This window comes from Glutamicibacter sp., from assembly GCF_032154645.1.
Lineage (GTDB): Bacteria > Actinomycetota > Actinomycetes > Actinomycetales > Micrococcaceae > Glutamicibacter.
In genome coordinates this window covers 111,869-169,539 of the sequence record NZ_JALDXV010000002.1, presented here as the reverse complement: position 1 = coordinate 169,539, position 57,671 = coordinate 111,869, and the positions used below count along the sequence as shown (strand labels likewise).

49 protein-coding genes and 1 riboswitch (2 of these 50 running past the window's edge) are annotated in these 57,671 nt (G+C 62.3%); of the genes, 36 read left to right on the top strand and 13 right to left on the bottom strand.

Annotation, left to right across the window (positions count from 1 at the left end; all coding sequences use genetic code 11):
- The 6 genes from RUH64_RS02670 to RUH64_RS02645 all read left to right on the top strand — a co-directional run.
- On the top strand, positions 1–547 hold the 3' portion of the coding sequence (locus tag RUH64_RS02670; protein ID WP_313811090.1) for a glycoside hydrolase family 16 protein. It extends 401 nt beyond the left edge of the window; 547 of the gene's 948 nt are visible here — the last part of the coding sequence; its start codon lies beyond the left edge, outside the window; the stop codon is at positions 545–547.
- Positions 540–2,825, top strand: coding sequence for a phosphotransferase (locus tag RUH64_RS02665; protein WP_313811088.1), 2,286 nt, complete (start codon positions 540–542; stop codon positions 2,823–2,825). Before RUH64_RS02670 ends, RUH64_RS02665 begins: the two co-directional genes overlap by 8 nt.
- 104 nt (positions 2,826–2,929) lie before the next feature.
- Complete coding sequence (locus tag RUH64_RS02660; RefSeq protein WP_313811086.1) at positions 2,930–4,657, top strand: hypothetical protein; 1,728 nt, start codon at positions 2,930–2,932, stop codon at positions 4,655–4,657.
- On the top strand, positions 4,654–4,998 hold the full coding sequence (locus RUH64_RS02655; protein WP_313811084.1) for a hypothetical protein: 345 nt from the start codon (positions 4,654–4,656) through the stop codon (positions 4,996–4,998). Before RUH64_RS02660 ends, RUH64_RS02655 begins: the two co-directional genes overlap by 4 nt.
- Positions 4,999–5,022: 24 nt before the next feature.
- Positions 5,023–5,994, top strand: coding sequence for an endonuclease/exonuclease/phosphatase family protein (locus tag RUH64_RS02650; RefSeq protein WP_313811082.1), 972 nt, complete (start codon positions 5,023–5,025; stop codon positions 5,992–5,994).
- Between the two features lie 166 nt (positions 5,995–6,160).
- Positions 6,161–7,216 carry an ABC transporter substrate-binding protein gene (locus RUH64_RS02645; protein ID WP_313811080.1) on the top strand — a complete coding sequence of 352 codons (1,056 nt, stop codon included), beginning with the start codon at positions 6,161–6,163 and terminating at the stop codon, positions 7,214–7,216.
- 4 nt (positions 7,217–7,220) lie between these two features.
- Here the strand turns inward: RUH64_RS02645 and RUH64_RS02640 are convergent, their stop codons facing one another.
- Positions 7,221–8,021, bottom strand: a complete 801-nt coding sequence (locus RUH64_RS02640) for an MBL fold metallo-hydrolase (protein WP_313811079.1) — start codon at positions 8,019–8,021, stop codon at positions 7,221–7,223.
- A 20-nt stretch (positions 8,022–8,041) separates the two neighbouring features.
- Between RUH64_RS02640 and RUH64_RS02635 the strand changes: the two genes are divergently transcribed.
- The 4 genes from RUH64_RS02635 (at position 8,042) to RUH64_RS02620 (ending at position 13,366) form a co-directional block, all read left to right on the top strand.
- Positions 8,042–9,121, top strand: coding sequence for an iron chelate uptake ABC transporter family permease subunit (locus RUH64_RS02635; protein WP_313811077.1), 1,080 nt, complete (start codon positions 8,042–8,044; stop codon positions 9,119–9,121).
- 14 nt (positions 9,122–9,135) lie between these two features.
- Positions 9,136–10,215, top strand: coding sequence for an iron ABC transporter permease (locus RUH64_RS02630; protein WP_313811075.1), 1,080 nt, complete (start codon positions 9,136–9,138; stop codon positions 10,213–10,215).
- Positions 10,216–10,218: 3 nt separating this feature from the next.
- Complete coding sequence (locus RUH64_RS02625; RefSeq protein WP_313811073.1) at positions 10,219–12,156, top strand: SIP domain-containing protein; 1,938 nt, start codon at positions 10,219–10,221, stop codon at positions 12,154–12,156.
- Between the two features lie 691 nt (positions 12,157–12,847).
- A complete protein-coding gene (locus tag RUH64_RS02620) occupies positions 12,848–13,366 on the top strand; it encodes a hypothetical protein (protein ID WP_313811071.1) in 519 nt (172 codons plus the stop codon).
- Positions 13,367–13,589: 223 nt separating this feature from the next.
- Here RUH64_RS02620 and RUH64_RS02615 read toward each other — a convergent pair whose 3' ends face one another.
- Positions 13,590–14,066, bottom strand: coding sequence for a MarR family transcriptional regulator (locus RUH64_RS02615; RefSeq protein WP_313811069.1), 477 nt, complete (start codon positions 14,064–14,066; stop codon positions 13,590–13,592).
- A 115-nt stretch (positions 14,067–14,181) separates the two neighbouring features.
- On the opposite strand from RUH64_RS02615, the gene RUH64_RS02610 reads away from it, so the two are divergent.
- On the top strand, positions 14,182–16,014 hold the full coding sequence (locus tag RUH64_RS02610) for an ABC transporter ATP-binding protein (protein WP_313811068.1): 1,833 nt from the start codon (positions 14,182–14,184) through the stop codon (positions 16,012–16,014).
- On the opposite strand, the gene RUH64_RS02605 is transcribed toward RUH64_RS02610, so the two are convergent.
- Positions 16,015–16,539 (bottom strand): MarR family winged helix-turn-helix transcriptional regulator, encoded by a 525-nt coding sequence (locus RUH64_RS02605; RefSeq protein WP_313811067.1) that lies wholly within the window; start codon positions 16,537–16,539, stop codon positions 16,015–16,017.
- Positions 16,540–16,681: 142 nt separating this feature from the next.
- Here RUH64_RS02605 and RUH64_RS02600 point away from each other — a divergent pair, with 142 nt between their 5' ends.
- Both RUH64_RS02600 and RUH64_RS02595 read left to right on the top strand, forming a co-directional pair.
- Positions 16,682–17,257 (top strand): NAD(P)H-dependent oxidoreductase, encoded by a 576-nt coding sequence (locus tag RUH64_RS02600; protein WP_313811066.1) that lies wholly within the window; start codon positions 16,682–16,684, stop codon positions 17,255–17,257.
- A gap of 119 nt (positions 17,258–17,376) precedes the next feature.
- Positions 17,377–18,495 carry a glutathione S-transferase C-terminal domain-containing protein gene (locus RUH64_RS02595; protein ID WP_313811064.1) on the top strand — a complete coding sequence of 373 codons (1,119 nt, stop codon included), beginning with the start codon at positions 17,377–17,379 and terminating at the stop codon, positions 18,493–18,495.
- Here the strand turns inward: RUH64_RS02595 and RUH64_RS02590 are convergent, their stop codons facing one another.
- Positions 18,496–18,807 carry a hypothetical protein gene (locus tag RUH64_RS02590; protein ID WP_313811063.1) on the bottom strand — a complete coding sequence of 104 codons (312 nt, stop codon included), beginning with the start codon at positions 18,805–18,807 and terminating at the stop codon, positions 18,496–18,498.
- 38 nt (positions 18,808–18,845) lie between these two features.
- Positions 18,846–19,196, bottom strand: a complete 351-nt coding sequence (locus tag RUH64_RS02585) for a metalloregulator ArsR/SmtB family transcription factor (RefSeq protein WP_313811062.1) — start codon at positions 19,194–19,196, stop codon at positions 18,846–18,848.
- Positions 19,197–19,295: 99 nt separating this feature from the next.
- On the opposite strand from RUH64_RS02585, the gene arsB reads away from it, so the two are divergent.
- The 4 genes from arsB (at position 19,296) to RUH64_RS02565 (ending at position 23,265) form a co-directional block, all read left to right on the top strand.
- Positions 19,296–20,381 (top strand): ACR3 family arsenite efflux transporter, encoded by a 1,086-nt coding sequence (gene arsB, locus RUH64_RS02580; protein WP_313811061.1) that lies wholly within the window; start codon positions 19,296–19,298, stop codon positions 20,379–20,381.
- Between the two features lie 3 nt (positions 20,382–20,384).
- Positions 20,385–20,792: an arsenate reductase ArsC gene (locus RUH64_RS02575; RefSeq protein WP_313811059.1), complete on the top strand. Its 408-nt coding sequence runs from the start codon at positions 20,385–20,387 to the stop codon at positions 20,790–20,792.
- Between the two features lie 10 nt (positions 20,793–20,802).
- Complete coding sequence (locus tag RUH64_RS02570; RefSeq protein ID WP_313811057.1) at positions 20,803–22,203, top strand: NAD(P)-binding domain-containing protein; 1,401 nt, start codon at positions 20,803–20,805, stop codon at positions 22,201–22,203.
- 144 nt (positions 22,204–22,347) lie between these two features.
- Positions 22,348–23,265 carry a ribonuclease H gene (locus RUH64_RS02565; protein WP_313811055.1) on the top strand — a complete coding sequence of 306 codons (918 nt, stop codon included), beginning with the start codon at positions 22,348–22,350 and terminating at the stop codon, positions 23,263–23,265.
- A gap of 70 nt (positions 23,266–23,335) precedes the next feature.
- Here the strand turns inward: RUH64_RS02565 and RUH64_RS02560 are convergent, their stop codons facing one another.
- Positions 23,336–24,784, bottom strand: coding sequence for an APC family permease (locus RUH64_RS02560; protein WP_313811053.1), 1,449 nt, complete (start codon positions 24,782–24,784; stop codon positions 23,336–23,338).
- 255 nt (positions 24,785–25,039) lie between these two features.
- Here RUH64_RS02560 and RUH64_RS02555 point away from each other — a divergent pair, with 255 nt between their 5' ends.
- The 8 genes from RUH64_RS02555 (at position 25,040) to RUH64_RS02520 (ending at position 35,283) form a co-directional block, all read left to right on the top strand.
- The gene (locus RUH64_RS02555) at positions 25,040–26,197 is read left to right on the top strand and encodes a serine hydrolase domain-containing protein (protein WP_313811052.1); all 1,158 of its coding nucleotides are present in this window, start codon (positions 25,040–25,042) and stop codon (positions 26,195–26,197) included.
- Positions 26,198–26,223: 26 nt separating this feature from the next.
- A complete protein-coding gene (locus tag RUH64_RS02550; RefSeq protein ID WP_313811050.1) occupies positions 26,224–27,006 on the top strand; it encodes an SGNH/GDSL hydrolase family protein in 783 nt (260 codons plus the stop codon).
- A 102-nt stretch (positions 27,007–27,108) separates the two neighbouring features.
- Positions 27,109–27,206: riboswitch (glycine riboswitch) on the top strand.
- A 165-nt stretch (positions 27,207–27,371) separates the two neighbouring features.
- Entirely contained in the window at positions 27,372–30,218 is a 2,847-nt protein-coding gene (gene gcvP / locus RUH64_RS02545; protein WP_313811049.1) for an aminomethyl-transferring glycine dehydrogenase, read from the top strand.
- A gap of 11 nt (positions 30,219–30,229) precedes the next feature.
- Positions 30,230–31,345 (top strand): glycine cleavage system aminomethyltransferase GcvT, encoded by a 1,116-nt coding sequence (gene gcvT, locus RUH64_RS02540; RefSeq protein WP_313811048.1) that lies wholly within the window; start codon positions 30,230–30,232, stop codon positions 31,343–31,345.
- Between the two features lie 59 nt (positions 31,346–31,404).
- Positions 31,405–31,785, top strand: a complete 381-nt coding sequence (gene gcvH, locus RUH64_RS02535; protein ID WP_313811047.1) for a glycine cleavage system protein GcvH — start codon at positions 31,405–31,407, stop codon at positions 31,783–31,785.
- On the top strand, positions 31,785–33,107 hold the full coding sequence (gene glyA, locus RUH64_RS02530; protein ID WP_313811045.1) for a serine hydroxymethyltransferase: 1,323 nt from the start codon (positions 31,785–31,787) through the stop codon (positions 33,105–33,107). Before gcvH ends, glyA begins: the two co-directional genes overlap by 1 nt.
- 182 nt (positions 33,108–33,289) lie before the next feature.
- Complete coding sequence (locus tag RUH64_RS02525) at positions 33,290–34,699, top strand: L-serine ammonia-lyase (RefSeq protein ID WP_313811044.1); 1,410 nt, start codon at positions 33,290–33,292, stop codon at positions 34,697–34,699.
- Positions 34,700–34,881: 182 nt separating this feature from the next.
- On the top strand, positions 34,882–35,283 hold the full coding sequence (locus RUH64_RS02520) for a VOC family protein (RefSeq protein WP_313811043.1): 402 nt from the start codon (positions 34,882–34,884) through the stop codon (positions 35,281–35,283).
- Between the two features lie 158 nt (positions 35,284–35,441).
- Here RUH64_RS02520 and RUH64_RS02515 read toward each other — a convergent pair whose 3' ends face one another.
- Positions 35,442–36,320, bottom strand: coding sequence for a formylglycine-generating enzyme family protein (locus RUH64_RS02515; protein ID WP_313811413.1), 879 nt, complete (start codon positions 36,318–36,320; stop codon positions 35,442–35,444).
- A 166-nt stretch (positions 36,321–36,486) separates the two neighbouring features.
- Positions 36,487–38,814 (bottom strand): arylsulfatase, encoded by a 2,328-nt coding sequence (locus tag RUH64_RS02510; RefSeq protein WP_313811041.1) that lies wholly within the window; start codon positions 38,812–38,814, stop codon positions 36,487–36,489.
- 748 nt (positions 38,815–39,562) lie between these two features.
- Here RUH64_RS02510 and mgtE point away from each other — a divergent pair.
- From mgtE to RUH64_RS02495, 3 genes are all read left to right on the top strand, one after another.
- On the top strand, positions 39,563–40,918 hold the full coding sequence (gene mgtE / locus RUH64_RS02505) for a magnesium transporter (protein ID WP_313811040.1): 1,356 nt from the start codon (positions 39,563–39,565) through the stop codon (positions 40,916–40,918).
- Between the two features lie 48 nt (positions 40,919–40,966).
- Positions 40,967–42,076 (top strand): NADH:flavin oxidoreductase/NADH oxidase, encoded by a 1,110-nt coding sequence (locus RUH64_RS02500; RefSeq protein WP_313811038.1) that lies wholly within the window; start codon positions 40,967–40,969, stop codon positions 42,074–42,076.
- Positions 42,077–42,217: 141 nt separating this feature from the next.
- Positions 42,218–43,348 (top strand): hypothetical protein, encoded by a 1,131-nt coding sequence (locus RUH64_RS02495; protein WP_313811037.1) that lies wholly within the window; start codon positions 42,218–42,220, stop codon positions 43,346–43,348.
- A 42-nt stretch (positions 43,349–43,390) separates the two neighbouring features.
- Here RUH64_RS02495 and RUH64_RS02490 read toward each other — a convergent pair whose 3' ends face one another.
- Entirely contained in the window at positions 43,391–44,473 is a 1,083-nt protein-coding gene (locus RUH64_RS02490; RefSeq protein ID WP_313811036.1) for a CPBP family intramembrane glutamic endopeptidase, read from the bottom strand.
- A 120-nt stretch (positions 44,474–44,593) separates the two neighbouring features.
- Here RUH64_RS02490 and RUH64_RS02485 point away from each other — a divergent pair, with 120 nt between their 5' ends.
- The 4 genes from RUH64_RS02485 to RUH64_RS02470 all read left to right on the top strand — a co-directional run bounded on the left by RUH64_RS02485 (position 44,594) and on the right by RUH64_RS02470 (position 49,715).
- Positions 44,594–45,847 carry a YibE/F family protein gene (locus tag RUH64_RS02485; protein WP_313811035.1) on the top strand — a complete coding sequence of 418 codons (1,254 nt, stop codon included), beginning with the start codon at positions 44,594–44,596 and terminating at the stop codon, positions 45,845–45,847.
- A gap of 43 nt (positions 45,848–45,890) precedes the next feature.
- Positions 45,891–46,865 (top strand): metal ABC transporter solute-binding protein, Zn/Mn family, encoded by a 975-nt coding sequence (locus RUH64_RS02480; protein ID WP_313811034.1) that lies wholly within the window; start codon positions 45,891–45,893, stop codon positions 46,863–46,865.
- A gap of 20 nt (positions 46,866–46,885) precedes the next feature.
- Positions 46,886–48,013 (top strand): CDP-glycerol glycerophosphotransferase family protein, encoded by a 1,128-nt coding sequence (locus RUH64_RS02475; protein WP_313811033.1) that lies wholly within the window; start codon positions 46,886–46,888, stop codon positions 48,011–48,013.
- Positions 48,014–48,167: 154 nt separating this feature from the next.
- A complete protein-coding gene (locus RUH64_RS02470) occupies positions 48,168–49,715 on the top strand; it encodes a hypothetical protein (protein WP_313811032.1) in 1,548 nt (515 codons plus the stop codon).
- A 68-nt stretch (positions 49,716–49,783) separates the two neighbouring features.
- Here the strand turns inward: RUH64_RS02470 and RUH64_RS02465 are convergent, their stop codons facing one another.
- Both RUH64_RS02465 and RUH64_RS02460 read right to left on the bottom strand, forming a co-directional pair.
- The gene (locus RUH64_RS02465) at positions 49,784–49,984 is read right to left on the bottom strand and encodes a hypothetical protein (protein ID WP_313811031.1); all 201 of its coding nucleotides are present in this window, start codon (positions 49,982–49,984) and stop codon (positions 49,784–49,786) included.
- Positions 49,985–50,168: 184 nt separating this feature from the next.
- Positions 50,169–52,094, bottom strand: a complete 1,926-nt coding sequence (locus RUH64_RS02460) for a primary-amine oxidase (protein ID WP_313811030.1) — start codon at positions 52,092–52,094, stop codon at positions 50,169–50,171.
- A gap of 129 nt (positions 52,095–52,223) precedes the next feature.
- Here RUH64_RS02460 and RUH64_RS02455 point away from each other — a divergent pair, with 129 nt between their 5' ends.
- From RUH64_RS02455 to RUH64_RS02440, 4 genes are all read left to right on the top strand, one after another.
- Entirely contained in the window at positions 52,224–52,820 is a 597-nt protein-coding gene (locus RUH64_RS02455) for a TetR family transcriptional regulator C-terminal domain-containing protein (protein WP_313811029.1), read from the top strand.
- A gap of 99 nt (positions 52,821–52,919) precedes the next feature.
- Positions 52,920–53,843: a helix-turn-helix domain-containing protein gene (locus RUH64_RS02450; protein WP_313811028.1), complete on the top strand. Its 924-nt coding sequence runs from the start codon at positions 52,920–52,922 to the stop codon at positions 53,841–53,843.
- A gap of 78 nt (positions 53,844–53,921) precedes the next feature.
- Entirely contained in the window at positions 53,922–55,349 is a 1,428-nt protein-coding gene (locus tag RUH64_RS02445) for an APC family permease (protein ID WP_313811027.1), read from the top strand.
- A 15-nt stretch (positions 55,350–55,364) separates the two neighbouring features.
- On the top strand, positions 55,365–56,777 hold the full coding sequence (locus RUH64_RS02440) for an aldehyde dehydrogenase family protein (protein WP_313811026.1): 1,413 nt from the start codon (positions 55,365–55,367) through the stop codon (positions 56,775–56,777).
- 41 nt (positions 56,778–56,818) lie between these two features.
- Here RUH64_RS02440 and RUH64_RS02435 read toward each other — a convergent pair whose 3' ends face one another.
- Positions 56,819–57,277, bottom strand: a complete 459-nt coding sequence (locus RUH64_RS02435) for a hypothetical protein (protein ID WP_313811025.1) — start codon at positions 57,275–57,277, stop codon at positions 56,819–56,821.
- Between the two features lie 106 nt (positions 57,278–57,383).
- On the bottom strand, positions 57,384–57,671 hold the final stretch of the coding sequence (locus tag RUH64_RS02430) for a hypothetical protein (protein ID WP_313811024.1). The gene runs 375 nt beyond the window's last position; only the last 288 of its 663 coding nucleotides appear in the window; the start codon falls outside the window, past its right edge; the stop codon is at positions 57,384–57,386.

Below are 57,671 nucleotides of genomic sequence, written 5' to 3'. Positions count from 1 at the left end.
GGCGCCCACGGTGGGCGCCGACAAAGCCGTCTTCGACTATGCCTCCGGCATGGTCACCACCGGACCGCAGCAATACGGGCAGCGTCCCAAGCTCGCCTTCACCTATGTCCGGGTGGACGTGAAGTTCAAGGTGCCTGAAGGCCAGGGGCTGTGGCCGGCCATTTGGCTGCTTCCTGCCTCCGAAGAATCCCTTCCGGAAATCGACATCATGGAAATCCTGGGACACGACACCGACAGGCTGCGGATGAAGCTGCACCCCAAGGATCGTTCGCTCGATGCCGTCGGCCAGAAGTACAGGCTGCCCAAGGGCTTTGGATTCGCCGATACCTGGCACACCGTTTCCCTTGACTGGCGCCCCGATACCCTGGTCATGTACCTGAACGGCGTCAAGGTCTGGGAACTGCATTCTGATCTGGTCCCGAGCGAGCCCATGTACCTGGTTATGAACCTTGCCGTGGGCGGAGACTACCCGGGTGCACCGGATGACTCCACGGTCTTTCCCGCCACCTTCCAGGTAGAGCGTGTGAGGATCACCGGTTATGAGTAGCAGCATGCTTTCCACGTTCAACGGCCTGCTGCGCGAGCGGCTGAACGATCCGCTGCGCCGCAGCTCGGATGCGCTGATCATCGGCACCGGCCTGACCTCGCTGCTCGGGCTTGCCTTCTGGGCGCTGGCTGCACGCTGGCTGAGCACCGAGTCGGTGGGCATCGGCGCTGCCGTGGTCTCCGCGGTGACCCTGCTGGCAAATATCGCCACCCTCGGCATGCGCAACGGGTTCCTGCGCTTCCTGCCCACCGCCGGCAGCGGCACCCTGCGTTTTATTTTCACTACCTACACCGTGTGCGCCCTGGCAGCCATCGCCGCCGCCGGCGTCTTCCTGGCGGGCCAGCCGCTCTGGGGGCAGCAGCTGGGATTCTTGACGCAGACTCCGCTGAGCATGGCGGCGTTCATCCTCGGCACGGTGGTCTGGGTGATCTTTGTGCTGCAGGACCAGGTGCTGATCGGGCTGCGCCATGCGGGCTGGGTGCCTTTGGAAAACGGGCTTGCCTCGGTGCTGAAGATCGCGGCCCTGCCGGTGTTCGCCTTCGCCTCGCTGTGGGCGGTCTTCGCCGCCACCGTGGTGCCGTCGATCATCGTGGTGCTGGCGGTGACGGTGCTGATCCGGCAGCTGGTGAAGAAGAAGCTCGCCGCCAGCGCGGCCGTGCGCAGCGAACCGACCAGCTTCAAGACGGTGCTCGGCTTTGTGGTGCCCGACCACTTCGCCTCCATGCTCTGGTTCGCCACCACCGATGTGCTCACGCTGATCGTGCTGAACGTGGCAGGCCCGGAAGCCAGCGCCTACTGGTACATGGCGAACACCATCGGCTATTCGCTGTACCTAGTGACCAGCAACGTCGGCAGCGCGCTGATCTCCGAATCGGTGCACGACCCCGCCAACGCCTACCGCCATGCCCGCAAGGCGCTGCGCCACAGCGCCCAGCTGGTGCTGCCCGCAGCGGTGATCGGCATCCTGCTGTCCTCCTTTGCCTTGGGGCTGCTGGGCGAGGACTATGCGCAGTTTGCCACCGGGACCCTGCAGCTGATCCTCGCCTCAGCGGTGCCGCAGTTGATCGTTGGCATCGGCATCGCCATGGCAAGGGTGCGCGGGGACATGCTCACGGTGCTCGGTGTCTACGCATTCACCGCGCTGATGCTCTGGGGCGGCTCCACCTTCGCCATCGAACTGTGGGGGCTGCCGGGCATCGGCATCATGATCCTGCTGAATCAGTCGCTGGTGGCGGTGTTCTTCCTTGCCTCCGGACGCTCCGGACTCTGGCCTGATGCGGAGCATAGGTCGCTGGCCCAGCGGCTGGGAGAGATTCCGCGGGCCCTGCGCCGGCGGAGCAACAACCGCAGCATCGGGCAGATCGTCCCGGGCGCCCTGGCCTCCTGCGGGGTGGATACGTCGGCGGATATCAGGCTGCTGACCTCCAATTCCGACACCCTGGTCATTGCCGTCGCCGCCCGGGAAGGTGCCACCGACCTGGTGCTGAAGGTCGGGACCTCGGAGGCAGCGAACCAGGGGATTGCGGCGCACTCCCGCGCCCTGCAGCAGCTCTCCGGTGCACTTGAGGATCCCGAACTTTTGGGCCTGTTGCCGAAGATTGTGGCGCACAGGGAGCTGGAGGGCAACCAGATCCTGCTCGAGACGCGGCTGGTCGGCGCCGCCCGCACCGGCTTTGACGAATCCCGCCTGAGCTCGGGTGCCGCCCTGGCCACCATGTCTGCACTGCATCGGGCCACCGGGGTCGAGCAGCTCATCGACGACGCCTGGCTCGAACAGATGGTGCGCCGGCCGCTGCGGGTGCTGGCTCAGGAGTTGCCCGGACGCCGGGCCCACAGGACGCTGAAGCGCACCGAGCGCCGGCTGGTGCAGGAACTTGTCGGTCGGCAGGTGCACTCGAGCTTCATCCACGGAGATCTGTGGCCCGGAAACATCCTATTCGCCGATTCGGATGAACCACGGGTGCAGGGCATCGTCGACTGGGAGAACGCAGCAGGTCAGGGCCTGCCGGATGCAGACATCCTGCACTGGTGGCTTGCGGTCCAGCCCAAGGAGCTGGGCGGCGCCGTGGTGTCGGTGCTGCACGATGCCTCGGCGCTCCAGTCGGATCTCGCCGGCTGGGATGTCAACCTGCCCAACCAGGGCCTCGGCGTGAAGAATCTACTGGTGCTCACCTGGCTCATGCACGTCGCAGCCGGCCTGAACCGGGCCTCGACCCACAGGGTGGGCAGGGTCTGGATCGTCAAAAATGTCCTCCCGGTCCTCAGGGCCCTGCGCTGACCCTCCCGCTGCACCGCCAACCCTCAACAAAGGAAGTCATGGAAGTTCTCGAATCAGTTCGGCAGAATACTGGTCCTGTTGCGCCTTCGGGGGATAATGCTCAGATGGGGGAGACTCGGGTTCCAGCAGCACCTTCGGGCACAGCAACGGCTGGCCAGCGCTGGATGAACCTTGTCTTCGTCCTCATCCCCTTGCTGTGCGTGGGGTTGTGGACCGCAAGCCTGTGGGGTGCTGATCCGCGGCAGATGCGCAGCCTGGGACTGCTTGATCTGCTGACCCCCGCCTCCTACGTGGCGTTGGGCCTTTTGATCCTCAGCTTCCTGGCGGCCCTGTATCGTGAACGCAGCGATGCAATACTCTGGCTGCACCTGATCGGCTATGTGGGCATCATCCACGCCACCGCGCCGATCCTCTACGGGACGGTGCGCTATGCCTGGTCCTATAAGCACGTTGGCATCGTCGACTACATCATCCGCCACTCGGGCGTGAACCCGCAGATCGCCATCGGGGAGATCTACCACAACTGGCCCGGCTTCTTTGCCGGCTCGGCATTCCTCACCGAATTGGCCGGCACGCAGAACGCGCTGATCTTTGCCAGCTGGTCGCCGTTTTTCTTCAACCTGTTGAACCTGCTGATGATCCGCTTCGTTTTCCGGCGGCTGACCATCAACCGTGCGCAGATCTGGCTGGGCATGCTGTTCTTCCTCCTGATCAACTGGGTCGGACAGGATTACTTCTCCCCGCAGGCATTGTGCTTTGTGCTGTACATCGGGCTGTTGGGAATCATGCTGTATTCCACGGTGCAACGCAGGATGATCTGGCCGTTCACCATCGTGGCGGCGGCCATTGCCGTCAGCCATCAGATCACCCCGCTGATGATGGTGATCGCCGTGGCCGGCCTCGTGGTGCTGCGCCGGGTGCGCGGCTGGTACCTGCCGCTGATTGCAGTTGGACTGACCGCCGCCTGGGCATTAACCGGAGGACTGGACTACACGCTGCCCAACGCCGAGGACCTGGTCTCCGAGATGGGCAATGTCATCAACAACACCGAGCAGACGCTGGATAAATCCAGCGGGCTGTCGGGCGCCGCGAGCATGCAGGTGGTCTGGGGCGGGCGCATCACCGTGGCGATCTCGGTGTTGGTGGCACTCCTGGGGATCTGGCGCCACCGCCGCACCGGCAAGACCTTTATCACCGCCGCGCTGCTGATGATCCTCCCCGGCGTGCTTGTGGTCACCACGGGCTTCGGCGGGGAAGTACTGTTCCGCGCGTTCCTCTTTGCCACCCCGTTCATCGCCTACCTTGCCGCCGGGGTCTGCCTGCCGCGCAAGGGCTCGCGACTGACGCTCAAACGCACCGCCGCCGCGGGAACGATTGCCTTGTTGGTGCTGCCCGGATTCTTGCTGGGCTATTTCGGCAAGGAAAGCGAAAACTACTTCACGAACAATGAGGTTGCCGCGTCCGAATGGGTCTACACCCACGCCGCTGACGATTCGCTGCTGGCCGAGGGAAGCAGCAACTATCCTGGGCGTTTTGTCGACTATGAAAAATTTACCTATGTGCCGCTGAGCCGGGAACCGGAGGACTCCATTCAGGAATTCGTCGACGATCCGGTAGCCAAGCTCGCGAGCTGGTTCAACAGCCCGCGCTACAAGGAAGGATATTTCCTGGTGACTCGAAGCCAAGAGGTCGCGGCCGAGCGCGACGGCAGCCTTCCGCCCGGCAGCCTCGAACAGATCGTCAACAAGCTGCGGGCGTCGGATCAATTCAGGATCGTCTATGAAAACCCCGACGCGGTGGTCTTCGCACTGGCGCAGGGGCAGGGATCATGAATCGTTATCAAACCATGACCACGCTGGGTGCGGTCGTGCTGCTGATCTTCTTGTCGTTGATGGCGGTGGAGGTCGCGTGGGTGAGGGTGATGCTTGCGGTGATTTTCTGCGTGGCGCTGCCCGGCAGCGGGTGGGCCGTCACAATGCGGCTGAAGGATGTCGGGGACACCCTTGCCATGTCGGTGATGCTGAGTCTTAGCTCTACCGTGCTGGTGGCCACGGTCATGGCGGTGGGCGATTTCTTCAATGTGTTCCTGGGCTTCGGCATCCTGGCACTGATCACCGTCGCCGGTGTGATCGCTGCCCTGGGTAAGAAGCCACGGCATGCTAACCAGGGATGAACCATGAAGATTGAGGCAGAGTAGGTGGGCGCGCGGCGCCTAGGGGGTCTGCGCCATCCCTGGCTGCTGCTCTGCGCCGGCCTGTTGGCACTGCTTTCAGTGCTGCTTCCCCACATGGATGCATTGCTGGGCGGCAGGCTGCCACTGGTGCAGGCGCTGCTGCCGATCATCTGCCTGGCGCTGCTCCTTTTGGGCATCCTCGCCCTGGTGCTGCGCGGCCGCGCGGCGGGAATGATCCTGATCGCAGGGGCCCTGCTCACAGCCCTTCCGCTGCTCATCCCCTTCGCCCACACCTCCACCGCGCATCCGGGAGCGCAGCTGAGAATCTTCAGCCTGAATGTGCAGCACTCCGAAGCCGATATCCGGCAGATCAGTGACGTGATCATCAATAACGACGTGGGCGTCGTGGTGTTGGCGGAGGCCAACGAGCAGTTCATCACCGGCGTGCGCAACTCGGCGGCGGACCAGATGCTTCGTTACCGCACCGGGAAGGTGACGCCCGGCGATGCCTCCGGGACGGTGATCCTCTCCCGCTACCCGCTGACACCCCAGGAGCCGATCTCCGGTTTTGGAATGGATGCCTCCTTCGACCAGCCGGTCACGGTGGTTAATCATCCGAAGCTTGGAGCACTGCGCCTCGCGGGGATCCACACCCAGCCGCCGGTGGTGGACCGAGCGATCTCCTGGAAGCAGTCCCTGGAGCAGCTTGAGGCATGGAGCAATGACAATCGAAACCTGCCGTTGATCATTGCCGGGGATTTCAACGCAAGCCAGGGGCATCCCGCGTATCGCAGCCTGGCCAAGCAGTTCACCGACTCCGCGGTCGCCGCGGGAATTTTCCCGCTGCCCACCTGGCCCTCATCCCTGCCCTTCACCGCCATCGACCACATCTTGGTCACCGATTTCTGTCCGCACAGCTGGGAAAGAATCGACATTGCAGGTTCGGATCACCGCGGGGTGCTTGCCTCCGTGAGCCAGGGGCAGTGCGTCGACTAGCAGGGATTCTTTTTCGGTGATGTAGGCATCACTTTGGTGATTAGCAACTATCGATGTTGCGTAATAGCGGCCACAACGCGTAGTCTGTCATACGGCGCAGATAGGTATGCCTTACCTACCCGCGTCGCTTGTCTACGGAAACTCGCATAGTCTGGAACAAACACCGATGAAATTCTCGCGTCGCACCGGTATCTTCGCCGCTACCTCCGCAATTCTTGCCCTGAGCCTTTCCGCCTGCGGCTCAACCGCCGAACCGAATGCGGGGGCCACCGATGCAGCGTCGGCTTCCTCCGATTTCACCCCGGTGACCATCAAGGACATCTATGGTGAAACCACCATCGAGAAGGCTCCGGAGCGCATCGCCACCATTTCATGGGTCAACGCCGACACCCTGCTGGCACTGGATACCGTTCCTGTGGGCATGGACATCGACAACTACGGCCAGAACGCCAACAATTCCACCGACTGGAAGGATGCGGCACTCCAAAAGCTGGGCGCACCGATCGGCTCCGAGAAGGCTCCCAAGCAGTTCGCCGTGGGCGACGACCCGGATTACGAGGCCATCGCACTGTCCAAGCCGGATGTCATCTTCGCCCCGTATTCGGGCCTGAAGAAGCAGCAGTACGAAAAGCTGGAAGAGATCGCACCAGTAGTCGGTCCGATCGAAGCCAACTACACCACCAGCTGGCAGGAAGCCACCACCGCGGCAGGCCAGATGCTCGGCAAGCAGGAAGAAGCCAAGACCCTGATCTCCGACATCGAGGCCAAGATGGCAAAGGTCGGCGAGGACAACCCGGTGCTGAAGGACTCCAGCTTCATCGCAGCGGACCTGTCGTCCCCCGACAACGCCTATGTCTACTCCACCGGCGACACCCGCCCGCGCTTCCTGACCGCCATCGGCATGAAGCAGGCGCCGTACGTTGACAAGAACGCCGCCAAGGACGCCTTCTTCTTCACCGTATCGCCTGAAAAGGTCAACGAATGGGATGCAGACGTCGTCTTCGCCTCGGCCCCAGAAGGCCAGAAGATCGCCGACATCACCAAGACCCAGCCGCTGTACGGTCAGATCCCAGCGGTCAAGACCGACTCGGTAGCGCTGCCGGGCACCGACCAGGCAACCCTGTCGATCTCCGCAGCCTCCCCGCTGTCCATCGAATGGGCGCTGGAGCACGTGGTGCCGAGCATCGTTGACGCCGCCGACAACGCTGCAGCAGCCAAGTAGCGAACTAGGACTTCGTGGCTAAATAGTGCAACTGCGCTTGGATGGAATGACTCGCCGCACCGACAAGGCGCGGATCAAGGTCGGGGTAGACGAACTCCAGCAATTCAGCTGGCTGGGCGTCCGCCCCGGCCTTGCCGAGCTTCGCCAGCGCGGCGCGCACCTGCTCCAGACGCTCTTCACGGTGTTTGATGTATGCCGCCAGCAGCCGGTGCGAACCCGCATGCTGCTCGCCGTGTCCGGGACGCAGCGGCATATCCGGCAGCGCCGCCAGCTTGGCCAGCGAATCCAAATAGTCTGCCAGGGTGCCATCGGGATGTTCCAGGATGGTGGTGCCGCGGCCCAGCACGGTATCCCCGGTGAGCAGCTGCGGATGAGCGCCCAGCTGCACCAGGCACAGGGAATCAGAGGTGTGGCCGGGGGTCAGCACCACCTGCACGGAAGTGCCCGCGGCGACGATGACCTCACCATCCTCAAGCACCGGGGCCCCGTGGCAGAACTGTTCAAGCCTTGCCCGGGCCGGAGCGCCGGTCAGCTCATGCAGCCGCGCCACCGCCGCAGTGTGGTCCGGATGCCGGTGGGTGCTCAGGATCAGCCGCACGTCGAAGGCCGCCAGGGCAGCCATATGCTCTTCAAGCTGGGGACCTGGATCCACCACGATCACCGCGGAGCCGGCAGAAGGGGCATCGAGGCCCTGGTCAAACAGCAGGTAGCTGTTGGTTCCGTCCAATGTCATTTCGGAGGGATTCTCGGCGCGCAGCACGCTGATGCCGGAAGCCAGTACTGTGGGCGAGGGAAGATGATCCATAGCAACGAGTGTAGGAAGCAATGACCGCGACCGAAAGTACCACGGGCACCAGCGCGCCGCAGGGCGCAGCACCACCGGATGTCGCCACCACCGGCGGGCGCAAGCTCAGCACCCAGATCACCGCCACCATCATCCTGCTGGTGCTGCTGGCCGCGGCGGTCATCGCCTCGCTGCTCTTCGGCGCCCGCAGCGTCAGCTTCTCCACCGTCATGGACGCGCTGCGCCACTACGACCCCAGCAACGGGGACCAGGCCGTGGTCGCTTCCCGCATGGCCCGCACCGTGGGCGGCCTGGTCGTCGGCGTAGCCCTGGGCCTGTCCGGCGCGGCCCTGCAGGGGCTGACCCGCAACCCGCTGGCGGACACCGGCATCCTGGGCCTGAATGCCGGCTCCTCCCTTGCAGTGGTGCTCTCCATCGCCTTCCTCGGCGCCAGCTCGCTGAGCTCGATCATGGTCGCCGCCTTCATCGGCGCCGCGGTGGTGATGACGCTGGTCTACCTCATCGCCTCCGTGGGCCGCGAGGGCGCCACCCCGATCAAGCTCGCCCTGGGCGGCGCGGCCCTGGCCGTGGGCATAGGAGCCATCACCAACGCCGTGCTGATGACCTCCAAGGCAACTCTTGACCAGTTCCGCATGTGGCAGATCGGCTCGCTGTCCAACTCCACCCTTGAAACCTTCCTCGCCGCCATCCCCGTAGTGCTGCTGGGCACCGTGATCGTGCTCGCCACCGCCAGGGCCTGCAACGCCGTGGCCATGGGGGACGACACCGCCACCGCCCTGGGCTTCAACCTGGGCCGCTGGCGGCTGGCCGGATCCATCGGCATCGTGCTGCTGGCGGGCGCCGCCACCGCCGTGACCGGCCCGATCACCTTCGTCGGCCTGATGATCCCGCATGCCGTGCGCCTGCTCGTGGGCTCCGACTACCGCTGGCTGATGCCGGTGAGCATCATCGCCGGACCCATCCTGCTGCTCGCCGCGGACACCCTGGGCCGGGTCATCGCCCCACCCACCGAAATCCAGGTGGGCGTCATGTGTGCGCTGCTCGGCGGACCGATCTTCATCATCATGATGCGCAGCGGCATGAAGTCGGTGAGCCTGTAGTGAGCGTGAAGACCATGGAACCGAAGACCCCCGCACCCAAGAAGGTCAGCTGCGAGTCCCCGGCCGCCGGCGAACTTGCCAGCAGGTCCGGGGCTGCCCGCCGCGCTTCGCGCACCCGCAGGGTTGCCCTGTGGATGACCCTGGTGCTGCTGGCATTCAGCGCCGCCTACATCTTCCTGGGCCGTGACAGGCTGCCCGCCAACGAGATCCTGCAGGCGCTCTCCGGACAGAAGGTGCCGGGAGTCAGCTTCATCATCGTCTCCGACAGGCTCCCGCGCCTTGCCGTCGGTGCGCTCGCCGGGGCGGGCCTGGGCATCTCCGGCGCGCTATTCCAGCGCTGGCTGGGCAACCCGCTGGCAAGCCCCGACGTGATCGGCGTGGGCTACGGCGCCTCGGCCGCCGCGGTGTTCTCCATGCTGGTTTTCGGCTTCACCGACTGGAAGGTCAACGCCTTCGCACTGGCCGGCGGCCTGCTGGTCGCCGCCGTCATCTACTGGCTCTCGGCCGCCGGAAAGCACACCGGCTCCCGGCTGATCCTCGCCGGCCTTGCCATCGGCGCGATGCTGCAGGCGCTGATCCAATACCTGCTGTCCCGCGCCGAAATCAACCAGGCCGCCGACGCCTTCCGCTGGCTGACAGGCTCCATCGCCTCCAGCACCTGGGAACAGGCAGGGGTGCTTGCCATCAGCATGGGCGTGATCGGTGCCGTGCTGCTGCCGCTGGTGCTGCGCCAGCTCAAGCTGCTGGAGCTGGGCGATGACACCGCCGCGGCGCTGGGGCTGAACGTCTCCGGTGCACGGATCCTGCTGGTGTTCGTCGCCGTGGCCATGGGCGCCCTGCCCATTGCTGTCACCGGACCGCTGGCATTCGTCGCCTTCCTGGCCGGACCGATCACCGCGGCGTTGACCCGCGGCGGGATCAATATTCCGCTGGCCGGGCTGACCGGCGCTACGCTGGTGGTTGTCGCCAATTTCTTCGCTGCAAATCTCTTTGCAGATGTGAGCCTGCCGGTGGGCGTCATCACCGGCGCATTCGGTGCACCGTCCCTGATCTGGGTACTGGTGCGCGCTAATTCAACTGGAAACGGGGGATAACCCATGGCCACCTTGCAGGCTAGCGAACTGACCTTGGCCTATGACAAGGTCACCATCGTCGATGAACTGTCGCTGGACATCCCCACCGGGGAAGTGAGCATCGTCGTCGGCGCCAACGGCTGCGGCAAGTCCACCCTGCTGCGCGCACTGTCCCGGCTGCTCAAGCCCGCCGGGGGACAGGTGCTGCTGGACGGCTCGGACATCCACTCCAAGCCGGCCAAGGAGGTCGCCAAGACCCTGGGCCTGCTGCCTCAGTCGCCCACCGCCCCGGACGGCATCACCGTCCGCGAGCTGATCAGCCGCGGACGCTACCCGCACCAGGGCCTGTTCAAGCGCTTCTCCGCCGATGACGAGGCGGCGGTGGTGCGCGCCATGGAGCTGACAGGCACCACCATCCTTGCCGAACGCAGTGTAGACGAGCTCTCCGGCGGCCAGCGCCAGCGCGTCTGGATCGCCATGGCCCTGGCCCAGGAAACCGACCTGCTGCTGCTCGACGAGCCGACCACCTTCCTTGACGTGGCCCACCAGCTGGAAGTGCTGGATGTGGTCAGCGAGCTGAACCGCACCCGCGGCATCACCGTGGTGATCGTGCTGCACGATCTGAACCTCGCGGCCCGCTACGCCGACTACCTGGTGGCCCTGAAGGGCGGCAAGATCTACGCCGCCGGCCACCCCAACGAGGTGGTCACCGAAAAGACCGTCAAGGCGGTCTTCGGCATGCCCAGCCGCGTCATCCCCGACCCCGTGGCAGGCACCCCGCTGGTGCTGCCCATCGGCCGCCATCGCGTGCTGCGCACCGAGGCGGTGCTGGCGGACAAGGGCATCTTCCGCGGCCCGGCCCCGGCCAACGAGCCGCAGGCGCTGAGCGAAGGACTGGATCAGGAATCGGCGGTCATCGAGGCTGAGGTGGCCGCCATCGAAGAGGCGGTTCAGGAGGCGGATCCCAACACCCCGCGCCCTGCCCGCGAACACCTACAGACCCTTGCCTTCGCTACCACCGTGCTGCGCAGCCAGGAGCTCTCGCCGTCCTTCCGCCGCCTAACCGTGGGCGGCTCTGACCTGAAAGACTTCGGCACCAACAGCCACCCGCTGGATATGCGCATCAAGCTGCTGCTGCCGCCGTCCGGCGGGTTCGGCGCCTCGGAAGAGATCGCCGCGCTGCGCCCCGACGCCCTGACCAGCCCGGCGGACCAGCTGGGCTGGTACCAGCGCTGGCTTGCCATCGATACCGAGCAGCGCGGCTACATGCGCACCTACACCGTGCGCGCCTTCCGCGAGGCGGGGCACCGCGACAACCTGGGGGACACCCCGGAGCTGGACATCGACTTTGTGCTGCACGGCCACGTGGTGGACGGCAAGCTGCAGGGAGGACCGGCCACCGAGTTCGGCGACCGGGCAAAGGTGGGCGACCCGCTGCTGCTGTTGGGCCCGAACAAGGCGTTGAGCGATGACAGCTACGGCGGCATCGAATTCCGTCCCGGGGCGGCGAGCCGCATTGTGCTGGCAGGCGACGAGACCGCAGCACCGGCCATCTGCGCCATCTTGGAGTCACTGCCGGCCAACGTCACCGGACACGCGCTGATCGAGGTGCCCGAGACCACCGACATCCTCGGCACCACTACCCGTTCGGGCATCTCGGTGCAGTGGCTGACCCGCGGCAACGCAGAACACGGCGTGCTGCTGCAGGATGCAGTGCGCCGCACCGTGGCCATCCCCGCCGCCGGCGTGGTGCAGACCAATGCGGATCCGGAAGACGTGGACGTGGATGCGAACATCCTCTGGGAAACCGGCCAGGCACAGACCGCACCGTTCTACGCATGGATCGCCGGTGAGGCCGGCACCGTGAAGGAGATCCGCCGCTACCTGGTCCGTGAAGCGGGCGTCGACCGCAAGCAGGTAGCTTTCATGGGCTACTGGCGCCGCGGCAAGACCGAAAATTAATCTCATCTACTAAAACCCTGAGAAACCACTGCAACAGATGGCTTCTCAGGGTTTTTCGTAGCTCTTGCAATCCACAATTGGTTTTACCGATTCTCCCCAACCACATCGCTGCAGTACCTTCTCGTCAACGGTTCAGGGTAGGACCGTGAATAACTGAAAACAGTCCGGATTCAGGACCAGGCCAAGCCATCTGGAGATGACAAAGCGGATTTTGCCACACGCGTTCATGCGAGGGTACCTGAATTTCCAAATCTTAGAGATCCACCGAAAGTTGCGTGCTGAAGCTGGCGAAACGGTGCACCCATCCCAGCGCAACTGAGTCAATGTCGCCCGATCCTTGGAAAACGAAAAAGGGCCCTCAGCCTAAATCCGTGTTCACTGGCGGGCAGAGCATCCCGACAGCCTAGTCAGCGAATCTCAAGCGATCGACCGTTAGCTGCCAGCAGATTCAGCGCGGATTGATGTCAGGCCGAGCACAAGTGCGTAGAAACGCCGGTAGCCGGCAGCGACCCCAGCGTCACTGCGCCTCGGGGATCGAGTTTCCAATACGCCGTAGGTTGAGGATTATATAGTTGAAGTTAAATCCATTAAATCTACATGATAGGCCTATTGTTCTTGATACTCAGCTGGTAGCCTCGTAGGCGTCCAAACACTTGCGAACCCGTCAATTTCAAAAAGTTTAGGAACGCCAATGAAACGCGTGAATCGCAGCAAAGATGCCACCGAGCTGGCGTCAGCCGCGCCCAGTTCTCGGAAGGCAAGAAATACAAAAACCGCAGTGAAGTTTCGTTCAGTTCTTGGGGCGCTCGGCGTGACTTCTGCACTCATCTTCGGCCTTGGCGTGGGTGCGGCACCTCCGGCGTCGGCGGCCGACCACAGCATGAAGACGTTGGGCGATGTCCTGTTCCCAGGGCAGGACGCCGGCGGGTCGATGTGGTTCAACACCTACGGAGACGTCGTCACCGTATGCGACAGGGAAGCCGACGGTCGATATGCAGTCCTGTATGTATACAACGAAGAAGCCTACGGCGTGCAGCGCTACAAGGTCACGGCGAAGGGCGACGGAAACTGCACCACCCGCAAGGCAAGCATGGGCAGTCCCTACAATCTCCGCGAGGGCAAAACCTTCGGATTCCTGCTCTGCACCGCCACCAAAGAATATCCAGACGGCGCCTACTGCAACGCAGCCACCTGGCGGAACAGCAACTAATGCGACAGGACGAGTAGCCTCACCGGTGGAGTTCCGGGTGGCCTTATTCCGGCACGCTTAGTAAAAGAGCCCAGTCAAATGACGCCGGTGTCCAAATAACCCCGCTTGATCTTCAGATCAAGCGGGGGTTATTGCGTGGTGGGGTGATGCAAGTTCGCATTCCACTTGCATGAGGTGACGGGGCCAAGTTCAGTGAGCTCGGTTCGGATCCGAGCACATGGACTTAAGCGTTATTTGCGCCTGGTTTGCACCCGGGGCGCGGAGGCATCGGATTTTCCTTGTTGAGGATCTGCAGCAGCCGCACCAACTCGTCGTGGTCCTGCTCATTGAGTTTGTCGAAGTAGCTGTCCATGCCGGCCTTGCGCATGACCGACAGTTCTGAGAGGAGTGCCCGGCCCTTCTCGCTCAGGCCGATCAGCGTGGCCCTGCGGTCCACGGGATCCGGGGTGCGCACCACCAGTTGTTTTTCCTCGAGCTGGTCCACTACCTCTGTTGTCGAGCGTGCGGCGATGTGCAGCCGCTCAGCCAGGTGGGAATTGCGAAGTCCGGCTTCTTCGGCGCGCCCCAAGATCGACAGGACGCGTGACTGGTGCGGGGTCACCCCCGCGGGGAGCAGGCTGTCTCGCCACCGGCTGCGGATGGTCCGCGATGCCTGCATGAATAGATCTGCCAAGTCAGGTGCGGACTGATCGTTGTGCATGGATCTAAGGATAGTGTGCAATAGCCGACAATTTCAAGATGGAGCCACATAGTGAGGTTACCTCTGCTATTCTGGTTTCGTGATCCAGAGGGGTTGACGACGAGGGGGAGTGCGCATGAGTTCTATGGGAATGATGGGCAGCGGCAGGCCGGTGGGCCGGGCGCGCGCAGCCGAAGACAAGAAATGGCTTGCCGAGCATCCGGTGTCCATGAAGCGTGTTGTCTCGTTGTTCAGGCCACACCTTGGCACCGTGATTGTCGTCGTTGCATTAATCGTCGCCTCGTCTATCATCGGCCTGGCCCAGCCGTTCATCGTCCGCGAACTGATCGACACCGCGATCCCGCAGCAAAATGTGCGCCTGCTGCTCCTTGGCGCCGGTGGACTGGTGCTCATTGCATTGATCACCGCAGTGCTTGAGGTCATCCAAACCTGGCGGGCCACGCTGATGGGGCAGCGGGTGATGCATGGGCTGCGCACCGGATTATTCACCCATTTGCAGAAGCAGTCGCTGGGATTCTTCACCAACTCAAAATCCGGAGACGTGCAGTCGCGGCTGATCAACGACGTGGGGCAGATGCAGTCGGTGATCACCAACTCGGCCACCAGCATCGCCTCGAACCTCACCACCGTGGTCGCCACCGCCTGCGCAATGGTTGCCATCTCGTGGCAGCTCAGCCTGATCTCGCTGGTCGTATTTCCTCCGGCGATCCTCTTGGCGCGGAAAACTGCAAGGATGCGCCGCACCGTCACCGGCCAGCGGCAGCAGGAGATGTCAAACCTCGCCTCACTAATCGAGGAACGCCTGAGTATTTCCGGAGTGCGCCTGGCAAAGATCATGGGCACCGGCAGCGCCGACGCCGAAGCGTTTACCGGCTCAAGCCGCCGGCTGATTGATCTTGAAATGCGCAGCGCGCTGGCAGGCCGCTGGCTGATGGCCACCATGAGCATTATCTTCGCCGCAATTCCCGCGGTGCTGTACCTGGTGGCCGGACTGCCTGCCACCGGCAATGGCATGAGCATCGGCACACTGGTTGCTTTTACCGGGCTGCAGGCGGGAATCTTTCGACCGGTCATGGGGTTGATGCAGATTTCGGTGCAGTGGATTTCAGCCATGGCGCTGTTCAGCCGCGTCTTTGAGTACCTGGACGCAGATCAGGAGCTTGAGGTTCCCGCGAAGCCTCGCCGCCTTGACCCGGCGGCCGTGCGCGGGGAAGTGGTGTTGGAAAACGTCAGCTTCCGCTATCCCGAAGCGGCCAAGCCGACCCTTGACTCGTTGAACCTCACCCTGGAACCCGGCACCATGACCGCCATCGTCGGGGCCACGGGTTCAGGCAAATCGACCATGGGTTCACTGCTGCCGCGGCTCTTGGACCCCACCGGCGGGCGAGTCACGCTCGACGGAATCGACCTGCGCGACATCGAGCCCGAAGACATTGCAGGCTCCGTATCGGTGGTGGCGCAGGAAAGCTATCTGCTGCACACCTCGGTGCGGGAAAACCTGATGTGGGCGGCGCCGGAATCCACCGAGACAGATTTGTGGCAGGTGATGGAAGCCGCGCAGATTGCCGAGCTGATTCGTTCGCTGCCCGAAGGCCTGGACACCCTGGTGGGTCAGCGCGGACACCGCTTTTCCGGCGGCGAGCAGCAGCGCCTTGCCATTGCTCGCACGATGCTGCGCAAACCGAAGGTCTTGGTCTTGGACGAGGCAACCAGCGCACTGGATACTGTCACCGAAGCGCTGGTGCAGCAAGCCCTGGACGAGCTGGCCGTTGGCCGCACCACCTTGCTGATTGCCCACCGGCTGAGCACCGTCATGCGCGCGGACAAGATCGTTGTACTTGATCAGGGGCGGATTATGGAGTCTGGAACCTTTGATGAACTGGTAGCTGCCGGGGGCCGCTTCGCCCAGTTGGTGGCCAAGAGCGAACTGGCATCCGAGCGCGCCTAATCAGCTGTTCGGACAGCTGGCCGCCATTTCACTGGCGTCGGCCTTGCAAGTGGCACCGGCGTTGTAGGTGCTCAGCGCGTCGAGGATCTTCGGTAGCGCGCTGCGCAGGGCCGCGCTTTCCTCGGGGCTCAGGGAATCAAAAAGCATTTCGCGAACGAATGTCACGTGGCTTGGCGCCGCCTCGCGGACGGTCTTCCAGCCCAGTTCGGTGAGTTGGATCTGCTGTCCGCGGCGGTCGGTCTCATCCGAGCAGCGGCTGATCAGCCCCTTGGATTCCATGCGGCGCAAAAGGTGGGACAGGCGTGATCGATCCCAGCGCAGCGCATCGGCAATGTCGGCGGGACGTGCCGAGGTGCCCGAGCATTCGGAGATGGTTGCCAGTACCGAATATTCGCCGGTCTGCATATTTGAATCTATGGTGAGCTGGCGGTCCATCGCGCTGGGGAACTGCCAGAGGAACTCGCGGATAATCTGCCACAATTCCTGCTCATTTTCGTTCAGCCAGCGGGTCTCATTGGCAGACATTGGATTCCTTTCCTTGGGTGTGCAGTAGGTCATGATGCATTTTGTTGACGCATCAATTATCTCTGCTATTGTTGAATTTAGCAAGAGTTGCTGACGCATCAACTATTGATGGTCAGAAGGAAAACTTCTCAAGGAGAAAAACATGTCGAAGATTGCTATCGTTACCGGTTCCACCCGCCCAGGACGCAACAACCTTGGCGTTGCACAGTGGGTTCTCGAGCAGGCTCAGAGTTTCGGCGGCGCCGACTATGAACTGGTAGACATCGCAGACTTCAACCTCCCAATTCTGGACGAGCCATTCCCCGCCGCATACCAGAACTACCAGAACGACCACACCAAGGCTTTCGCAGCAAAGATCGCAGAATTCGACGGATACATCTTCATCACCGGTGAATACAACCACTCGGTTCAGCCTGCCCTGGCCAACGCGCTGAGCTTCCTGAACGTCGAACTGAACAACAAAGCAGCAGGCATGGTCGGCTACGGTTCGGCCATGGGCGCCCGCGCCATCGAGCACCTGCGTGGCATCTTGTCAGAGCTGCAGATTGCCCACGTTCAGAAGACCGGACTGTTCTCCCTGTTCGCCGACTTTGAGAACTTCGCGAACTTCGCTCCCACCGAGCAGTCGGCGGCTTCGGTTCAGCCGATGTTCGAGCAGCTGGTCGCCTGGACCAAGGCCATGGAAGTTGTCCGTGAGAATGCATCGGTCAACGCCTAAATATTAATCGGATATGGCGGGAAGCTTAAGCTTCCCGCCATTTTCATCACAGCACCCGTGGCCTAGGCTCGACACTAGTAGGCCAAGGGGTACAGAGATCCGCGTAAAGGAGCAGTGCAATGGGTAATGAATTTTCCACCAAGGGTGCCTATGTCACCGGTCAGGAATTCAACCGCGACACCAACTACATCCAGGACCGCGTTGTCGCTGATCCGCAGAATATTGAATTCAGTCCCGCCGCGGATCCCGCAAAAATCGGGCACCCCTTTGCCCCGGCCCAGCCTGAGGCACAGCTTTGGCCGGTGGAAGCCGGGCGATACCGTCTGGTCGCAGCCCGTGCCTGCCCGTGGGCCAACCGTACGCTGATTGTCCGACGACTGCTTGGCCTGGAAAGCGCACTCTCCGTGGGACTGCCGGGCCCGACCCACGACGTCCGCAGCTGGACCTTCGACCTGGATGAGGGCGGCAAGGACCCGGTGCTCGGCACCGAACGCCTACAGGAAAACTACTTCAAACGCTTTGCCGGCTACCCCCGCGGCATTACCGTGCCGGCTATCGTTGAGATTGCCAGCGGCGCGGTGGTCACCAACGATTACCCACAGATCACCTGGGACCTCTCCACGCAGTGGAAGCAGTTCCACCGCGAAGGCGCCCCGGATCTGGTGCAGGCAGATCAACTTGAAGAATCGCTGCCGCTGATCAAGCGGATCTTCACCGAAGTCAACAACGGCGTCTACCGTGCTGGTTTCGCCGGCAGCCAGCAGGCATATGACGATGCCTACGACCGGTTGTTCGCGACCCTTGACTACCTCGAAGAGCGACTGTCCACCCGCCGGTTCCTGATGGGCGACTACATTTCAGAGGCCGACGTCCGCCTGTTCACCACACTGGTGCGTTTCGATCCGGTCTATCACGGACACTTCAAGACCAATCGAAATAAGCTCATCGACATGCCAAACCTCTGGGGCTACGCGCGAGATTTGTTCCAGACCCCGGGCTTCGGCGACACCATCGACTTCGATCAGATCAAGAAGCACTACTACGTGGTGCATGAGGACATCAACCCAACCCAGATCGTCCCGAAGGGACCGGATCTGAGCAATTGGCTTGAGGCCCCAGAGCGCGAGCAGCTGGCGGACAATGGCCCGTTCCTCAACGGCACTTCGCCTGGCGAGGTGCGCGCAGCAGAACGCGTGGCCGCGGGGCACAATCCGCTCTACCCGCTGACCGGCAACTAACTATTTGTCGAAATCAAAGCCCTGAGATTCGCAGGCCTTGGCGAAGGCCTGCGAGTCAGTGATTTCAGGCTGGCTCTGTGCATCGGTGGAGACGGCGTTACGGATCGCCTCGGTGCTGGCCTGGGAACCGGACTCGGCGGCCTTCTTCAGATTTGTTGCGCCAAGATCTCCTGGCGCGGTCAGGCTCCCGCCGTAATGCATGCAGGCGGTGTGGCCATTAGGGTCGCTCTGGCGCAGATCATCCGGATTGGGGCCGGCGCATGCGGTGAGGGCCAACCCCATCACCATGAAAATCGGTAGAATCTTCTTCACAGCTCACCATCCTACGGAGCAACGACGCATCGGTCCTTTCACAGCTCCATGATAAGTGCCGCGGCCTTCTTTAATTCGTGGGGGACCAGTGTGTAATAGGCCCAAGTACCGCGCTTCTCCCGCGCCAGCAGTCCCGAGTCAACGAGAATTTTCAGGTGGTGCGACACTGTGGGCTGGCCCAGCTGCAACGGTTCGGTCAGGTCGCAAACGCAGGTGCCATCACTCGGCCCGTTCTTCACGATCGACAACAGACGCAACCGATTCGGATCGGCAATAGCCTTCAAAATTCGAGCACCCTGTAGTGCATCGGCCTCGCCCATGGCCCGTGGTGAGGTCGTCGGGCAGCAGTCGGATTCACCTCTGCCGCGCGGCAATGATGTTGTTGTCATGTAAAGCATCCTACTTAGATTGACATTCATCGATATAAGGAATCATACTCAAAGCGAACCTAAATATCGATGAGTATCAATATAGTCTAAGGACGTTTCGTGTCATCACCCTCGCTCCCAGATACCAAGCAGGTTGCCGGAAAACTCTCCACGCTGGACCGATTCCTGCCGGTCTGGATATTGCTGGCCATGGGCCTCGGGCTGGGACTGGGCCGCATCCTGCCTTCACTGGGATCTGCCGTTGATTCCGTCAAGGTAGCTGGGGTCTCTTTGCCGATTGCGCTCGGACTACTGGTGATGATGTATCCGGCACTGGCCAAGGTGCGATACAACGAAACCGGGCGCGTACTGGCTGACAAGAAATTGATGATTACCTCTCTGGTGATTAATTGGGTGTTGGCACCCGCGTTTATGTTCTTATTGGCATGGCTCTTCCTGCCTGATCTTCCCGAATACCGCACAGGGTTGATCATTGTCGGATTGGCGCGCTGCATCGCCATGGTGCTGATCTGGAACGACCTGGCCTGTGGCGACCGTGAGGCAGCCGCGGTGCTGGTGGCGATCAATTCACTCTTTCAGGTTCTTGCCTTCGGAGTCCTTGGATGGTTCTACCTGCAGGTGCTGCCCACATGGTTAGGTCTGCCCACGACCAGCGCCGAATTCTCCGTCGGAGCCATCACACTTTCGGTCCTTGTTTTTCTCGGCGTCCCCTTGCTGGCAGGATTCTTGACTCGCACTTTTGGCGAAAAGGCGAAGGGACGTGAATGGTATGAGAAGAAATTCCTCCCCAAAGTCGGCCCCTGGGCGCTCTATGGGCTGCTGTTCACCATCGTTCTGCTCTTTGCGCTGCAGGGCGATACGATCATCAGCAAACCTTGGGATGTGGCCCGCATTGCCTTGCCGCTGTTGGTGTATTTCATTGTGGTCTTCGGCGCCGGGATGTTGATCGGGCATGCACTGAACCTCGGCTACGCACGCACCACAACGCTGGCCTTCACCGCTGCCGGCAATAACTTCGAGTTGGCCATCGCCGTCGCCATCGCCACCTTCGGTGCCACCAGCGGCCAGGCGTTGGCAGGCGTCGTTGGACCGTTGATCGAGGTGCCGGTCCTCGTTGCCCTGGTAAATGTGGCCCTCTGGTCTCGCAAATTCTTCCCCGCTGCCACCGTGTCGCTGAAAGGCTGATCAATGAGCGCTAAACCGTCTGTCTTGTTCGTTTGTGTCCACAACGCCGGCCGCTCGCAAATGGCGGCTGCCTACCTCCAACACCTATCCGCCGGGCAGATTGACGTCCGCTCGGCAGGATCCATGCCAGCAGATCGTGTAAACCCAGCCGCGGTGGAGGCGATGCGAGAAGAAGGCATCGACATGTCGGCCGAAACCCCGAAAATTCTGACCACCGAGGCGGTCCAGACATCGGATGTCGTGATCACCATGGGCTGCGGCGACACGTGTCCGATCTTCCCCGGCAAGCGCTATGAGGACTGGAAGCTGGATGACCCTGCCGGTCAAGGCATCGACTCGGTACGTCCAATCCGCGATGAAATCCGTGCCCGCATCGAAACCCTCATCGGCGAACTACTACCGCAGCCCTAGGAACATCATCATGACTACTGATCATCCTTTTCTCGTGATCGGCGCCGGCCCCATCGGACTGGCCACCGCCGCCCACCTGCACGAACGAAAGCAAAAATTCCTCGTTTTGGAATCCGGCGCAACACCCGGCGCAGCCATGAACGAGTGGTCCCATATCAAGCTCTTCTCACCGTGGAAATACAATGTGGACGCAGCGGCCCGCCGACTGTTGGAAGCTCCCGTTGACGGATCCACAGGCGAATGGGAGATGCCTCGAGAAACCTCGCTGCCGACCGGCGGAGAATTAGTCGAGAACTACCTCAAACCGCTGGCAGCCCACCGGGCGCTCGCCCCCTCAATGCGCTACAGGCACCGCGTCCTGAGCGTTTCGCGTATCACCGACAACGGGCTGGGCCTGGATAAAACCCGCACCGCTGAACGCGGTCAAGCACTCTTCCTCGTGCGCGCCCAGACGCCAGAGGGAATCCACGATTTCACCGCCAGGGCCGTCGTCGACGCCTCGGGCACTTGGAACACACCCAACCCCGTGGGACGTGCGGGACTTGCCGCTCCGGGAGAGAGTGAGGCACGTGCTCAGGGCAGAATTACCTCCCCGCTGCCCGACCCGCTGGGCGCCGATCGCGAGAAATTCTCGGGAAAAACCATCCTGGTGCTCGGAGCCGGCCACTCGGCGGCCAACACCCTGATTGCCCTGGGCCGGATCAAGCGGGAGAACGCGGACACCCGGATTGTGTGGGGTCTGCGCGGTATGGCAAATCCGATCAAACTCTACGGCGGCGGAGCGGCCGACCAACTCCCTGCCCGCGGCCAACTCGGCACCAGCCTGCGCCGCCTCGTGGACACCGGGCAGGTGGAGCTCATGGAAAACACGTCCATCACCTCCCTCAGCGCAGACTCCCAAGTTCGGATTCAGCTTGCCTCAGGCGGGGATCTGGTCGTGGATTACATCGTTCCCGCAACCGGATTCCGCCCGGACTTGAGCATCCTCTCGGAACTGCGTCTGGAGCTGGACCCGGCGGTGGAAGCACCACGCGAACTGGGTCCTCTCATCGACCCGGAATTCCACAGCTGCGGAACGGTCAGCGCCCATGGTGAAAAGGTGTTGTCCCATCCGGAGACGAACTTCTACATCGTTGGGATGAAGAGTTATGGGCGGGCACCCACGTTCTTGATGGCCACCGGCTACGAGCAGGTCCGCTCCATCGCGGCCCACCTGGCAGGTGATGCCGACGCTGCGGCAAAGGTGGAACTGCACCTTCCGGAAACCGGCGTCTGCTCCACCGATCTTGCCGGCTCCTGCGACGCGCCGTCCGCCGTCGAGACCGGCTGCTGCGCTGAGCCGCAGCCGCTGACGCTTGGATTTCCAACTGGAACGATGCACGGGTTCGCCCAATTGCGCACCAGCGATTAGGCAGGAGGTTTCCTTCGTGCCGCAACTGAGCATGGCCGCACAGAGAGCTGATCACGCGTAAAAGTTCCACAAAACCGGCGGCTTCACATGCCACACTGGCCGCCACCAGCGGTGAATCGGCCCTCCACGTGGCAGGATTAATGTATGACGATCATTGCGGCGGCAGACGGATCAGCGCTGGGAAACCCGGGACCGGCAGGCTGGGCCTGGTATGTGGACAAGAACAACTGGGCGGCCGGCGGCTGGGACCACGGCACCAACAATATGGGCGAGCTGCAGGCGGTGCTCGAACTCTTCCGCGCCACCGCAGCCTATCCGGAAGAAGATCTGAAGATCCTCTGCGATTCCCAATACGCAATCAACTGCATCACCAAATGGATGCCGGGCTGGAAGAAGCGCGGCTGGAAAAAGGCCGACGGCAAGCCCGTCTCGAACCAAGACATCCTGCTCGAACTCGACGAGGCAATCAAGGGCCGCAAATACACCTTTGAGTGGGTCAAGGGCCACGCGGGCCACGACCTGAACGAGGCGGCGGATGATCACGCCCGCGCCGCCGCCACCGCACACCAGCAGGGCACCGCACTGGATGCCGGCCCCGGATACACCGCAGCAGGAGCTGCACCTCAGCCGCAGGCGGCCGGAGCCGCCGAGGAACCTGCCGCGCCGGTGACTGAACCGACGCCAACCCCGGCCCCGGCCACAACTGATGTCGCTGCCACCATCTATGAACTTGAACTCGGATTCCTGGACCCGCAGATCCGCAGCAGCTTCAACGAGCTGAAGGACTTTCTGCATCCTGGTTATCAGGAAGTGACCCGCACCGGGGGACTGCTGGATGTCTCAAGCATCCGTGCCCACCTGGACGCCGGGCAGCAGCTGCTGCCCACCGGGGAGATCCAGGTGCTCACGGCCCGCGAGGTTGATTCGCGCATGGCCCTGCTTGCCTACCGGATGAAGGTGGAGGCGTACACGGTGCTGGTGGTCTCCTCCTGGTGGCAGCTGACCGGGGACGGTTTCAAGCTGCGCTTCCGCCAAGAGACGGCCGAAACTACCGCAGGCTGAGGCAACGAAAAAGGTGCGGGTGGTTCGATTTGATCGAACCACCCGCACCTTGTCCTATAGTCAGGCTGGATTAGAACTCGCCCGGGCGCGTGGAGATCACGCCCTTCTTGTAGTTGATGCGGTTGGCAAGCCAGTTCACTGCCCACAGCACCACGCCAAGTGCCAGCAGCAGCCCGGCGATTTCATACTGTACCCAGTCCTCGCGCGAACGCGCCCACGGGCCGGTCAGGAACGCACAGGTCAATGCTCCCAGGATCGGGAAGATCGTCGGTGCGCGGAATGAATCCTCCGGGGCCTTGTCGCGGCGCAGCACCAGCAGCGCAATGTTCACCACGGTGAACACACACAACAGCAGCAGGGCGGTGGTGCCGCCAAGCGAGCCGACGATGCCGCTCTCGGAATTCATGTTCACGTAGACCACCAGTGCGACGGCAAGCACCGTGGTGAAGATGATCGACAGGGCAGGGGTGCGGCGGGTCTTGCTCACCTTGCCCAGGAACTGCGGAAGCACGCCCTGGCGCGCCATGCCGTAGAGCAGGCGGCTGGCCATCAGCATGTTCATCAGAGCGGTGTTCACCACGGCGAAGACCGTCAGGAACGGGAAGATCGCATCGACAGGGATGTTCGGTGCGCCGATGCGGACCACGTCAAGCAGGATGCCAGCATCGGGGTTCTGCGGGTTGAGCAGGTCGCCGGTCGGGATCACCATGATGACGGTGACGGCGACGAGCATGTAGATGACCGCACAGATGCCCAGGCCGAGCAGCATGATCTTCGGGAAGGTCTTGTTCGGGTTCTTGGTCTCTTCCACCAGGTTCACCGAATCCTCAAAGCCGACCATGGCGAAGAACGCAATGGCGGTGCCCATGGTGACTGCTGCAAAGACGCCGCGGTCTTCTGGGGTTTCAAAGACAACCAGGCGGCTGATGTCGCCGTGCCCGCTGGCGATGGCGCCGAAGCCGATGGCGATGATGACGGCCATGATGCCCAGGGACACGATGGTGAGCACCAGGTTGAACTTCACGCTTTCGCCGACGCCGCGCAGGTTGATCAGCGCGAGGATCACGATGATCGCAATCGCTGCAAACATGCCTGCCTCGGGGGTGTTGGGCACCCCGTCGATGAACTGGCCGAAGCCGATCAGCAGGTTGCGGCCCACCAGCGTTGCCGAGGTGGCGGCGCTGGTAATGCCGGAGCAGGCGACGGTGAATGCCACGATAAAGGTGACAAAGTGAATGCCGAAGGCCTTATGGATATACAGCGCCGCACCCGCTGCATGCGGGTACTTGGTCACCAGTTCCATGTAGCTGAAGGCTGTCAGGGTGGCGATCGCAAAGGCGAGCAGGAAGGGCAGCCATGCCGCGCCGCCGACCTGTCCGGCAACCTTGCCGGTGATCGCAAAAATACCGGCGCCGATGATGTCGCCGATGATCAAAAATAAAAGAAGCTTGGGTCCGATAACTCTTTTGAGTTCCGTCTCCTCGCCGCTCGCTGGGGTTTCTTCACGGGTAGCGCTCATGCGTTCCTAGTCATCTCCTTTGATTCGAGCGGCAAACAGATCAAATTTAGGCGTCGTCAAAACTGTGGGCAAATTCAAACCATATGGTTCCCGGTAAGCGGTAGCACTCATCGGTTCAGTGGTAGTAAATGCGGTGCGTTTGTGAGATGTCAAGCGTTGTCAGGGGCTTGTGAATATGTGACCCGGCGCGCTTTCACCAATCCGAGGTGCGCACATTAGTGTTAGTTGCATAAGGACAAGCGTTGAAGGATTTTGATGGAATCGGTCATAACACCTGACTTTGCCCCGCTGGCCCACGCCCTGGAGGACCGTGCGGCACAGGAAGAGGGCTATTCGGCGCAGCTTGCCGTGTATCACCGCGGCGAACTGGTGCTCAGCCACACGGTCGGCGAACACCTCGGCGGAGACGGGCTGACCTGTGTGTTCTCCTGCACCAAGGGCCTGAGCGCGCTGGTCATCGCCCTGCTCATGCAGGACGGCCTGCTCGATCCGGCCGAACCAATCACCACCTATTGGCCCGAATTCGGCACCCATGGCAAGGGCCAGCTGACCCTCGGAGAAGTGCTCAGCCACCAGGCAGGCGTGCTCGGGGTTCCCGGGGGAGTGCCGAGCAAGATCCTGCTCAACTCTGCCGAATACGCCAAGATCCTTGCCAGCATGCCGAGCATCTGGCCACTGGGGCAGAACATCTTCGGCTACCATGCCATCACCATGGGCATCCTGATGGAAGAACTGGTCCGCCGGGTCACCGGCAGGGAACTGAAGGACGTCTACGAGGAACGCATCCGCGGCATCCTGGGAGTCGACGCATATATAGGACAGGATGCATCGCTGGAATCCCGCTACCGCCAGGTGCTGCCGGGCCTGAACGATGCCGGCGCCTTCTTCGACCCCTTCTCCCCGGCAGGGCTCGCGGTGAACTCAAGCTCGGGCTTCGCCTTTGAAAACGGCCCGGTCTACAGCTGGCACGAGGCGGCCAACTCGCCCATGATGCGCGCCATCGGCCCGGCCTCCATGGGCGGCGTGGCGGACGCCCAATCCCTGGCCGCCACCTACGCGGCTTCCTTCGGACCGGTTCCCTCCCTGGGCATCAGGCAGGGTTTCCTTTCCGAGGACACCTGGTCGCGGGCATCCACCGAACTGGTCTACGGTCCGGAGCGCACCGGCGGACAAATCCAGGCCTACGCACTGGGCTTTATGAAACCCACGGCCAACAACGACTTCGGTTCGATCTTCGCCTACGGCCACGACGGTGCGAACTCCTCGTTGGCCTACGCCGACCCCGCCTACCAGTTGAGCTTCGGCTTCATCCCCTCGCGCAACGAGGGCCAGCGCGAGAAGTCCACCGGCATCCAGCTCAGCCAGCTGGCCCGGCAGATCGTGATCGGCACCATGATGAAGGCCCGCGGCTAACCCCGGCGCAACGACAAAGGAAGAACATGACTAAAAAGTATCTAGCGCTGGGCGACTCATTCACCGAAGGCGTGGGCGACGAAGACCTGCTGCGGCCCAACCAGGTGCGCGGCTGGGCGGACCGCGTGGCCGAGGTGCTCTGCGCGCAGGAGGACTGGGAATACGCCAACCTCGCCATCCGCGGCAAAAAGATCCGCCAGGTCATCAACGAACAGTTGGATCGGGGCCTGTCCATGGCCCCGGACCTGGTCAGCATCTACGCCGGCGGCAACGACATCCTGCGCCCCAAGGCGGACCTGGACGCGCTGATGCGCGGCTACGAGGGCATGGTGCGCCGTTTTACCGAGGCAGGATCCACCGTGCTGCTGTTCACCGGCTTTGACACCGTCGACTCCGCCCTGTTTTCCAAGACGCGGCCGCGCACAGCCATCTACAACGAGAAGATCCGCGAGATCGCAGACACCCACGGCGCGCTGATCGCCGACTACTGGCGCTGGCGCGAATTCTCCGACCTGCGCTATTGGGCGGTTGACCGCCTGCACATGTCCGCCGCGGGCCACGCCCTGATGGCTTCCAAGGTGTTGAACGTGCTCGGTGAAAACAATGTCACCACGGCGAACTTCGCCTCGCAGATCCCGGCCCCGCAGCTTCCTGCCTTGGCGGTGAACTCGCGCGGGGAGCAGCTGAAGGAGGATCTCGGCTGGGCCAAGGCGCACCTGGGTCCGTGGATTAAGCGACGGCTGACCGGCACCTCATCGGGGGATACTTTGTCCGCAAAGTATCCAGACTACGTCCACCTCTCGGTGTAAACGCGCGGCGCCAGCTGCGCGGTTCACGAAGCTTTGCAGTTGGCGCTGTGGCGGGTACCATAGATACGTGCTGTGGGTCCCAGATTCACGGCGCAACGCCATAGACGGATGGCGGGAGAGTCCCGTTCACACCATGAACGGGCGCCGTAGGAGCAATTCCTCCCCAGGAAACTCTCAGGCCCCCGTACCGCCATCAACAGGCAACTCTGGAAAGTAACCGGCTTGTTCCGGTTCACCGAAGGTGCAAGCAACCGGTATCGTTGGCCGGCTGTGTAAAACTCTCAGGTTGTGCAACAGGGATGGGGAGGGAAAGCGACCTTCCTTTGGCATGCGCCAAGACAGATCCCCATGGAGATACCTGCACCATGACCATCACGCAGACTTCTGCAACCACGAACACTGAATTTGTGGGCCGTCATATCGGTCCTCGTCAGTCCGACGTCGACACCATGCTTCAGACCCTTGGCTACACCAGCCTCGACGAGCTGATCGACACCGCGGTTCCTTCCGACATCCGCCAGGAATCGGCACTGGACATCCCAGCAGCACTGAGCGAAACCGAAGCACTGGCCCACCTGCGTGCGCTGGCTGACAAGAACGTCATGAAGACCCAGATGATCGGCCAGGGCTTCTACGACACCATCACCCCATCGGTGATCCGCCGCAACATCGTGGAAAACCCAGCCTGGTACACCGCCTACACCCCGTACCAGCCTGAAATCTCCCAGGGCCGCCTCGAGGCCCTGCTGAACTTCCAGACCATGGTCATGGATCTGACCGGCCTGCCGATCGCCAACGCCTCGCTGCTTGACGAATCCTCCGCCGCCGCAGAAGCAGTGCTGATGATGCGCCGCGCCAACAAGAAGAAGGCCAGCGGGAAGACCGTACTGGACTCAAACATCTTCCCGCAGACCATCAAGGTTGTGCAGGGCCGCGCCGAAGCCCTGGGCTTCGAGGTTGAGGTCGTTGACCTGTCCGCAGGCCTGCCTGAGGGAGAGATCTCCGGCATCGTGCTGCAGCAGCCGGGCAACGACGGCTCCATCGCGGACCACGCCGAGATCATCGCCGCGGCCAAGGCCGCCGGGGCCATGGTCACCGTGATCGCCGACCTGCTCTCGCTGACCATGATCACCGCTCCGGGCGAGCAGGGTGCAGACATCGCTGTGGGCAACACCCAGCGCTTCGGCGTGCCGCTGTTCTTCGGCGGCCCGCACGCAGCCTACATGGCTGTGGGCAAGGGCTTCGAGCGCTCCATGCCGGGCCGTCTGGTGGGCGTCTCCACCGACGACGCAGGCCACAACGCCTACCGTCTGGCACTGCAGACCCGCGAGCAGCACATCCGCCGCGAGAAGGCCACCTCCAATATCTGCACCGCCCAGGCGTTGCTGGCCATCTGCGCCTCGATGTACGCCGTGTACCACGGCCCGGCAGGCCTGAAGCAGATCGCCTCCCGCGCCCACAACCACGCCCGCGTGCTGGCCAGCTCGCTGAGCGCCGGCGGCTTCGCTCTGGCATCGGAAAGCTTCTTCGACACCCTAGTTGTCACCGTCGATGACGCCGCGGCCATCATCGCCAAGGCCGATCAGGCGGGCATTAACCTGCGCAAGGTCAGCGAGACCCAGGTGGGCATCTCCACCGACGAGACCACCACCTCGGCCACCGTGAAGGCGCTGGCAGGCGTGTTCGGCATCGAGGTTTCCGCACCGGAGGGCTTCGAGATCCCAACAGGTTTGGTGCGCACCAGCGACTACCTAACCCACCCGATCTTCAACTCCATCCACTCCGAAACCCAGATGATGCGCTACCTGCGCCGCCTCTCGGACCGCGACCTGGCACTGGACCGCACCATGATCCCGCTGGGCTCGTGCACCATGAAGCTGAACTCCGCCACCGAGATGGAATCCATCACCTGGCCGGAATTCGCCTCCATCCACCCTTACGCACCTGCAGCGCAGACCGAGGGCTGGCGCGAACTGATCACCGACCTTGAGGGCCGCCTGACCGCCATCACCGGCTACGCGGGCGTTTCCATCCAGCCGAACGCAGGCTCCCAGGGCGAGTACGCGGGCCTGCTGGCCATCCGCGACTACCACGCATCGCGCGGCGAAGCCCAGCGCAACATCTGCCTGATCCCAGCCTCCGCCCACGGCACCAACGCCGCCTCGGCGGTGCTGGCAGGCATGAAGGTAGTGGTCGTGAAGACCGCAGCGGACGGCACCATCGACGCCAATGACCTGGATGCAAAGATCGAGGCCAACAAGGACGCCCTGTCGGCCATCATGATCACCTACCCGTCCACCCACGGCGTCTACGACGCCGACGTGCGCGAGGTCTGCGACAAGGTCCACGCCGCAGGCGGCCAGGTCTACATCGACGGCGCGAACATGAACGCCCTGGTGGGCCTCGCCCAGCCGGGCCAGTTCGGCGGCGACGTCTCGCACCTGAACCTGCACAAGACCTTCTGCATCCCTCACGGCGGCGGCGGTCCGGGCGTTGGCCCAATCGGCGTCGGCGCCCACCTGGTGCCGTTCCTGCCGGGCGACGCCTCGGGCACCTACTCCGAGCGCGACGGCGTGCCGGTAGTAGCCACCGCCTTCGGTTCGGCCGGCGTGCTGCCGATCTCCTGGGCCTACATCGCCATGATGGGCGGCGAGGGCCTGACTTCCGCCACCAAGCATGCAATCCTGAACGCGAACTACATCGCCAAGCGCCTGAACGAGCACTTCCCGATCCTGTTCACCGGCAACAAGGACCTGGTGGCCCACGAGTGCATCCTGGATCTGCGCGAAGTGACCGCCAAGACCGGTGTGACCGCTGAAGACGTGGCCAAGCGCCTGATCGACTTCGGCTTCCACGCACCAACCCTGGCCTTCCCTGTGGCAGGCACCCTGATGGTTGAGCCAACCGAATCCGAGGACCTGCGCGAGATCGAGCGCTTCATCGAAGCCATGATCACCATCCGCCAGGAAATGGAAGAGGTCCTTGCAGGCGTCTACGAGCTGGAGGAATCCCCGCTGCGCCGTGCACCGCACACCGTGCAGGCAGTGGTCAACAGCAACTGGGACCGCAAGTACACCGTCGAGCAGGCGGCCTTCCCGGTACCGAGCCTGAAGGTGGACAAGTACTTCCCTGCAGTGGGCCGCATCGACGGCGCCGGCGGCGACCGCAACCTGATCTGCTCCTGCCCAGCTCCTGAAGCCTTCGAAGACTAGGAACTTTTGACGTGACTGACATCAAGCACACCGTACTGCATGACAAGCATGCAGAACTGAACGCTTCCTTCACCGACTTCGGCGGCTGGGACATGCCGCTGAAGTACGGCTCGGAGCTGGCAGAGCACAAGGCAGTGCGCTCCACCGCCGGCCTGTTCGACCTGTCCCACATGGGCGAGGTCTACTTCACCGGTCCCGACGCAGGCACCGCGCTGAACACCGCACTGGCAGGCAACTTCACCATCATGAAGGTCGGCAAGGCCAAGTACTCGCTGATCCTGAACGAAGACGGCAAGATTATCGACGATTTGATCGTCTACCGCTTGGAAGATGAGAAGTTCCTCGTGGTTCCGAACGCCGGCAACGCACCGGTGGTCGCCGCAGCCTTGGCAGAACGCGCCACAGGTTTCGACGTCGTCGTCGAGAACGCCTCGGAGGCCACCAGCCTGATCGCTGTGCAGGGTCCGAACGCTGAAGCCATCGTGAAAGAACTGGCAGCCGATGAGGCTACCGCTGCCGCGGTGGAAGAGCTGAAGTACTACGCCGCGGTTCGGGTGGTGCTCGGCGGCGTCGACGTGCTGCTGGCACGCACCGGCTACACCGGCGAAGACGGCTTCGAGCTGTTTATCGCCAACGAGGTCGCCGCGGAACTCTGGGACAAGGTCGTCGAAGCCGGCAAGGCCCACGAACTGGTTCCCTGCGGCCTGGCCGCCCGCGACTCGCTGCGCCTGGAGGCAGGCATGCCGCTGTACGGCAACGAGCTGTCGCTGGAACGCACCCCGTTCGACGCAGGCTTCGGCCCGGTGGTCTCCTTCAAGAAGGAAGAAAACTTCGTGGGCCGCGAGGCTCTTGAGGCGCTGCGCGAGCAGACCCCTTCCCGCAAGCTGGTAGGCCTGAAGGGCCTGGGCAAGCGTGCAGGCCGCGGCGGCTACGCCATCGTCAAAGACGGACAGACCATCGGTGAAATCACCTCCGGCCAGCCGTCCCCAACCCTGGGCTACCCGGTAGGCCTGGGCTATGTTGATACGGCCTACTCCGAAATCGGCACCGAACTCGAAGTCGACCTGCGCGGAAAGACTTTGCCATTTGTCGTCGTGGAACTGCCGTTCTACACGCGCGCCAAGTAACGTTAAACAAAGCGGGCAGTTTCAGAAGCCCACTATTTCCCTTGGGAGAGGAAAACATCGTGAGTAAAGTTCTTGCATCACTGCGCTACTCGGCCGAGCACGAGTGGATCGACGCAGCATCGCCAGCAAAGGTCGGCATCACCCAGATTGCTGCCGACGCACTGGGCGACGTGGTCTACGTTGACCTGCCAGAGGTCGGCGACGCAGTCACCGCCGGCGAAACCTGTGGCGAGGTAGAGTCCACCAAGTCGGTTTCCGACCTGTACTCGCCGGTGACCGGCACCGTGGTGGAGATCAACGAGGAAGCAGTGGACAACCCTGCCATCCTGAACGAAGATCCATACGGCGCAGGCTGGCTGTTCACCGTTGAGGTCAGCGAAGAGGGCCCACTGCTCTCCGCAGCAGACTACGCCTCCGCGAACGGTGGAAACGTCGAGTAATGACTAACAAGACTTTTGAATCCCTGGCTCCTGCGTCGTTGACCGCGTCGCTGGCCGAGCTGGATCCAGAGGTGGCTGTGCGGATCGATGCTGAACTGGCTCGCCAGCAGCGTGGTCTGGAAATGATCGCCTCGGAGAACCACACCGCGCAGGCAGTGATGCAGGCGCAGGGCTCGGTATTGACCAATAAGTATGCCGAGGGCTACCCGGGCAAGCGCTATTACGGCGGTTGCGAAGAGGTCGACGTGATTGAGACGTTGGCGATCGACCGCATCAAGGAGCTGTTTGGTGCGCAGTTCGCCAATGTGCAGCCGCATTCCGGTGCCCAGGCCAACGCTTCGGTGTATCACGCGTTGGTGCGTCCGGGCGATACCGTGCTGGGGTTGAACCTGGCCCATGGCGGGCATTTGACCCATGGCATGAAGATCAACTTCTCGGGCCGTTTGTTCAACATTGTTCCTTATGGTGTGAATGAGCAGACGAACCTGGTGGACATGGACGAGGTGGAGCGCCTTGCCATTGAGCACCAGCCGAAGATGATCGTGGCCGGCTGGTCGGCGTACCCGCGTCAGTTGGACTTCGTCCGCTTCCGTGAGATCGCCGATAAGGTCGGGGCGTACCTGTTTGTGGATATGGCGCACTTTGCTGGTCTGGTCGCTGCGGGGTTGCATCCTTCGCCGGTGCCGCATGCGCATGTGGTCACGTCGACCACGCATAAGACCCTGGCTGGTCCTCGTGGCGGCATTATTCTCTCGAATGATCCGGAGATTGCGAAGAAGATTAATTCTGCGGTGTTCCCTGGTCAGCAGGGTGGTCCGTTGGAGCATGTGATCGCTGGTAAGGCGGTGGCGTTCAAGATTGCCGGTTCGCAGGAGTTCAAGGAGCGTCAGGCGCGGACCTTGGCTGGTGCCCGGATTTTGGCTGAGCGTTTGACTCAGGCGGATGTGGCGGCGAAGGGGATCAGCGTGTTGACCGGTGGTACGGATGTGCACCTGGTGTTGGTGGATCTGCGCAACAGTGAGTTGGACGGCCAGCAGGCCGAAGACCTTCTGGCACAGGTGGAGATCACCGTGAACCGCAACGCGGTGCCGTTTGATCCACGCCCGCCAATGGTCACCTCCGGCCTGCGCATCGGTACCCCGGCGTTGGCTACCCGCGGCTTCTCGGAGGAGGCGTTTGCAGAGGTCGCCGAGATCATTGCACAGACCCTGATCGCCGGCGCCGAGGGCAACACCGAAGCCCTGGCCGAACTCAAGGATCGTGTGTTGTCTTTGGCTGCGGCCCACCCACTGTACCCGGACCTGGCAAAGGTTTCCGAGTAAGTTCTTCTAGCGAAGAAGGAGGGCCCGAACCGCGGAAACATTCGCTTTTCGGGCCCTTCGCCTTTCAACCGCCACGGAACACGCCGGCGGAGGAAAAGCGCACGAGTGCTCTTGTGCGCACCACATGTTCACTTCGGGAAGAGCACCCGAATGACCTCAAGTTTCTAAGGATGTGACCCGCCATGGCGGTTAGCGTATTCGATCTCTTTTCGGTAGGCATCGGACCTTCGTCCAGCCACACCGTAGGGCCAATGCGTGCAGCGCACGCGTTCATCGCACACGTAGTGCGCGAAAACCAGCTTGATGCCCTGGCGTCCATCCGCGTCGACGTCTACGGTTCGCTGGCGGCCACCGGCAAGGGCCACGGCACCTTCACCGCGATCATGCTCGGCCTGGAAGGCTACGAGCCTGAGACCGTGCTGCCCACCCAGGTCGACGACCGCCTGGCGGATATGGCGGCCACCGGCGTCCTGCGCCTTGCCGAGCAGCTGGATGCCCGCAAGGACATCGACTACAAGGTCGAGGACATGATCCAGCACCCGCTGACGGTCCTGCCGCGCCACACCAACGGCGTCAAGTTCATCGCCCTGGACGCCGAGGGCAATGAGCTGGCCAACGAGACCTTCTTCTCCGTGGGCGGCGGCTTCATTGTGCGCGAAGGCGCCGAGGAACGCCTCGAAGCGAACCTCGAAGAGAAGGTCAAGCAGCAGCCGTACCCCTTCACCACCGCGGCCAAGTTGCTGGAACACTGCGCCGCCACCGGCAAGTCAATTGCCGAGATCATGATGGCCAACGAAGAGGCTTACCGCAGCACCGAAGAGATCCGCTCCGGCCTGATCCACATCTACGAGGTCATGGAAGCCTGCAAGGATTCAGCACTTGAGCGCAGCGACGTGCTGCCTGGCGGTCTGAAGGTCCGCCGCCGCGCGCCCGAATGGCACGAACGATTGAAGAAGGAAGACAAGGACCGCGACCCCGTCTACTGGCAGGAATGGATCAACCTGGTCGCACTGGCGGTCAACGAGGAGAACGCCTCCGGCGGACGTGTGGTCACCGCACCAACCAACGGCGCCGCGGGCATCATCCCGGCGGTGCTCTTCTACGCCACCCACTACGCACCGGGCGCCAAGTACTGGAACGAAGAGGAAAAGCACGACGCAATCGTCCGCTTCCTGCTCACCGCCGGCGCCGTCGGCGTGCTCTACAAGGAGCAGGCATCCATCTCAGGGGCCGAGGTCGGCTGCCAGGGTGAGGTCGGTTCGGCATCTTCCATGGCCGCCGGCGGCTTGGCCGAGGTGCTCGGCGGCACCCCCGCCCAGGTGGAAAACGCCGCGGAGATCGCCATGGAGCACAACCTTGGCCTCACCTGCGATCCCATTGGCGGCCTGGTGCAGATTCCATGCATCGAGCGCAACGCCATCGCCGCTTCCAAGGCGGTCAACGCGGCGAAGATGGCGCTCATGGGCGACGGTGAACACCACGTGAGCCTAGACGAAGTCATCATCACCATGCGTGAAACCGGCAAGGACATGAGCGACAAGTACAAGGAAACCGCCATGGGCGGCCTGGCCGTCAACGTCGTGGTCTGCTAATTTCACAGCGCACCAATCGGGCGGATGCTCCCCAGCGAAGGGGAGCATCCGCCCGATCTGTTGTTGGCGCAAATTTCTTGGTTCCCACGGCGAACGGTTGTCGAACCAACCAATCGCCCCTAGCGTATGACATACCGGTTTTCACGCCCGAAGGTGTCCACCTCACGCTAGGAGTATCGTCAATGGCTGCGCCCCTCATCTATGTCAGCTTCCCCGGAACTGCACGCGAAGCACTGAATTTCTATGCTCAAATCTTCGGGGGAGAGCTCTCGCTCTATACCTATCAGGAGTTTGGAAGAAATGACGGCCCACCCAGCGCCATTGCGCACGGTGTTCTCAGCGGGCCGGTGGCGCTGGCCGGATCCGATGCTGCGGCAGGAGAACCCGCGGTGCGGATCGAAGGCCTCATGCTGTCATTGCTCTCAACCGCCGAACCGGTAATCCTGCACGAATGGTTCGACCAGCTCAGTCTCGGGGGGACTGACATCGACCCGCTGGCCCAGCGAGCGTGGGGCGATTGGGACGGGCAGGTCACCGATCGATATGGTCTGCGCTGGCTCATCGGATATCAAACACAAGAATGATGAGGCTCATGCCGCTGGTCGCTCCTTGAAACTCAAAGCTGTGAGTTCAGTAGAGCTTTTGGAGTCATCCGGACCGTGCAACACCGCGATGCACGCGACAACGGCAACTCATTCCTACTCGGTTCGGAAGATGGCCTTCTTCCAGGCGCAGGCACCTTTTATCGTGCGCAGCGGAATCCGATGTGTGTAGTTGCAGAGTCCTCGGTCTGCGGGGAGCGCGCGGCTGGCCGGTAGCGTCGGCAGTAGTCAGGTGAGCACATATGCGATCCGCCCTTGAGAACGCGCTGCTGGGGACCGGTTTCCGGAGGCAACAGATTATTCCGGCCCTCGGCAAGGGGGAATTTCTGATCCAGCGGGACATGCCGCGGCACATAGGGATCGCTGGTCCATTCCCAGACATTGCCGATCATGTCATAGAGCCCGAAGTTGTTCGGGGCAAAGGTACCCACGGGAGAGGTTCCCACCCACCCCTTGGCGCCTGTGTTGAGGTAGGGAAAGGACCCCTGCCAGGTGTTGGCCCGCAGTTCCCCGGAAGGTACCTCTGCATCACCCCACTGGTAGGGGGAGCCGTCCACGCCGCCCCTTGCGGCAAATTCCCATTCGGCTTCGGTGGGGAGGCGTTTGCCAGCCCACTGGGCATAAGCTGTGGCATCGACGAAAGATACGTGAGTTACCGGATGGTCCAGACGATCGTGGAAGCTTGAGGAAGGACCCTGTGGATGATTCCAACAGGCGCCGGGTACCCATTCCCACCAAAGGCGCCAATTTCTCAGATCCACGGGTCCAGAACTGGGTTTGAATACCATCGATCCTGCAGCGAGATCGGCTGCCGGGACCCCGGGGAAATCTTTGGGATCGAGGGCCTTCTGCGCAACGGTGATATATCCGGTGTCTTCAATGAAGTCCGAAAACTGGCGGATGGTCACCGGTGTTGCATCAAGTTCAAACTCGTGAACTTCTCGTCGATGCGCGGGACGCTCTTCGGGGTAGAAGTGGTCTTCGCCCATTGTGAATGAGCCCCCGGTGATTCGTATCATTTCCACGGTTCCAACCTAGCAAAAGCACTGGGCGTTTACCGGTATCCGTATAAGTACAAGGCATCGCGTCTCTGTCTAACGGGTGTGCTTTAAACGCCGTCGGTTCGCTGATCTGATGATCAGCGAACCGACGAAAAATATACAGTTTTTCAGCGACCGCGATATCCTAGTCCAGCAATTCCACGACGACTTTTCCGAGCTTTCCGGTGAATCGGAATGGCACCTCATAGTCGCGAACCACCGGGGTGCCCGTGTCTTCGCCAACGTCAAAGGTTTCGTCCGCCGAGACACGCACAGGAATGGTCTGTGCTATTCGACCGCGGGCAACCTCGTTTCCGTCTACGTACAGCACGGCCTCTCCGCCGCTTCCCGCAGGACCACCGTCGTAGATGAACTCCACACTGAGGCTGTGGCTACCTGCGCTCACGGGTTCGGAAGCCGCAACGGTGTACTTGTGCTCGGGGTAATGAGACCGTGCGTAGCTGAAGGTCGGCCGTCCCTCATTGAGGTAGAACGCGTTGCCGCCAAACCAACCGCCCTGGGCGACGATCATACCTTCGCAGCCGCCTTCCGGGATGAAGACGTCGGCGGTGATCCGGTAGGAACAGTTCTTCATGTTTGGTGCCATGCCCTCGGTAATTCGAGAGATGCCTGCGTAGTACGTGAAGTCCTTGCGTCCCTTGTTATGTTCTGGCCGATTCTCCGGCCGCAGGCGTTCAATGTACCTGTCGTCCAGGGGCAGCACCTGGTTTTTGACTGCCTCGTCTAGGAAGATTTGTCGGAGCTCTTCGAGCTTTTCCGGATATTGCGCAGCCACATTCTTTGATTGCGTAAAGTCCTCTTCCAGGTTGTAGAGTTCCCATTCATAATCGTTGAATGGGTCCTCGTTCGTCTCGCCCATGCCGACCCAAGGCAATCGTTTGGGCGCGGTATTAGCGATCCACCCTTCGTGATAAATGCCTTGGTTTGCGATGACCTCGAAATATTGGGTCTTGTGGTGCTCCGGTGCCTGAGCATTGTTGAATCCAGGGGCCAAACTGGCCCCGTTTAGCGGCACTTGTTCAACCCCGTCGATGGTCTCCGGCATCGGAATGCCTGCGGCTTCAAGAATGGTGGGGACGATGTCGGTGATGTGGGTGAACTGTTCTCGCAGCTGGCCGCCGCCGGTAATGGTCTTAGGCCATGAGATCACCATCGAGGTTCTCGAACCGCCAAGGTGCGAAGCAATCTTTTTATCCCACTGGTAAGGGGAATTCATGGCGTGGGCCCAGCCGTGTGAGAAGTGATTCTGCATCCAGGGACCACCGAACTCGTCGATGTTCTCCACCATGAAGTCTTCGCGGTCAACAACGCCGTTAACGAGTACGCCGATTTCACTGGTGAATCCATGCCCGGTGGGGTCCTCGGCGCTGGATCCGTTGTCTCCCTGAATGTAGATCACCAGCGTGTTGTCCAGCTCGCCGAGGTCGTCAATCGCGTCGATGACTCGACCGATCTGATGATCGCAGTGGGAAAGTGCTGCCGCGTAGCATTCCATCTGGCGTGCGCAGACCTTTTTCATTTCATCCGACAGGTCATCCCACTTGCGGTAATGATCCGGGGTCGGGTTGAGCACTGCGTCTTCGGGGATGACGCCCAGACTCTTCTGCTGCTCGAAGGTGATGCGACGCTGCTCATCCCAGCCGTGATCAAACTTCCCCTTGAACTTTTCGATCCATTCTTTTGGAGCATGATGAGGGGCGTGGGCCGTGCCGGGGGTGTAGTAGGCAAAGAACGGCTTGTCAGGATCAACCGCCTTCTGTCGGCGGATCCAAGAGACCGCGTGATCTGCCATATCTGCATCGAGGTGATAGTCCTCTTCGCGGCCGAGGTAAGGTTCGACAGGAATGGTGCCTTCAAAAACTGCGGGGCGGAACTGGTGTGCGTCGGCACCTAAGAAGCCGTAGAAATACTCGAATCCCAGCCCGGTGGGCCAGAGGGTAAAAGGACCGGCCGGGGTGGTTAGCCAGTCGGGCACATTGTGGTTCTTGCCGAACCAAGCAGTACCGTAGCCATTCTCGGTGAGAATTTCGCCAATGGTGCCGACGCTTTTGGACACGATGCTGTGATATCCGGGGAACGGGGTGGAGAATTCCATGATGATGCCGGTCGAGGCCACGTGATGGTTGCGACCGGTGATCAATGCAGCGCGGGACGGAGAGCACAGGGCCGTGGTGTGGAAACGGTTGTACTTCAAGCCGCGTTCGGCCAATGCCTTGTACACCGGAGTAGGAATGGGGCCGCCGAAGACTTCTGAAGCGCCGAATCCCACGTCATCGGTCATCACTAGAAGGACGTTGGGAGCGCCCTGAGGTGCGCGTACGGTTTCCGGCCAATCAATGGGGTCGGAATCTTTGACAGTTCGAGCAATCTTGCCAACGTTTTGGTGTGCCGGAATGGGAAGTCGAGTGCGGTCGGGCCACTGGGCAGCGGATTGCTGCGTCTGATCATTCATGATCCATTTATATATGGGTTAAAGTTTCATTGCAATGACTTGCTCAGACGACAATTCTGTTCGATTAATACAGTCTCAACCCGTAGATGACTAGAGATTTTTGGAACAATAATAGAACTGAGTGTCCAATGACTTCGTTATTGGGGATTGAACCTGTTGGTCATTTCGAAGAGGCCTTTTTCAGCGACGGAATGCCTGAAGCGTTTTCGGTGCGTATGGCGGCCGTAACACCTGAAATAGAGCGCTGTGGAATCATATGTTGAGCGTCGATTGATTGCTTAGATGTATCTCGATCGGCCACGCCCCGCGGATGTCGGGCGCGTCGACGATGACTAGTGGTCAATTGCGGTGCCCAGGGACTCCTGCAACGTCGTGCCCTGTGACTTAGTCAACTTAAGGTGTGGGAGCCGGGGCAATGATGATATGAATTGAACAGGCCTTCATGCCGCGCGGCTTCCGCCGCCAAAAATGATCAATCCAAGGGGGTGAGCTGCATGGAAGACGGACCGAGTCGATCTATGTGCACGCGACCTCTTGGGGACGAATCTTAACGAGCAGCGCCTTTCTTTCTGCCTGCCCGAGCATACGTCTGTGAGTTCGCGCTATGGAATCACACAACTATGCGCCGCAAACCCCTCGCCAATAAACTGGTTGATTTATCGCCTGTTTGCATTGCGTGCCCCGACCCGCGGGTTGGGGCAGTAGTCCGGGGTTTTTCGCGCCAAACGTCATGTTTGGAGGACAAGTCATGAGCACCACCGAAAAGGTCGACTTCTCAACTACTTCGCGGCAGATCCGCAGCTGCCTGAAAGACGCCGACTACGGCGCGCTGGCACAGATCCTGCGCTCCCTGAACACCACCGAAATCATCGAGCAGCTGCGCCCCCTGGGGATGGCGGACGCTGCGATCCTCTACCGCCTGTTGAGCAAGCGTCAGGCACTGGAGATCTTCCAAGAGCTTGACGCCCCTGTGCAGGCCGGGTTGATTCAGGGGCTGCAGCGCAACGAGGTCATCGCCGCCTTCGCCGCCATCGATGCGGCGGACCGGGTGGCGCTGCTCGACGAGCTGCCCGCCAAGGTGGCCACCGGACTGCTGCGCGGACTCGATGCACCCAGCCGCAGCGAGACGAGCCTGCTGTTGGGCTACCCGGAGGGCTCCGTCGGTCGGGTGCTGGACACCCGGTTTGCCACGCTTTACCCTGAATTCACCGTGCAGCAGGCACGCTCCCGGTTGCGCGAACGGCTGACTCGGGTGGGTGAGCCGAGCCTGATCATGGTCATCGATCGCGACCGCAGACTGCTCGGAGCGGTGCATCTGGCACAGCTGCTGGCGGCTGACCCAGAGCAAGGCATCGCCTCGCTGCTGCGTGAGGTTCCCTCTGCCCAGGTTCAGGACCAGGCGGTGGATGCAGCGCGGCTCTTGGCCAACGGTAGGGCCGAACTTCTCCCGGTGCTGGACTCGGAGCGGCTCTTGGTGGGGGTGCTTGCATGGCGCGACGCCCTCGAGATTCTGGAAGCCGCCGAAGAGGAGCGCACCGCGCGTTCCGCCGGAGCCGAGCCGCTGCACCGGCCGTACCTGGGCACCCCGATCCGCACCATGGTGCGCGCCCGCATCGTCTGGCTGCTGGTGCTGGCCATCGGCGCAACCCTGACCGTCAAGGTGCTCTCAAGTTTTGAACAAACCCTTGAAACCATGGTGGTGCTCAGCCTGTTCATCCCGCTGATCGTCGGCATCGGCGGAAACACCGGAAATCAGGCGGCGACCACGGTGACCCGGGCGCTGGCCATGGGCGAGGTGCGGGTGGGCGACATCGGGCGGGTGCTGCTGCGCGAGGTGCGCATCGGGGCGGTGCTCGGGGTGAGCCTCGGGGCCATCGGATTCCTCGTCTCCTGCCTCATCTTCGGCGCCCAGGTAGCGGTGATCATCGGGCTGACGCTGGTGGCGCTGTGCACCATCGCGGCAGGGGTCGGCGGGATCATGCCGGTGATCGGCAAGCTGCTGAAGGTGGACCCGGCGGTGTTCTCCAACCCGTTCATCTCCACCTTCGTCGATGCCGCGGGACTGGTCGTCTACCTTTCGGTAGCAGTACTTGTTTTGGGATAAATACCGCGTACGCGGAATAAACCCGACCGCCGCGGTGTCGTAATTGGTATGCCTGAAAGCAAACTATTTACGCCCGTGACCATTCCAGCCCGCCGAGGCGCCGGGTTGACGCTGCGCAATCGCGTGGTGCTGCCTCCCATGTGCCAGTACTCCATTGAACAGCAGGACGGGGTGCCCACCGACTGGCAGCTCGTGCACCTCGGCTCCCGCGCGGCCGGCGGTTTCGGCCTGGTGATCGCCGAGGCCACCGCGGTGGTCCCCGAGGGGCGCATCTCCAACCTGGACGTGGGCCTGTGGAACGAGCAGCAGGTGCAGGCATGGAAGCCGGTTACGCAGTTCATCCATGCCCAGGGCGCCGCGGCCGGCGTGCAGCTGGCCCACGCGGGAGCTAAGGGCTCCACCTACGGCTGGCTCAGGGAGCTCGAAGCCCAGGGCAAGGTGGGCAGCCTGAGCCAGACCGACGGCGGATGGGACACCGTCAGCTCCTCGCCCAGCGACCTGTTCGACCTCAACCCCGCGCAGCAGATGAGCGTGGAAGAGATCGGGCAGTCGGTGCGCGATTGGGCCGCCGCCGCGGTGCGCGCCGACGAGGCGGGGTTCGACATGATTCAGATCCACGGCGCACATGGCTACCTGATCCACCAGTTCCTCTCACCGCTGAGCAATGCGCGCAGCGACCAGTACGGCGGCAGCTGGGAGAACCGCACCCGCTATGTGCGCGAGATCGTCGCGGCGATCTTGGAGGTCTGGCCCGAGGACAAGGTCCTTGGCATCAGACTTTCGGGCGAAGACTGGGTCCAGGAGGGCTGGGGCATCGATGACACCGTACGCCTGGCCGCAGAACTCTACCGCCTGGGCGTGCGCACCTTCGACATCTCCAGCGCCGGCATCGGCCCGTACCACGGACCCACCGGGCCGGGCTACCAGGTGCCGCTGGCGGCGGCGGTCAAGGCCGCCCTGCCGCAGGACGCGTTCGTCACCGCCGTCGGCGTGATCACCGAGCCGGTCCAGGCCGAGCACGTGCTGGTCACACACCAGGCGGACGGGGTGAGCGTGGGCCGTGTGGCGCTCGGCGACCCGCAGTGGGCCAACCGTGCCGCGCAGCAGCTGGGCGCCAAACCTGCCATCCCTTCGCAGTACTGGCGCGGCCGCTGGTAAAAACCGCAAGTGCCATGCTGATCTGGGCTTAACTGTGCGCCAGTTTGCTCCCAGCTCTTCCAGCAGCGAATCAGTGGTGTTAGGTTAGTGCCACGGATCAAGTCGCATCGCGGCGAGCGCCGCGTGTGGAAGGGAGTCAGCATGGCACTTCGCGCGGATTCTAATGGAATCGACGCTTCGCTCTACCGAAAGACCGGCTCATGGAGCACGGCATTGGTGGACGCCTCACTTGGCAACACGGCAGCCCAGGAAGCAGCCGACGAACTCCCCGGAGAAGTGGCAAAGCTGCTGGGCAGCCAGCAGACGCCCGACGGCGACATCGAGGCGGTGACCTCAGCGCTAGAGCCGGCGCAGGGGCTGCGCGCGCCGGTGGCGCGATTCGTTGCGGTCCACGATGGGCAGGTAGTACTCAATGAACTGATCCCAGGGCTGAAGGTCGAGACCCCGCAGGTGGATACCGGAGAATTCCCGAACTTCACCGCGCTGGCAAGGGCCCGCGGCGGGGCCTTCTCCTATCTGGTGGCGGAGGTGGGACGCGACGGCGGAGAGGTCCACCTGTACAACACCACCTCGCCGGACCGGGTGGCCAGCCGCGGCATCGTCGGCGCTCCGGAGGAAATCCGCCACGCCCGCAAGGTTCCGGGCGAGTACGACCAGCCCAAGGCCCAGGCCGCGGCGGATGAGATGATCCGGCGCAACGCCGAAGAGGTGGCCGAACTCATCGACTCCATGGCCAAGGACAACTATGTGCGCCTGATCGTGCTCTCCGGAGACATCAAGGCCCGCGAGGCAGTCGTCGCCGCGTTGCCGGCAGCGCTGCAGGAGTATGTGGAGGTGATCGACGCGAACACCCGCACCGGCGGGGCTGATTCCAAGCAGGTTCAGGAGCACATCGCGGCGCTGGTTCAGGAGGTCAAGTCCTCGGCCATCGACGCCCTGCAATCGCGGGTCGCCGCGCAGTCTGGCAACGGCCGTTCGCTGCTGGCGGTGGGCCTGGACGAGGTGGTCACCGCGCTGCAGTCGGCACAGGCAGAGGTGGTGCTGGTGGGCCAGTATCAGGACGAGCACACGCTGCGCGCGCTGATTGAGGAACCATGGGTCGCCCATCAGGACGGGGACGACCATGCGGAATTGGTCATCGGCGAATGGCCGGCGCCGGAGGTGCTGCTGCGGGCCACCGCCCTGACGGATGCCACCATCCGCTACGTACCCGATGACGTGATCCCCGACGGTGCTGGGATCGCGGCCCTGCTGCGCTGGGCCAAGGCCTAGAAACAACTCAGCGTGGGAGCAGATGCTCCCACGCTGACCTATTTAACGCGGCGGTTCAATCGGCGGCTGCGGCCCCTGTGGAGGCTGAACCGGCGGCGCCGGGGGAGCCCAATAGGCCTGGGGCTGGTTGTGGTGCGGGCCGTAGCCCATCGGCCACGGCTGCAGCAGCGGCGGACGCTGGGTGCGCGGGGCCGGAGGCGCGCTGCGTTCGATGTTCCTGCGCGCGGCCAGCTTCACGATGATCAAGGTCAGCACCGTCGTCATCACCATGGATGACAGCAGCGACTGCCAAGTGGATTCGGTGTCGTTCACATCGATCTGCCCGATCGCACCGAGCAGGAAGAGCGTCGTATTATTCACCACGTGCACCGCGATGGCCGCCTCCAGTCCGCCGGTGCGCCAGGTCAGGTAGCCGGCGGCGACGGCGAAGAATGCCACGTCCAGCAGCCCGAATACATCGTAGAGGTGCCCGAAGGTGAACAGCGGCACCGGCAGCAGGATCGCGAAGGCGGGGTGCTTGAGCCAGGCGCCGATCACCTGCATGAACGCCCCGCGGAACACCAGCTCCTCGGCGGCGCACTGCAGCGGGGTGAGCAGGATGACCAGCAGCGCATAGAACAGCGGGTTGGCCGGCATGACCTCCGAGGGCGCGGCGTTCGTAGAGCTGTCCAGCGCGTCGAGGATGAACGACAGCGAGAAGTACACCGCATAGACCGCCAGGCTGACCAGCGCCACCAGCCCGAGCCATTTGAAACGGATCCTGCCCACCACGGAGAACAGCAGCCCGGTGGGCTTGGCCCCGAGCAGCAGGTAGGCGAGCCAGGCGGCCGGGAGCATCACGATGATGGAGAGCATGGTCAGGAAGAACGCCGTCGGGTTGCTCATGTCCATCAGCGTGGTGTTGAAGAATTCGTCCACCGCAGCCGTGTCATCGCCCCAGAACGCCGGGTTGAACATCATCGTGGCGAACAGCGCGGCGATGACGATCACCGTCAGCACCAGGAAGAACCCGGTGCCGGTGCCCAGTAGCGCCAGCGGCCGCCACCAGCGGTAGCGTTCGTCGCGGCGCAGCAGCCGGTGGAATTCGAATCTCTGCTCGCTGGCAGATGGTGGTGGCAGGCTCATAGCCACCATTTTCCCCTGCCGGCTCCCGCTGACGCATGAAACTTTGGGAGGATTTCTGCCCGCGCATCGCTAGGATGGTGCACGTTCCTTTTACCAACGTCCGATGCGGAGCCAAGCACCGTGGGCCACCACCACCATGACGAACCAATCCTGCAAGATCCAGCCCGACGCAAGCGCGCATCGATCATTCTCTGGGCCATCCTCGCCCCCATCGGAGCCATCGCGCTGATCCTAGTCATCGCGCTGTGGCCGCAGGGCAACTATGACAAGTTTGCGCTGTCCGGGTCCATGGACACCACCGGGGGAGCGGTGATGTCCACCGGCACCGTGGTGCGCAGCGGCGTGGAAACCTGCCCCTCCTCCCAGGGCCTGGAAGAGGTGGGCGGCAAGGTGCTTGAATGCGAGGTCACCTACCTGATGCCTTCCGACGGCGGCGCGCAGATCCAGTTGGAGATCCCGCAGGAGACCTTGACCTCCCGCCCTGCCCGGCCCGGGGACACCATCCGCTACCTGGACCTGTCCAAGGTGGGCAGCAATTCGGGCACCGACTACGTGTTCGTCGACTTTGTGCGCACCGTGCCGATGGCGCTGCTGGCGGTGGCCTACGGCGTGGTTGTGGCGCTGGTGGCCGGCTGGCGCGGGGTGCGCGCGATCCTCGGGCTGATCGGCGGCATCGCCTTCATGATCCTGTTCATGATCCCTGCGCTTTTGGAGGGCGGGAACCCGATCCTCGTCGGGCTCACCGGATCCACCGCGATCATGTTCGCCGCCCTGTATTTTGCGCACGGGTTGAATGCGAAGACCTCCACGGCGCTGCTGGGCACGCTCTTCGGCCTGGGCGTCACCGCGGGGCTGGCGCTGTGGCTGACCGACGCGGCGGCGCTGACCGGGGCGCACGACGAGTCAGCGATGACCCTGTCCACCGTCGCCCCGCAGGTGTCGCTCACCGGCCTGCTGATCTGCGGCATCCTGGTCGGCGGCATGGGCGTGCTCAACGACGTGACGATTACGCAGTCGGCCACCGTGTGGGAACTGGCGGAGTCCGCCCCGAACGCCAGCGCCCGGCAGCTGTTCACCCGAGGCATGCGCATCGGCCGGGACCACATCGCCTCCACTGTGTACACCATCGCCTTCGCCTATGCCGGCGCCGCACTGCCGGTGCTGGCGCTGGCGGCGCTGAGCAACCAGGGCTTCGGCACCACGCTGAGCACCGGCGCCATGGCGGAGGAAGTCATCCGTATCCTCATCGGATCCATCGGCCTGGTGCTTGCCATCCCGGTCACCACGCTGATCGCGGTGCTAGTGGTCAAGGCCACCGGAACCGGCGGCGCCCACGGCCGACGCGCCCTAAGTGCGAATGATTCTCACCAGTAATGTAGAATAGTTCTCAATAGCGCACCTGAACTAGAAAGCCGCCGTGAAAACTCGCTCACTTCTTGCCCCGCTGACCCTGATGCCGATCGCCGCCCTGCTGCTGGCAGGCTGCTCCTCCGCGGCGCCGAGCGCCGAGGCGCCCGACGCCGTCAACATCGTCGCCACCACCAATGTCTACGCGGACATCGCCCGCGCCGTGGCGGGACCGGACGCCAACGTCAGCGAGGTCATCACCTCCACTGCCCAGGACCCGCACTCCTACGAGCCGACGGCCCGCGACAAGCTCACCGTCTCCGAGGCCTCCATCGTGCTGGCCAACGGCGGGGGCTACGACCCGTTCATGGATTCGCTGGTCAACTCGCTGCCTAAGGACCAGTCTCAGGACATCACCCTGATGCACGCGGTGGACTCCTCGCCGGTGGCCCACGAAGAGGAGGCGTCGCATGAGGAGGACCAGAAGCCGCATGACGAGTCCGACGGCCACGACCATGAACATGCCGACTACAACGAGCACATCTGGTACGACCTTGATTCCATGAGCGCGCTCGCCGATGCCCTGGCCGACCAGCTGGGCAAGAAGGATCAGGCGCAGGCCGAAACCTACAAGCAGAACGCCGCGGCATTCAACGACGGCATCACCAAGCTGCAGACCCAGCTGGCCGACTCCGGGCTGAAGGGCCACAGCTACCTGATGACCGAGCCTGTGCCATTCCACCTGCTGGAAGACGCCGGCATGGACAATAAGACCCCCGCAGGTCTGAGCGAGGCCATTGAGGAGGGCGAGGGCATCGCCCCGCTGACCATGAAGCAGGCCGACGAGCTGCTCGAATCCAAGGGGGTAGACATGATGGTCTACAACGTGCAGACCGAGGGCGCGGAAACCAAGTCGCTGCGTGCCAAGGCCGAGGGCGCCAAGGTGCCGGTGGTGGAGCTGACCGAAACCATCACCGACGGTTCGAACTACCTGCAGTGGATGGAGGGCAACATTAGCGCGCTGTCCTCCGCGCTGAACAGCTAGCCGGTACGTACACTTAAACCATGGCGTTGATTCCTGCTCCCGTTGCCCAGATCGCCCAAAAGGCGCAGTCTAAACTGGCTGAAAAATCGGTGCGTGCACAGATTGCCAGCAGCTCCCGGGAGCTCGAGCAGGCCGACACGGTTCTGTTCTTCGCCGAGGGCCCGGGCCAGTTCTACCAGCTTGAGGTCTGGATGGAGACCTTCACGCGCCTGGCCGAATCCGGGCTGAAGGTCGGCGTCGTGCTCATGGATGCGCGCAGCGCTCGCCGGGTGCTTGAAACCACCGAGCTGCCGCTGCTCTTCTCGCACTCCATCGAGCGCATCGAAACCCGCCTGCGCGCCATGGGCACCGGATCCATCTGCTATGTGAACAACTCGCAGCGCAACTTCACCATGCTGCGTTTCAACGGCCCCGCCCACGTGCACCTCAACCACGGAGAGAGCGAAAAGGTCTCCATGGTCTCGCACCAGCTCAAGGCCTACGACTATGCCTGCGTGGCGGGCCCCGCCGCGGTGGACCGGATCAAGGAATCGGTCACCCGCTTCGACGGCTCCACCCTGGTGCAGATCGGCCGCCCGCAGCTTGACGGGCTGAAGCCCGCCGAGCTCAACTCCAAGATCCGCGTGCTCTACGCGCCGACCTGGGAAGGCGACTCGGCCGCCATGGACTACTCGTCGCTGCTCGACTACGGCGAACGCATCCTCGCCCAGTTGGCTGCCGATGAGAACTTCGAGGTGCACTTCCGTCCGCACCCCAAAACCGGCGACGCCTCCGCCGCTGCCAAAAAAGCTGTCTCCGCACTGAAGTCCAACTACTCCCACCTGCTTGACCCCATCCATGACCCAGGCCAGTCGCTGGTCTGGGCCGACGTCGCCATCTGCGATACCTCGGCCATGGCCTACGACGCCATCGCGCTGAATGTACCGCTGATCCTTGCGGGGGAACGGGAGAGCAAGCTGCGCGGCGGCCTGCCCTCCGCCCAGCTGCTGGGCCACGCCAATGGGATCGCCGACCGCGTCACCCAGCTCGCCTCCTCGGGGGTGTCTGGGCGCCAGAAGCAGTTGTCTCAGTACTTCTTCGCCACCACTGCTCCCGGCGCCGCCACGCAGAAACTCGGCGACCTGCTGCGCAGTTTCCCGCCCGTATAGTCAAGCTAATAAGACACCTCCCGCCGTGGTGCGCGCTGGCCGAAAGGCTCCCGCGCACCACGGCTTTTTAGTCCGCTAACGCGTCGGTTGCTGAAAATCAAAATAAGCGAGAAAAGCCCTATGCATTCCAGTCATGTCAGCGTAAAATGGAAATATGTTCGAAGTATATGAAGAGGAAGAAAATTACTTCGAAGCACATGATTGGCAAGAGGAGTGCTTCGATCAAGCGCCTCACCTCGACCCCTGGGATGCTCGGTTCATCAACGACGCGTTGCGCAGCGGAAGTACGAAGGATTTGTGCACCGTATTGGAGCAGGCCGAAGCCCAGAAAGCCTTTTGGTCCTCCATCGAAGCTCGCGCGGCGGCCTGTATCGACGCACACACCGGAGCCACTCCGCGCCGTCACACAACAACTCAGGAGCGCGGCACAGCCCACTTCATAGCTCTGGCTCGCCACCAGTCACCACGCGGATCAATCTCCTATCTGCGGCGCATCCGCCACCTGGTTCCCGGCATGCCTTTCACCTTTGCCCAGCTTGAACGCGGCGCGATCAATGAGAAGACCATGCTCGCCATCCTTGCTCCGCTTGACGATCTCTCCGAAGACGAACATAAGAGCTTCGACACCTTCTACTCTGAGAACCCGGATTTGTTCAACGGTGCGGGCATCAAGGAAGCCAAAAACATTGCCCAACAATCCGCTGACAAGCTGTTGGGTGTACAGCGGTTGAAAGAAATTAAGGACTCCACAGCAGCTCGGTACGTGCGCATGCGCCAAGGCAAAGATTGCATGTTCCTCAACGCCAAAGTTCCATTGGATACCGGCACCGCTTTTAAAGACTTTCTCGACACCGAGGTTGCTTCCGCGAAAGCCAAGGGAGATTCCCGCACCCCTGCGCAGATCCGTGCCGACATCCTGCTGCGAGCGGCCACCGGTAACCCCTTGGATAAGCCATTGCCGGTCCGGTTGCATTTGGGATTGATTATGACCGATCAGAATCTTTTCATGCAGCATCGCGAAAACGTCACCATGCCCGGCTATGGCAGTCTGCCCGACGATTATGCGATGCGCCTCATGCTTGCCTGCCAAGCCGAAGGGGAAGGCGCCAGCGATGAATTCCGGGCATCCATCAATCAGCAGCTTGAGGCGCTCCCGTATTTGCGCAGGCTCTACCTAGCCCCAAACCAGCAGGATCTGGTGTGCATGGACTCTAAGGAGAGGCTATTCACCGGACAACTGCGCCACCTGATTCAACTGCGCGACCCGTATTGCCGCACCCCCTACTGCGACAATAATGCCAAGCACGCAGACCATATCAAGCAGGCGGCCAAGGGCGGAGAAACCAGCTTCGACAACAGCGGCATGAAATGCGGCGGTTGCAATATGGCCAAGGAAGCTGCGGGATGGGAAGAAGAAGTCGTCATCTCAGGGGCGCCGCATCGGATCGTGATCCGTCCGACCTCCGATACCGAGTTCATCTCCTCTCCGCCACCCATCAGGGGAGTCGTGCGGACGATCAATTCGTGGTTCCGGCGCAGGGATCTGATTCCTCCGGTTCCGGTGAAGTATCCGAATCCGCCGAAAGATGAAAACGACAGGGTCCGCCGCCGGACGGTGAAGCGGCCGAATCCCTACCCACCGCCGATGTCTCCCTATCGTCCACCGGATCAGGATCCGAATTCAGATACCTACGAATTCTAGACATATATGAAGGGCACGTTGCTGGCGCACTTGAAGTGTGCGAGCAACGTGCCCTTCATGTGTGTTGGCTAGCGGCCGGCTTGTCGGCGGATGACCAGGGCGCTGAGGAACATCAATGCGAATTCAACGCCGGCGATCAACAGCATGATGCCAGCATGAGCCGCAGAGTGGTTAGCATGGCCTCCGTGATGTCCATTGAACCAAGGCATCCCCACGACCATCACGACGTGGGTGGCGCCCATGGCGGCACACATGAGCAGTAGTTCCATGACAGCTCCACCCCGACCCACGCACCAGGCGCATTTCATGCACCACAACGTCATGGCGATCAGGACTACACTCCAAGCAACAGAGTGGGGGAGCAGAATCAACATCAATAGATGTCCCACCGCTGTGAGTCCTGCAAGAACCGCCAGTATCTGGTGTGCAGAGAGGCGAGGTGCCGGCGCGAGCCTAGCTGTTAGAACCGCAGCAGCCATGGGCCGACTCTTCGCTTGAGCAGCAGCCATGCTTCTTGGCAGGTTCTGGAACATCCAGCACCGGCGAACGGTCAAAGAAGCCCTCGGGGCGGATCTTGAAACCGACGGTGTCCACCGGCATGATGGGCCAGTCCTCGGTGCGTGGGAAGTGCGTTAACGCGAAGGTGTGCCAAAGGCTGATCTTCTCGCCGTCGATGTTCTTGTCCTCTTGAACCCAGGACCCGATGCCGTTCACGCCGGGATTCTGATTCACAAAATCGCCAGTGGGGTAGCGGTGGTTTGCATCGCGCTGGGTGACCCATAGCGCCTTGGAAGCGAATTCTGCGCGGCGGTGCACCGAGGAACCCTCGGCTGCCATGAGCGTTGGCATGCCCTGAGGGTGCAGTTTGTAGCCAACACTTTTACCCAGGTAGTTTTTTGACTCCGGATTGGTGACGATCCAAGCGCGTCCTGCAGCCATATTGTTGTCGCGCACCGCCTGCTTTTCGGTGCCCAGCACCGTGTGGCTGCGAGTGAAAGCGTTGCCGCGGGGATTGTTCTCGCTGATCGGAAGGCGCACTGCCTCTTCCTCGATGACCTGGCTCGGGCCACCGTCAAGTGCAAAGTCCAAGCGGGCGCCGAAGATGTGCTGATGGAAAGGTGCAGTCAGGCCCGGTGCCATCTCGGAGGCGTAGTTTTCATCACCCATGGCGGAGGTGAATACAACGCCGGTGGCCTTGGCCTCGAACTCGATGGTGCCGTCCAAGTATAGGTACCAGTAGAAGCCGTAGTCGTAGTTGCCCACGGTGGTGAAGAAGCTGATCACCAGGCGGCGATTGCGGCGGGTGTATTTGACCCCTGCCCAGTCATCTGAGTGCTTGGAGAGGATCGATGCGTCCTCCTCATGCATGCAGATGCCGTTGGTGATGGTCTGTGCATTGCCGTCGCCGTCGACGACCACCGGGGAGATGTAGTGGATTTCGCCTAGGCAGTCGCAGCCAAGCTCCAAAGAATTGGCGCAGCGGCCGATCAGGTATTCGCCGGTGTCGAAGTAGTTCTGCCAGCTGCGCACGGGAGAAGGATCGCCGTAGGGAACCACCATTTCCGCAATGGATGCGCGGTCCAAGATGCGGCGGCGCTTGCCGGCATCATCGATGCCGATGTTGTAGAGGACCAAACCTTCGCGCATGTCGAAGCCGATGTCCAGAGACCACTTCTCCCATTCGACGTGGTTTCCCTGCGTGACCGTGAAACTTGCACCCTCGGGCTGGGTGATCTCGATCGGCTTCTGGGAAGTGCGGATCGGGCCGGTTAATTCCGGGTCGGTGAAGTTGCCATGGGTTTCAGGAACCGGGACGACGTCGAAGTCAAGCAGCTTGTCGACCTTGCGGGCAATGGTGTCCAGGTAGACCACCAGACCGTCGATAGGGTGGGCCCAAGCGCTGTCTTCGGAGAAGTCTTGGCGGAAGGCTAGGCCTCGCAGCATCCGTCGGCCCGATTCCTCCGGGTACTCGAAAACGCCGGCAGACAGCGGGGCCACGCGCACCTGTTCGGGGGCCAGTCCGCGCTTCTCCAGCGCTGCGGCCCACTGCGGGTCGGTGGATAGGATCTGTTCGACCATCTCGAACTCTTCGAGCAGCACCGGCAGCTGTCCCGCTGCCGGATCCAGCTCAACTACCGAAACGACGGTTTGGGAAACCAGGTCGACCAGCACATCCTTGGGCTGGTTGAGAACGCGGTCCAGCAGCATGATGCGCACCTGGCGCTTGTCGTCTCTCTCGCTCGGGTCTTCCAGTCCTAGGTATGCCATGCGGGTGGAATCGGTGAAAAGTTCGTTCTCCACCAAGATCTTCTTAGCGCTGGCGACCTCTTCGGGGCGCAGCAGGGTGAAATCGGTGCGGACGGTGGTGGATTCGGTCATGAGAGCAATCCTTTGAACGGGTGGGTGTGAGCCATGTCATTTTTATTTCTCTGTTTGTAGAGAATACGGAGTTGAGGTGTCGCGCGCAAGGGTTGGGGCGAATATTGTTGTGCTGGCTAAGCTGGTGCCATGCCAAAAATTGTTGACCATGACCAGCGGCGCCGCGAGATCGTGGAGGTCACCTGGCGGTTTATCGCCCGCGATGGAATCGACAAATTGAATTTGCGCGACCTTGCGGCAGCCGCAGGCTTTGCCAATGGTGGGTTGAAGCCATATTTCCCCACCAAGGACAGCATCCTCACCGCCACCTTCGGCTATGTTGCCGCCGCGACCAACGCCCGGATTGAGGCAGGTGTGCGCGGCCGCGAGGGCCTGAGCGCCATCGAAGCCTTTGCCCACGAGGTGCTGCCGCTGGATGAGCTGCGCCGTGATGAGGCGAGGGTGGCTGTGCACTTCTGGCACATGGCACTGGGGGATCAGTTGCTGGCTCAGGTCAACGCTCAAACCATGCAGACGTGGCGCGATATGCTCGACGGTTGGTTGGTGCAGCTGCTGGGCGAGGGGCACCCTGACGCTCGCGCCGCGCGCGACGGGATGATCAACTTCATGATGGGAGCGCAGGCGGGCAGCGTCTTGGATGAGGAAGCCAACTCCGTGCAGTCCCTCCTGGAGCAGTTGGAGCACCAGCTCATCGCGCTGCGGCGGCTTGCCGAAACCATCGGATAATAATCTACGCGCGCAGAAAAATAGTGACTTTCAGCCCATCCTGGCGTACCCTCTAACGTGTCGACGGACACATTTTGCCAGAAGCTTTGGGAGGCATCGATGTATCAGGTGCAGCACGTTGATTCATTCACCGCATGGGCATCCCTGATCTCCAATGCCTTCGTCAAACTCAACTGCGAACAGGTATCCAACGGCCATTTCTCGGCCTCGCTGGGGATGAACACCCTGGGAGATGTTTCGCTGATGCGCATCGCCACTAAACCCCACGCAGTGCTGCGCACCGAGGATCTATCAAGTAGCGGGGACGGCGACTACTACAAGGTCTCCTACCAGCGCGAGGGGCATGGGCTACTGATCCAGGACGGACGTGAAACCGTGCTTTCCCCCGGTGACCTAGCGATTTACGATACCCAGCGACCGTACACTCTCTCCTTCGACAAGCCGGCGTCGGTGGTGGTGGCGCTGATTCCGCACAGCCAATTCAGGCTCACCAACCATCAGGTGGGACAGCTCACCGCGGTGGCGCTCAAGGCGGAGCATCCGCTGGCAGGCACCGTCGCCCCGCTGCTGCACCATCTGGGCGAGCACCTGCCGACCTGGGACGAATTCGGCGGCCAGGCGTTGGCACGCAATACCGTCGACCTGCTGGCCACCGCCCTGGGTGGTGCGCTGGGCGGCGAATTTCGGGCCGACGACAAGGCGGCACAACGCGAGCGCATCGCACGCTATATTGACGCGCATCTTGACGACGTGCACCTTGATCCTGCGCAGATCGCCACAGCCCACTTCATGTCGGTGCGCTCGCTGCACGCCCTGTTTGAACGTGAAGAGCGCACCATCGCCGCGCTGATCAGGCACCGCCGCCTGCTGCAGGCGGCGCAGTTGCTGCGTGATCCGTTGTTAGCAGGCCTGTCGATCCAAGGGGTCGGCGCGCGGGTTGGGCTGGCCGACGCGGCGGGCTTCAGCCGCATGTTCTCCAGGCAGTTCGGACTCACCCCCGGCCGCTACCGGCAGGGCGCCTAGGGCACGCTGCGCGGGAAGCCAATCGAGCTGCGCGCAATGACAAGGTGATGCACGCCACGTGGTTGGATGCTTGTTGCTATGGGACTTGAACAACGCACACTCACGGTGCCGGCACTGGTGGTCATGATCATCGCCGCCAGCGCCCCGCTCACCGCAGTGGCAGGCGGCGTCACCACCAACTACGCCGTCACCGGTATGAGTTCGGTGCCGCTCTCTTTCCTGGTCATCGGCGCGATCCTGCTGATCTTCAGCATCGGATACACCGCGATGAGCCAGCACATTTCTAATGCTGGCGCGTTTTACGCCTACATCGCCGCCGGGCTGGGCCGTGCGGCGGGCGTCGGCGCCGCAATGGTGGCCCTGGTCAGCTACAACCTGATGCAGATCGGCATCTACGGGATGTTCGGCTTCGCCGCCTCCTCCTTCGCCAACAACTTCCTCGGCACCGCCATCCCCTGGTGGGTCACCGCGCTGGTGGCCTGGGTGCTGGTCGGCCTGCTGGGGATCAACCGCGTGGACTTCTCGGTCAAGGTGCTGGGCATCGTGGTGGCGGCAGAATTCCTGGTGGTTGTGGTCTACAACGTGATGGCCTTCGTGGTGGCCCCCGAGGTTCCGGCCCCGCAAGAGGCTTTCAACCTCGCCGATGTCGCCGCCCCGGGGATGGGCGCCGTCATGGCCTTCACCATCGCCGCGTTCATGGGCTTTGAATCCGGGACCATCTACAACGAAGAGGTCAAGGACCCCAAGCGCACCGCGAAGCGCGCCACCATCATCGCGGTGATCATCATCGCCTGCTTCTATGCCTTCTCCGCCTTCGCCGTGGCGGTGGGCGAGGGTGCCTCCAACGTGCTGGGCGCCACCGCAGAACTGGGACCGGACTTGATCTTCGTGTTCTTCTCCGAGCACGCACCGGCATGGTTCGTCGACCTGGCAAACCTGCTGTTCATCACCAGCCTCTTCGCGGCGCTGCTCGCATTCCACAACGTGGTAGCGCGCTACTTCTACTCCATGGGCCGCGGCGGCGCGCTGCCCTCCTACCTTGCCGGCACATCCCGGCGCACCCACGCCCCGGTGGCAGGGTCGCTGACCCAGTCGGCACTGGCGCTGGCGGTCATCATCGCCTTTGCCATCGCCTCCGCGGGCAAGGACCCGATGTTCATCGTTTTCACGATGTTCACCTGGATGACCAACACCGCCGCCTACGGGCTGGTACTGCTGATGGCGGTGACCTCATTTGCGATCATCTGCTACTTCGCGAAGCACCGCACCGAGGACTCGCTGTTCACCCGGGTCATCGCCCCGCTGATCTCCGGAATTGCGCTGCTGTTCGTGTTCATCCAGATCGTGCTGAACTTCGACCTCTTGCTCGGCCTTGAAGAACCGGGCATGCTCAGTTACTTACTGCAGGCGATCGCGATCCTCCCGGGCATCATCGGCTTTGCCGTCACCCGGTACACACAATCCACCACCGGCACCCCCGCCGCTGACAAACAACCAGTCAACTAACACCAGGAGAACACCATGGCCTACGCAAATGCCCAGGAACTGCTCGACGCGATCCAGCCCGCCAACGGCGGCACGCAGGTGCTCGACCCTGCCACCGGGGAAGTGGTCGGACGCGTCGCGCAGCGCAGCGCGGCTGATTTGGACGACGCCGTCGCCGCGGCCCGCGCCGCCCAGCCCGCCTGGGATGCGCTGGGCCATCAGGAGCGCAAGCGCCTGCTCAACGCCGCGGCGGATAATATCGAGGCCAACGCCGAAGCGCTGGCCGAGCTGCTGTCCCGCGAACAGGGCAAGCCGCTGAACGGCCCCAACGCCCGCTTCGAGGTCGGGGGCGCCGCCGCCTGGCTGCGCGCAGCCACCGCCTATGAGGTGGAACCGGAGGTAGTGGTGGACGACGGCGAAACCTACGCCGCCAAGCACTACCGCGCGCTGGGCGTGGTCGGCGCGATCGGCCCGTGGAACTGGCCGATGATGATCTCTGTCTGGCAGCTGGCGCCGTCCCTGCGCATGGGCAATACCGTGGTCATGAAGCCCAGCGAATACACCCCGCTCTCGGTGCTGGCCCTGGGGCACGTGATCAACCAGGTGCTTCCGGCCGACGTGCTGCATGTGGTCGCCGGCGGACGCGATGTGGGCGAGCGGCTTTCCGGCCACCCGGATATCGCCAAGATCATGTTCACCGGCTCCACCGCCACCGGCAAGGCGATCATCCGCTCCTCGGCCGACACAGTGAAGCGCCTGACCCTTGAACTCGGCGGCAACGACGCTGGAGTGGTGCTGGAGGACGCCGATCCGCAGGCTATCGCGCAGGACCTGTTCTGGGGCGCGTTCATCAACACCGGCCAGACTTGCGCGGCGCTCAAGCGCCTCTACGTGCCTGAATCCATCTACGATCAGGTGTGCACTGCCCTGACCGAGGTGGCCAAGGCAATGCCGATGGGTGTGGGGCTCGACGAGAACAATGTGCTCGGCCCGCTGCAGAACAAGGCGCAGTACACCATCGTCGCAGACCTGGTGAAGGACGCCGTGGACTCAGGGGCCACCGTGCTGCTGGGCGCCGACCCCGACGAGCAGGCAGCGGGCTACTTCTACCCGACCACGCTGATCTCGGACATCGACCCGGGCAACCGCCTGGTCACCGAGGAACAGTTCGGCCCGGCCCTGCCAATCATCAAGGTCAAGGACAGCGCCGAAGCCGTCAAGCATGCCAATGCGCTTCAGGTGGGTCTGGGCGCATCCGTGTGGGGCAGCGACCGCGCCAAGGCATTGGAAGTTGCCGCCCAGCTGCAGGCCGGCACCGTGTGGATCAACTCCCACGGCACCATCGATCCGCGCGTGCCCTTCGGCGGCGCCAAGCAGTCCGGCTACGGCCTTGAATTCGGGCTGGATGGCCTGAAGTCTCTGGCCCAGCCGCAGATTATCAAGGGCTAACAAGTTTGGCGCCGAACCAGGGTTCGGCGCCAATCGTTTTATTAGCCGGCGGCTTCTGGGTTGTCGTGATACCAGACCTCGGTGATGAACGGTTCGTTTCCGTCGCGGATTTCGACGACGACGTCATTAAACGAGGTGCCGTCCTCAAGGGTGATATCCGCGCCGATCCATGAGCCGTTGTATTCGTGGATGTTCAGTTCGACGGGGTGGTACTTCTGTTCGATGTTCGCTTCGAGGTTGCTCCAGGCAGTATTGAATCCAACCCATGAAGCTATGCCCAGTGCGGCGAGCATTGCGATGGCGGCCGCTCCAACGATGGTCTCTATGCGAATCGAGGTTCTCAGCGCATGCGTCTGGTATCCGTCAGGTAGCTTGTTGAATTTGGCTTTGCGGATCCATGCGTGGAGCAAGATCGGAATGCCGAAGACCAGGACTATGAGAGCCACACCGGCAAAAACGAGTGGGTCATACAAGTCAACTTCCAAGTACGATGCCTGCATGCTCCCAACCCTAGGTAAGCGGTGATGAGCTGGAAACCGTCTTTGGGATGATTTTTCCTCCGGCGTGGTGCTGAAACGAACCAGTGATCAATATCGGGCTGGATTGTTACTTCTGAAAATTCACCTCGGAGACGGGCAAGCCTTCATCGTCAACTATCGAGTATCCAAGGGCCATGACTTCTTCCATCAAGTCAAGTACTTTTCCTGCAGGCCAATTCCGCGGGCCAGCCTCCCCAAAAATAAAGCACCCATTCTCGTTTTCGGGCCCGCTGAATCGCAACCGCGAACAGATGCCGTTCATCCCGGCTGCATCGACCGAGGCTGCCAGTGATTGGAAATCGCGATAATCTTCGGCAGCCCCGGACATTTCTGCGGCCAGAATTCTTGAAGCTTG

What these genes read in the sequence shown, in the direction of transcription:
- RUH64_RS02665 (WP_313811088.1), top strand. Translation starts at nt 540, where the DNA reads ATGAGTAGCAGCATGCTTTCCACGTTCAACGGCCTGCTGCGCGAGCGG.
- RUH64_RS02445 (WP_313811027.1), top strand. Translation starts at nt 53,922, where the DNA reads ATGGGACTTGAACAACGCACACTCACGGTGCCGGCACTGGTGGTCATG.
- RUH64_RS02640 (WP_313811079.1), bottom strand. Translation starts at nt 8,021, where the DNA reads ATGGATCATCTTCCCTCGCCCACAGTACTGGCTTCCGGCATCAGCGTG.
- RUH64_RS02495 (WP_313811037.1), top strand. Translation starts at nt 42,218, where the DNA reads ATGGCACTTCGCGCGGATTCTAATGGAATCGACGCTTCGCTCTACCGA.
- RUH64_RS02475 (WP_313811033.1), top strand. Translation starts at nt 46,886, where the DNA reads ATGGCGTTGATTCCTGCTCCCGTTGCCCAGATCGCCCAAAAGGCGCAG.
- glyA (WP_313811045.1), top strand. Translation starts at nt 31,785, where the DNA reads ATGACTAACAAGACTTTTGAATCCCTGGCTCCTGCGTCGTTGACCGCG.
- RUH64_RS02520 (WP_313811043.1), top strand. Translation starts at nt 34,882, where the DNA reads ATGGCTGCGCCCCTCATCTATGTCAGCTTCCCCGGAACTGCACGCGAA.
- RUH64_RS02565 (WP_313811055.1), top strand. Translation starts at nt 22,348, where the DNA reads ATGACGATCATTGCGGCGGCAGACGGATCAGCGCTGGGAAACCCGGGA.
- RUH64_RS02455 (WP_313811029.1), top strand. Translation starts at nt 52,224, where the DNA reads ATGCCAAAAATTGTTGACCATGACCAGCGGCGCCGCGAGATCGTGGAG.
- RUH64_RS02570 (WP_313811057.1), top strand. Translation starts at nt 20,803, where the DNA reads ATGACTACTGATCATCCTTTTCTCGTGATCGGCGCCGGCCCCATCGGA.
- RUH64_RS02615 (WP_313811069.1), bottom strand. Translation starts at nt 14,066, where the DNA reads ATGCACAACGATCAGTCCGCACCTGACTTGGCAGATCTATTCATGCAG.
- RUH64_RS02655 (WP_313811084.1), top strand. Translation starts at nt 4,654, where the DNA reads ATGAATCGTTATCAAACCATGACCACGCTGGGTGCGGTCGTGCTGCTG.
- RUH64_RS02600 (WP_313811066.1), top strand. Translation starts at nt 16,682, where the DNA reads ATGTCGAAGATTGCTATCGTTACCGGTTCCACCCGCCCAGGACGCAAC.
- RUH64_RS02440 (WP_313811026.1), top strand. Translation starts at nt 55,365, where the DNA reads ATGGCCTACGCAAATGCCCAGGAACTGCTCGACGCGATCCAGCCCGCC.
- gcvP (WP_313811049.1), top strand. Translation starts at nt 27,372, where the DNA reads ATGACCATCACGCAGACTTCTGCAACCACGAACACTGAATTTGTGGGC.
- RUH64_RS02515 (WP_313811413.1), bottom strand. Translation starts at nt 36,320, where the DNA reads ATGATACGAATCACCGGGGGCTCATTCACAATGGGCGAAGACCACTTC.
- RUH64_RS02435 (WP_313811025.1), bottom strand. Translation starts at nt 57,277, where the DNA reads ATGCAGGCATCGTACTTGGAAGTTGACTTGTATGACCCACTCGTTTTT.
- RUH64_RS02560 (WP_313811053.1), bottom strand. Translation starts at nt 24,784, where the DNA reads ATGAGCGCTACCCGTGAAGAAACCCCAGCGAGCGGCGAGGAGACGGAA.
- RUH64_RS02575 (WP_313811059.1), top strand. Translation starts at nt 20,385, where the DNA reads ATGAGCGCTAAACCGTCTGTCTTGTTCGTTTGTGTCCACAACGCCGGC.
- RUH64_RS02585 (WP_313811062.1), bottom strand. Translation starts at nt 19,196, where the DNA reads ATGACAACAACATCATTGCCGCGCGGCAGAGGTGAATCCGACTGCTGC.
- RUH64_RS02620 (WP_313811071.1), top strand. Translation starts at nt 12,848, where the DNA reads ATGAAACGCGTGAATCGCAGCAAAGATGCCACCGAGCTGGCGTCAGCC.
- RUH64_RS02610 (WP_313811068.1), top strand. Translation starts at nt 14,182, where the DNA reads ATGAGTTCTATGGGAATGATGGGCAGCGGCAGGCCGGTGGGCCGGGCG.
- RUH64_RS02625 (WP_313811073.1), top strand. Translation starts at nt 10,219, where the DNA reads ATGGCCACCTTGCAGGCTAGCGAACTGACCTTGGCCTATGACAAGGTC.
- RUH64_RS02490 (WP_313811036.1), bottom strand. Translation starts at nt 44,473, where the DNA reads ATGAGCCTGCCACCACCATCTGCCAGCGAGCAGAGATTCGAATTCCAC.
- RUH64_RS02595 (WP_313811064.1), top strand. Translation starts at nt 17,377, where the DNA reads ATGGGTAATGAATTTTCCACCAAGGGTGCCTATGTCACCGGTCAGGAA.
- RUH64_RS02510 (WP_313811041.1), bottom strand. Translation starts at nt 38,814, where the DNA reads ATGAATGATCAGACGCAGCAATCCGCTGCCCAGTGGCCCGACCGCACT.
- RUH64_RS02635 (WP_313811077.1), top strand. Translation starts at nt 8,042, where the DNA reads ATGACCGCGACCGAAAGTACCACGGGCACCAGCGCGCCGCAGGGCGCA.
- RUH64_RS02525 (WP_313811044.1), top strand. Translation starts at nt 33,290, where the DNA reads ATGGCGGTTAGCGTATTCGATCTCTTTTCGGTAGGCATCGGACCTTCG.
- RUH64_RS02500 (WP_313811038.1), top strand. Translation starts at nt 40,967, where the DNA reads ATGCCTGAAAGCAAACTATTTACGCCCGTGACCATTCCAGCCCGCCGA.
- RUH64_RS02555 (WP_313811052.1), top strand. Translation starts at nt 25,040, where the DNA reads ATGGAATCGGTCATAACACCTGACTTTGCCCCGCTGGCCCACGCCCTG.
- RUH64_RS02630 (WP_313811075.1), top strand. Translation starts at nt 9,136, where the DNA reads ATGGAACCGAAGACCCCCGCACCCAAGAAGGTCAGCTGCGAGTCCCCG.
- RUH64_RS02660 (WP_313811086.1), top strand. Translation starts at nt 2,930, where the DNA reads ATGGGGGAGACTCGGGTTCCAGCAGCACCTTCGGGCACAGCAACGGCT.
- mgtE (WP_313811040.1), top strand. Translation starts at nt 39,563, where the DNA reads ATGAGCACCACCGAAAAGGTCGACTTCTCAACTACTTCGCGGCAGATC.
- RUH64_RS02465 (WP_313811031.1), bottom strand. Translation starts at nt 49,984, where the DNA reads ATGGAACTACTGCTCATGTGTGCCGCCATGGGCGCCACCCACGTCGTG.
- RUH64_RS02470 (WP_313811032.1), top strand. Translation starts at nt 48,168, where the DNA reads ATGTTCGAAGTATATGAAGAGGAAGAAAATTACTTCGAAGCACATGAT.
- RUH64_RS02460 (WP_313811030.1), bottom strand. Translation starts at nt 52,094, where the DNA reads ATGACCGAATCCACCACCGTCCGCACCGATTTCACCCTGCTGCGCCCC.
- RUH64_RS02645 (WP_313811080.1), top strand. Translation starts at nt 6,161, where the DNA reads ATGAAATTCTCGCGTCGCACCGGTATCTTCGCCGCTACCTCCGCAATT.
- RUH64_RS02550 (WP_313811050.1), top strand. Translation starts at nt 26,224, where the DNA reads ATGACTAAAAAGTATCTAGCGCTGGGCGACTCATTCACCGAAGGCGTG.
- RUH64_RS02605 (WP_313811067.1), bottom strand. Translation starts at nt 16,539, where the DNA reads ATGTCTGCCAATGAGACCCGCTGGCTGAACGAAAATGAGCAGGAATTG.
- RUH64_RS02450 (WP_313811028.1), top strand. Translation starts at nt 52,920, where the DNA reads ATGTATCAGGTGCAGCACGTTGATTCATTCACCGCATGGGCATCCCTG.